This is a genomic window from Phenylobacterium sp., assembly GCF_025934275.1.
In the GTDB taxonomy this organism is placed as follows: domain Bacteria; phylum Pseudomonadota; class Alphaproteobacteria; order Caulobacterales; family Caulobacteraceae; genus Phenylobacterium.
Window position 1 is genome coordinate 1 of the sequence record NZ_JAICYI010000012.1, and the last position, 54,120, is coordinate 54,120.

Sequence of the window (54,120 nt, forward strand, 5' to 3'; positions counted from 1 at the left end):
GGCCGAGGGGCAGATGGCGGCTTTGGAATTGGATGAGGTGGAGGCGCAAGCGATCGCGCTGCGCATCACCGGGCGTGTTAAGTGGTTCGACGCGGGCAAGGGCTACGGCTTCGTCATCCCGGACGATCCGAACCAGACGGACCTGAAGGATGTCCTCCTGCACGTCACCTCGCTGCGCAACAGCGGGCGTGAAAGCGCGCTCGAGGGCTCGATCATCACCTGCGACGTGGTCCGCCGGCCCAAAGGCTGGCAGGTCAGCGAGATCGTCGCCATCGACGAGAGCGTCGCCGCGCCGAGCGAGCGTCGGCCGCGGGAGATGCGCGACGGGGCGGGCCCGCGCCCGCAGCGCCGAGCGCTGCTGCCGGCGGGGCCGCGCGAACGGGCCAAGGTGAAGTGGTTCAACCGCACCAAGGGCTACGGTTTCGTGGTCCGCGACAGCGAGCCGGGCGACATCTTCGTCCACATCGAGACTCTCCGCCGCTCCGGCATGGAGGACCTGCAGCCGGGGGAGGACGTGGTGGTGCGGTTCGCCGAGGGGCCCAAGGGTCTTGTGGTCGCCGAGATCGAGGCGTCTGATCTCGGCTAGATTCGCCCTGGCCGGAGCTTCCCGTGGCCCTGCAGCTTCCTGAGCGGCGCAGCCGGATTGCGCTGGCCCTGGCGTTCGGCCTGGCCGCGGTCGCGGCGGTTCCAGCGGCGTGCGCGCAGGTCGACATTCCGCGCATGGATCCCCGCCAATGCCATGGCCAGGCGGTGATCACGCCCTTGCAGCCGCTCGCCATCCTGACCGCGCGCGGCGCCGCCCGCTTCCAGGTCGAGGTCGCCGAGACCGACCAGCAGCACGCCTACGGTCTGATGTGCCGCCGCCGCCTGGCGCCCGATCGTGGCATGCTGTTCGACTTCCACACGCCCACCGACGGCGTGAACTTCTGGATGCGTAACACGCTGATCGGGCTCGACATCGTCTACATCGCGCCGAACGGCACGGTGGTGTCGGTGGCGCGCAACGCCACGCCGATGGACGAGACGCCGATCCCCGCCGGAGGCACGATCCGCGCGGTGCTCGAGATCGCGGCCGGCCGCGCCGCCCAGCTCGGGGTCAGGCCCGGCGACAAGGTGGTCAACCGGATCTTCGGGCGGTGACGAACGCGCCGGAGGAGCCGATCCCGCCGCCGCCGGAGGGCTTCGTCGCCGCCGAAGGGCGCGGGCTCTTCTCGACCCGCAACGGCCCCTATTTCCACCGGCCGTCCTCGGGCGAGATGGTGGAGCAGGCCTTCTACGCCCTGCCGCGGCACTGCAACGGGGTCGGCATCGTCCACGGCGGCATGCTCTCGGCGTTCATGGACGGGGTGCTGGCCGGCGCGGTCTGGCGCGGCGCGCAGAAGCGCGCGGTCACCATCCACCTGTCGATCGACTTCCTGCACATGGCGCGGGCCGGCGAGTGGGTGCGCGGGGAGGCCCGGCTCACGCGGGCCACGCGCGAGGTCGCCTTCGCCGAGGGCCGCGCCTACGTGGGCGGCCACGACGTGGTCCGCTGCTCCGGCGTCTTCAAGCTGATGTCCCGGTGACCGGGGCCGCGCCCGAGGTTTGCGACGGCCCGAAAACGCCTATATCGCAAGGCTTCCGGCCAGTCGGGGCGTAGCGCAGCCTGGTAGCGCATCTGCTTTGGGAGCAGAGGGTCGCAGGTTCAAATCCTGCCGCCCCGACCATCTGCCGGCCAGGTTTCGCATTCGTCAGGGCGAAGCCGCCGCCGCGCCGGACGCTGGCGTCGCCGGCGGAGGCAGGATGGCCGGGTCTTCGCCCGGCGGGTGCAGCGCCAGATCGAGCGCGGCGGCGGCCTGGGCGGTCTGGAACAGCCAGCGGCTGTCGCCGCTGAAGCCGGCGATCGGCTTGTAGTCGGTGACCTCGTCGGCGGTGCGCATGCGCTCGGCTTCGCTGTCCAGCACCAGGAGCGTCCCGCCGTCGCGGACCAGCAGCACGGCGTGGTCGAGGCTCCGGCGCAGGTCGCGCACCAGCACCAGGTAGAGCAGCCGATCGGGCACGCCGGCCATTTTCAGCAGCTGCATCTTGGCGATCGCGAAGTCCTCGCAGTCGCCGCGGCCCGCGGCGATGGTCTCGGCGAGGCTCGCCCAGTGGTCGGCGACCCCATAGACTTCCTGGTCGGTGGCCACGGCCACGTGCCGGTTGACGAAGCCCTCGACGGCCTCGGCCTTGCTCCGCAACGGCAGGTCCCTGATGCGCGCCACCAGCGCCGCCCATTCGGCCGGCAACGGCGAGGCGGCGGGCGCCTGCGCGTCGCGCCAGGCCTGATCGAGCGCGGTCGGTCCGATGACGATCGCCTGGTAGCCGAACACGTCCGGATCGAGCGGCGGCCCGGGATCGGCCAGCAATCGGCCAAGCTGCTGATCGACGTCATCGGGCGGCGGCTGGGCCGGCGCCGCAGCGGGCGCAGGCCGGGGCGCGGGGGCCTGGGCGAGGGACGGACCCGAGGCCGAGCCGGCGAGGACGAGGCCCGCGATCGCGCTCCAGACGAGTCCCCTCAGCGCGCCGTCTCCCTGTCTCGCGCCGACTCCATGGCTCGGCGTGACCGAATCGGCGCCTCATCCTAACGCTCCGCAATCGTCCAGCGGCGCGGCGCGTCGCCACAAGGCGCAGCTCCGGCGTCGCCGCAAGGCTTTATGTTTTGCGATCGTCTGCTAAGGGGACGGCGCGGCGCGCGGACTCGAGGCGCCGGCGTTCCCGCAGCGGGAGAGGCCCCAGGTTCCGTCATGCTCGCGCGCATTTTCCGTCCTGCCAAGACCGCCATGCAGTCCGGCAAGGCCAACACCACGGATTGGGTGCTTGAGTTCGAGCCGAGAGACGCGCGCCGGCCCGATCCGCTGATGGGCTGGACCCAGACGGGCGACACCGCCTCCAGCCAGGTGCGCCTGTCGTTCGAGACCAAGGAGGAGGCCGTCCGCTACGCCGACCATCACGGCATCGCCTTCCAGCTGATCGATTCCAAACCCGCAAAACGAGTCATCAAGGCCTACGCCGACAACTTCGCGTTCAGCCGAAGAATTCCCTGGACTCACTGAAGGTTAGCGCCCGTAGCTCAACTGGATAGAGCACCTGCCTTCTAAGCTGGTGGTTGCAGGTTCGAGTCCTGCCGGGCGCGCCAGCAAGCCCTAGAGCGGCGTCCGGTCGCTCGCCAGGGGTACGACCCAGTCCGCGCGGCGCGGCATTTCCTCGGCCACCCAGCGGGTCAGGCGCTCGTAGTGGGCGACGAAGCGGGCGATTTCGCCCGGCGCCATGCCGCGCCCGGTCCGCTCGCGAAGCTTCGCCTCCTGCTCGGCCCGCCAGCCGGCCACCACCTCGAACCCGGGCGCCTGCAGCAGGATGAGCCGGTCGATCCGCGCGAACAGCGGCTGGTAGGCGCCGTCCAGCGCCACGTTGACGAACGTGCGCCAGCGGCCGTCGGGGTCCTCGTCGCGTTCCAGGGCGTTGACCGGCTCGATCAGGGCCTCCGGCGGCTGCGGCCGCGCCCCGACGCACCACCCTTCGAAAAGCACCACGTCCACGGGCGCCTGGACGAGCGGCCACTCCGCGCGGTCGCGCAACGTATCGGCGGCCTTGTCGAAGCGGGGCAAGGCGACCTCGCCCGGCTCGCCGAGCCTCGCCAGCACCTCGATGCCGAGCGCCGGGTGGTGCGTGCCTGGCGGCCCGCGCGTCGCGAGCAGCGGATGGACGGCGCGCGCCAGCCGCAGCCGCGCCGCATGCGACAGGTAGAGGTCGTCCAGCGACAGCACGACGCATCGCAACCCGCGCTCAGCAAGCATCCGGACGGCAGCCGCCGCGATGGTCGTCTTGCCCGAGCCCTGCGCGCCGCAGATCCCGAGGACGACCGTGCGGCCGGCCGTGCGCCGAGCCTCGGCGGCCATCTCGGCCAGCGGCGCGCAGACCATGGCGGCGGCGCGCCGGAAGCTCTCCGGGAGCCGTTCGGCGACGATGAAGGCCTCCAGCCAGTCCGCCGCCACTGACCCCGCCCGCCGGTTATTCCCCGCCGGTGATCGGCAGGATCAGGCCCGTGATGTAGCTGCCGGTCTGGGGCGAGGCCAGGAACACGTAGGCCGGCGCGATCTCCTCGGGCTGGGCCGGCCGCTTCATCGGCGTCCGGGCGCCGAACTCGGCGACCTGCTCTGCCTGCCGATCGGCTGGATTGAGCGGCGTCCATACCGGCCCAGGCGCCACGGCGTTCACCCGCACCCCTTTGTTGATCAGGTTCGAGGCGAGCGACATGGTGAAGGCATGGATGCCGCCCTTGGTCATCGAGTAGTCCAGCAGCGCCTTCGACCCCTGCAGCCCCGTGACCGAGCCGGTGTTGATGATCGCCGAGCCGGGCTTCAGGTGCGGGATCGCCGCCTTGGCCATGTGGAAATAGCCGTAGAGGTTGGTCTTCAGCGTGCGGTCGAAGTGCTCCTCCGAGATCTCCTCGATATCCTCGGCGTGCTCCTGGAAGGCGGCGTTGTTGACGAGGACGTCGAGCCTGCCGAGCTCCCTCACCGTCCGCTCCACCGCCTGCTTCGCGAACGTCGGGTCGGCGACGTCGCCGGAGAGGAGGATGGCGCGGCGGCCCTCCCTCTCGACCGCCGCCTGGGTCACCTTGGCGTCCTCCTCGCTGTCGAGGTAGGCGATCGCCACGTCGGCGCCTTCGCGTGCGAACAGCGCCGCCACCGCCCGGCCGATGCCGGAGTCCGCGCCGGTGATCAGGGCCACCTTGTCCTTCAGCTTGCCCGAGCCCTGGTAGTAGGGCGCGTCCCACATCGGCTGGAGCTGCATCTCGGCTTCCACGCCGGGCTTTTGCAGATGCTGCTTGGGAAGCGGCGGGACGGGGTATTCGCGCGCGCCGGTCTGCGGCGGCGCCTCGTCCTCTTGCTCGCCGCCGCCAGGCGCAAAGGACCGCTGCTCCTTCCGATCGATCTCGCGCTGGACGTCGCGCTCTTCGCGCGCGGCCTGTTCCGCGCCGGGGCTCACGCCGCCACGGGGTTCGCTCATGCTTGGGCCTCCGTCTCGTTTCGCCGGCGCAATCGCCGCGACCGGCGGAAGGTTCCGGCGCTCAGCGCGTGCGGCCCGCATAGACGGAAAGCGCGTTGGCGAGGTCGGCGATCAGGTCCTTCGGGTCCTCCAGGCCGATGTGCAGCCGGATCAGCGGCCCGCCGTAATCGCGCCTGAACTTGCGGCTCCTGAGTTGGTGATCGCAGGAGATGGCGAGGCTCTCGAAGCCGCCCCAGGAGAAGCCGAGGCCGAACAGGGTGAGCTCGTCCAGGAAGGCGTTGACGGCGGCCGTCGGACCGGGCTTGAGGGCGAAGGCGAAGAGTCCGCACGCGCCGGTGAAGTCGCGCGCCCAGAGTTCGTGGTCCGAGGCTCCCGGCAAGGCTGGATGGATGACGGCCGCCACCTCCGGCCGCTCGGCCAGCCAGCGGGCCACCGCCAGCCCGCTTTCGCCGTGCTTCGCAAGCCGTGTGGGCAGCGTCCGCAGGCCCCGCAGCATCTGGTAGGCGTCCTCGGGCGAGACACTCCATCCCGTCTGCACCACGCCGTCGTCCAGGGCCCGGACGAGCCCAGGGTCGCGCGCCGCGGCCGAGCCCATGAAGATGTCGGAATGCCCGCCGACGTACTTGGTCAGCGCCTGGATCGAGAGGTCGACGCCGTGCTCCAGGGGTTTGTAGAGGTAGCCCGCCCCCCAGGTGTTGTCGGCGGCGGTCAGGATGTTCCGCGCCCGGGCGAGCTCGGCCGTGCGGGTCATGTCCTGCATCTCGAAGGAGAGCGAGCCGGGACTCTCCATCATGATCAGCCTCGTCGCCTCCGGCGCGCGGGCGACCAGCTCCTCCGGCGCTTGGCGAGGATCGAAGTAGGCGGTGCTGACCCCGAACCGCTTCAGCACCGTGTCGCAGAACCGGCGCGTGGGCCGGTAGACGGTGTCCGCCACCAGGATCTGGTCGCCCGCCTTCAGCACCGCCAGCAGGGCGCCGGTGACGGCGGCGAGCCCGGACGGGTAGAGCGCGACGCCCACCGCGCCTTCCATCTCCGCCAGCGCATCCGCCAGCGCCGCCTGCGCCGCCAGGCCCTGGCGGCCGTAGGTCACCTGGCTGTGGTCGTCGTAGAGCGCCTCGGCGTCGGGCAGCAGGACGGTCGAGCCCTTCTGGATCGGCGGGCCCACGGTCTTCGCCAGCTTGTCTGGGAGCGAGCCGGCGCGGATCAGGCGGGTTTCGTCGTCCATCCCGGCACTTAGAGCCGCAGGCGCAAGGCTTTCAAGGCGCGGCGGCGAGGTCGAGCCGCATGGCGCAGCGGGCGGAAACCTCCAGCCCCGCCTTCACCTCCCGCGTCCGGATCCAGGCCAGCCTGCCATTGAACGCCCACTCGGGAACTTCGACGAAGCCGCGGCGCGCATAGAACGGCGCATTCCAGGGAATCTCGCGGAAGGTGGTGAGGGTGACCGCGCGCGCGCCGCGCCGCCTGGCGTCTTCGATCGCCGCCATCACGAGCGCGCCGCCGGCGCCGAGCCCTTGCGCCTCTCGCCGCACCGCCAGCTCCCAGATGTGCAGGGCGTCCACGAACAGCTCGCAGGACGCGAAGCCGATCGCCTGCGGCCCCTCCTCAGCCAGCCAGACGAGCCCCTGCGCGGCGAGCGGCCGGTGGAACTCGGCCGGCGAGACGCCGCCGTCGGCCACCGCCGCCTGCGAAGAGCCGCGGAACAGCGCGGCCGCCGAACGCTCGATCGCCGGCAGCCGCCAGACCTCGTCGACGCGGGCGGGGCGGATCAGCACCGTCGGGATCAGGGACCGGTCACGACGGGCGTGTCGCCGCGCGCCCCCCATTCCGCCCAGGAGCCATCGTAGACCGCCACGTCCTCGCGGCCGAGCCGGGCGAGCGCCAGAGCCAGCACCGCAGCGCTCACGCCAGAGCCGCAGCTCGTCACGATCGGGCGTGCGAGATCGACGCCGGCGGCTGCGAACGCCGCGCGGAGCTGGTCGGCGCTCTTGAGCGTCCCGTCCGGGTTCGCCACTTCCGACCAGGGCAGGCTGCGCGCGCCCGGCATGTGGCCGGCTCTCAGACCCGGCCGGGGCTCCGGCGCCTCGCCGCGGAAGCGTGCGGCGGGGCGCGCATCGACGATCTGCGCCTCGCCGGTCTCGATCGTGCGGCGCAATGCGGGCATGTCGCGCACCAATTTCGCGTCGAACGCCGGCGTGAGCTCGGTGGGCGCGGGCGCGGCGGGCGCGACCTCCAGCGGCCGGCCCTCCGCCCGCCACTTGGGAAGCCCGCCGTCCAGCACCTTCGCGCGCGGAAACCCCATGACCCGCAGCGTCCACCAGACCCGCGGCGCGGAGAAGATCCCCTGGCCGTCGTAGACCACGATCTCGCCGTCGCGCCGGAGGCCGAGCTCGCCCGCCGCCCGGGCGAAGGCCTTCCCTGTGAGCAGCATGTGCGGCAGGTCGGTCGCGCGGTCCGCCACCGCGTCGATGTCGAAGAAGATCGCGCCCGGGACGTGGCCCTTGGCGTATTCCCCGATCCCCGTGCGCCCATCGGTCGGCAGGTACCAGGTGGCGTCCACGACCTGCAGGCCCGGGTCGCCCAGCCGCTTGGCCAACCATTCGGTGGAGACGAGGGGATCGCTCATGCGTCCATCCAGGCGGGGAAGGGGAGGCCCTTCTCCTTGAGGAATGCGGGATTGTAGATCTTCGACTGGTAACGCTGGCCGTGGTCGGCGAGCACGGTGACGATGGTGTGGCCGGGCCCGAGGTCGCGCGCCATGTGGATCGCCCCGGCGACGTTGATCCCGGTCGAGCCGCCCATCACCAGCCCCTCGTGCTCCACGAGGTCGAACAGAGCCAGCAACATCTCCTCGTCGGAGATCCGGTAGGCGCGGTCGATGGTGAGATCCGCGATGTTGGCGGTGACCCGCCCCTGGCCGATGCCCTCGCTGATCGAGGTCCCCTCCGCCTTCAGCTCGCCATCGGTGTAGTAGGAATAAAGCGCCGAGCCGTGCGGGTCGGCGAGCCCGATGGCCACGTTCGAATTTCTGGCCTGCAGCGCTTCGGCGACGCCCGCCAGCGTGCCGCCCGACCCGATCGCGCAGATGAAGCCGTCCACCTTTCCGTCCGTCTGCGCCCAGATCTCGGGGCCCGTCGTGCGCACGTGGGCCTCGCGGTTGGCGACATTGTCGAACTGGTTGGCCCAGACCGCACCGTTCGCTTCTTTTTCGTTAAGTTCCTGCGCCAGACGTCCGGAATATTTCACGTAATTCATCTCGTTGGCGTAGGGGACGGCGTCCACCTCAACGAGCTCGGCGCCGTAGAGCCGGATGGCGTCCTTCTTCTCCTGGCTCTGGGTGCGCGGGATCACGATCGTGCAGGCGTAGCCCAGCGCCTTGCCGACCATGGCCAGGCCGATGCCGGTGTTGCCGGCGGTGCCCTCGACGATCCGGCCGCCCGGCTTGAGGAGGCCTTTGCGCTCGGCGTCCTGGATGATGAACAGCGCCGCGCGGTCCTTCACCGACTGGCCCGGATTGCAGAACTCCGCCTTGCCGAGGATCTCGCAGCCGGTGATCTCGCTGGCGCGGCGCAGGCGGATGAGGGGGGTGTTTCCGATGGCGCCCAGGAGGCTCGCGGCGACTTGCATGGCCGCTACTTAAGGCGCGGCGCGGCTTCGGAACAGAGGCGGCGTTCGGGCAGGGAATCGGGACCGCCCGCGTGGCGTGAGCCTCTCCAAGCGCTGGGGGGCCCATGTCACGACCCTGGTCGCCTCGCCGCGCCTGCCTGCTTGTCTCCCCGGCGCGAGCCGCTGCGTCGGCCGGAAGCGTGGCGATCTGCTTCGACGCGCCCGCGCCTCCCGCGCGCCAAGCCGCTGGAAGCGCGCGGCGTCCGCCTCGTGGGGCCGCCTGAGGCCCTCCAGCGTCTCGCCGAGACCGACGTCCAGCTCCTGGAATTCACCGATCCGAACGGCAATGCGCCGGCCCTCGCTGGGCGCGCGCGACCCAGGAGGCCCGGGCGCAGGACGGCGGGTCGCACGATCGGCGCTTGTGAAGCGGCGCGGCTCGCGCCACTTAGCCCATGAGAGCCGTCGGAGCCGCCGTGACCGAGCCCAACGCCGTCGTCGAGATCACCGCCGCCAACGGCCCCGCCGTGCGGATCGGCAACCGTGAGCGGCTGTCGCTGATCGCCGGCCCCTGCCAGATGGAAAGCCGCCAGCACGCGCTCGAGACGGCGCACGCGCTGCGCGAGGCCGCCGAGCGGCTCGGGGTCGGGCTGATCTACAAGACGTCCTTCGACAAGGCGAACCGCACATCGGTCAACACGGCCCGCGGCGTCGGGCTGAAGGAGGCGCTGCCGATCTTCGCCGAGATCCGCGAGGCCACCGGCCTGCCGACGCTCACCGACGTGCACGAGCCGGAGCAGTGCGCGCGGGCCGCCGAGGCGGTCGACGTCCTGCAGATCCCCGCCTTCCTCTGCCGCCAGACGGACCTGCTGCTGGCCGCCGGGCGGACCGGCAAGGTGGTCAACGTCAAGAAGGGCCAGTTCCTCGCGCCCTGGGACATGAAGAACGTGGTCGAGAAGGTGCTCTCGGTCGGCAATCCGAACGTCATGGCCTGCGAGCGGGGCGTCTCGTTCGGCTACAACACCCTCGTCTCAGACATGCGGGCGCTGCCGATCATGCGCGAGATCGGCTGTCCGGTGGTGTTCGACGCCACCCACTCCGTGCAGCAGCCGGGCGGCCAGGGGGCGACCTCCGGCGGGCAGCGGGAGTTCGTGCCCGTGCTGGCCCGCGCCGCCGTCGCGATCGGCGTGGCGGCGGTGTTCATGGAGACCCATCCCGATCCGGATCATGCCCCGTCGGACGGGCCCAACATGGTGCCGCTGAAGGAATTCGAGCCGCTGGTGGCCGAGCTCCTGGAGTACGACGGTCTCGCCAAGCGGCGGGCGAACGCGCTCTGAGCCGCCGCGGCTTGACCGCGCCCGCCAGCCGCCGCACACCCTCTGGCCCTATGGACCTCTCCGAGCTCCAGCACCTGCTCAGCCAGTCCGCCGGCCGCCGGGTGGTCTGCGTCGGCGACCTGATGGTCGACCGCTTCGTTTATGGCGAGGTCAGCCGCGTCTCGCCCGAGGCGCCGATCCCGGTGCTGGCGCGCTCGCGCGAGCTGGTCATGCTGGGCGCCGCCGGCAATGTCGCCCGCAACGTCGCAGCCCTCGGCGGGGCTGTGGCGCTCATCGGCGTGATCGGCGACGACGCCGAGGGCCGGGAGGCGTTGCGCCTGGCCGGCGAGGAGGCGGGCGTCGAGGGCGACCTCATCGTCGATCCGGATCGTCCTTCAACGCTGAAGACCCGCTTCATCTCCGGCGGCCAGCAGCTGCTGCGCGTCGATCTGGAGGCGAGCCGGGCGGTCGCGGCCGAGGTCGAGCAGCGCCTGGTCCGCACCATCCGCGACGCCGCCGACGGCGCGGGTGTGATCCTGATCTCGGATTACGGCAAGGGCGCGGTGACCGACGCGGTGATCGCCGCCTGCCGGGGGGCCGCCGACTCCGCGGGCGGCCTGGTGGTGGTCGATTCCAAGGCGCGCTCCTTCGCCCGCTACGGCGCCGTCGACCTGATCAAGCCCAACGATCTCGAGCTGTCGCACGCCACCGGCCTGCCGGCCGAAACGGATGAGGAGGTGGAAGCCGCTCTCGGTCATGCGCTCCGGCTGTGGAACGCCAAGGCGATCCTGGTGACGCGGGCTTCGAAGGGCATGTCGCTGGCCGTGCGCGGCGCGCCGGTGCGCCACTTTCGCACGACGCCGCGCGAGGTGTTCGACGCATCGGGCGCCGGAGACACGACCCTGGCGGCGCTTGGCCTGGCGCTGGCGGCCGGCGCGGATTTGGCGACCGCGGTCGGCTTCGCCCAGTTGGCCGGCGGCGTCGCGGTGGGCAAGGCCGGCACCTCGACCGTCTCGCCGGAGGAGCTGATCGAGGCGGCGCTGGCCGCTCACATGGCGCCGGCGGAGGCCAAGGTCGCGACGCCGCAGCGGATGGCCGACGAGGTGGCCCGCTGGCGCGCGCGCGGCCTTCGGATCGGCTTCACCAACGGCTGCTTCGACATCCTGCACAAGGGCCACATCGCCTACCTCGCCCAGGCGAAGGGCTGGTGCGACCGACTGATCGTGGGCCTGAATGACGACGAATCCGTGCGCCGCCTGAAGGGCAAGGGCCGACCGGTCAACGACCTGGAGTCCCGCGCCATCGTCCTGGCCGGGCTGGGCTCGGTCGACCTGGTCGTCCCCTTCGAGGAGGACACGCCCGTGCGCCTGATCGAGGCGGCGCGTCCGGACGTGCTGGTCAAGGGCGCGGACTACACCGAGGACGAGGTGGTCGGCGGCGACCTGGTCAAGGGCTGGGGTGGGGAGGTGCGCCTGGCCGAGATCGTCGAAGGCTACTCCACGACCGCGGCGATCGCGCGGATGAGCCGGAAGGCCGGCCGATGACCCGGCGCATCGTGTTCGTGACCGGCGGGGCGGGATTCATCGGCTCCAACATCGCCGCCAGGCTCGCCGAGGACCGCTCGCTCGACATCGTCATCTGTGACCGGCTGCGCGAGGCGGAGCTCGGCAAGTGGCGCAACATCGCCAAGCACCCGATCGGCGACTTCGTGGCGCCGGAGGGCATGTTCGAATGGCTCGAGAAGCGCTGGCGCGACGTGGAGGTCGTCATCCACATGGCGGCGGTCTCCTCGACCACGGAGCCCGACGCCGACAAGATCGTCCACTCGAACTTCACCTTGAGCCGCGACCTGTTCCGCTGGTGCGCCGATCGCCAGCGGCGGCTGATCTACGCCTCCTCGGCCGCCACCTACGGCGCGGGAGCTCAAGGCTTCGTCGACGACAACGACTACGAGGCGCTCGTCGCGCTTCGGCCGCTGAACACCTACGGCTGGTCGAAGGCCCTCTTCGACGTCTTCGCCGTGCGCCAGGCGAGCCGCGATTACGCGCCGCCGCAGTGGGTCGGACTGAAGTTCTTCAACGTTTATGGGCCGAACGAGGAGCACAAGGGCGCGATGAAGTCGGTGGCGGCGCAGATCTGGCCCCACGTGCGCGACGGTCACTCGGTGCAGCTCTTCAAGAGCTATCGCAAGGACGTGCCGGACGGCGGCCAGAAGCGCGACTTCGTCTACGTCCGCGATGCGGCCGACGTGGTCGAGTGGCTGATGCTCAATCCCGGGCTCAACGGCATCTTCAACCTCGGCTCCGGCCAGGCGCGCAGCTTCGAAGACATGGCCAAGGCGGTCTTCAAGGCGGCGGGCCGGGAGCCCGCGATCGACTACACACCGATGCCGCCGGCGATCCGCGACAAGTACCAGTATTTCACGGAAGCCAAGATGGAGCGGCTGTTCCAGGCCGGCTACCCGAAGCCCATGACGCCGCTGGAGGAAGGGATCGGCGACTATGTCACGCATTACCTCTCGCAGCCGGACCCCTACCGCTAGGCCATGCCGGATCGGGTGAAGCGCCCGCCGCTCTGGCTGACCCTGGCGATCCTGGGGCTGATCCTGGTCCTCGGCCTGGCCACCGGGGTGTTCTGGGACGATCTGCAGCGCACCGCGCTCGATCCCAAGATCCCCTTCCAGACCTATCACCCCCCGAAGGCGCCCGACTACGCCTCGGAATCCGCCTGGTATCTGCTGCCCACCGATCCGGTCCATGCGCCGGCCGGCGCAGTCGACGTGTTCTTCCTCTCGCCTACGACCTATGACGGGGGCGAGCAGTGGAACGCCCCGATCGACGACCGCCGCGGCGACAAGCTGTTCCGCCGGGTCATGGCGCCCAACTATGCGGGGCCCTTCGTCCGTGTCGGTCGGCTCTACGCCCCGCGATACCGGCAGGCCAGCCTCTACAGCGAGCTCACCCTGCGCGAGGACGCCCAGGAAGCCCGGCGCTTCGCCTACGGCGATGTCGCCGAAGCCTTCCGGTTCTACCTGCAGCGCCAGAACCAGGGCCGGCCGTTCATCCTGGTCGGCGTGGAGCAGGGGGGTCTGCTGGCCGACCGGCTGCTCGCCGAGCAGGTGGCTCCCGATCCGGCGGTGCGCGCCCGGCTGGTCGCGGCCTATCTGATCCGCACCATCATCCCGGCCGACAACCCGCCGATCCCGCCGTGTGCGATGCGGGCCGAAGCCCATTGTCTGGCGGCGTGGATGACGCTGAGGGCCGATGAGTTCCCCCGCGCCCAGACCCTCCTCGACCGCGCGCTGGTCTGGGGCCCGCATGGCGAGCTCGTGGGACTCAATGGGCGCAAGACCCTCTGCTTCAACCCGCTGCTCGGCGCGACGACCGATGCGCCGGCATCGGCCCGGCTCAACCTGGGCTCCGCCAACGCCACCGGGCTGGAGTGGGACGCCCGGCCGGCCTTCCTGCCGCGCCAGGTCTCCGCCCAGTGCGTCGACGGCGTGCTCCGCATCTCGGCGCCGAAGTCGGGGGCCTTCAGCCGACAAGGCTCCTGGGCCGATCGCAAGAAAGTCCCCGGCTACAACCTGTTCTACGCCGACGTCGAGGCCGACGCGCTCGCCCGGGTCGCAGCCTTGACCGGCCGCGCGGCGGGTGCGCAACCCTGACGCTCCCCGAGCCGCCGGAGCGCGCCATGCCCGAGACCAACCGCCAGATCGTCCTGGACCAGATTCCGCAGGGCAGGCTCGGGCCGGAGCACTTCAGGCTGATCGAGACGGCCCCGCCGACGCCTGCCGACGGAGAAGCCCTGGTCCGAACGCGCTACATCTCGCTCGACGCCGCCAACCGCGCCTGGATGCAGGGCGCGACCTATCGCTCGGCGCTGTCCTCCGGGCAGGTCATGGCCGGCGGGGCGATCGGCGAGGTGGTGGAGAGCCGCGATCCATCCCTGGCGCCCGGCGACCTGGTGAGCGGCGACATCGGCTGGCAGGACTACGCCGCGGTTCCCGCAAGGCGCCTGCAGAAGCTGCCCCGGATGGAGCCCGTCACCCATCTGATGAGCGTCTTCGGCGTCGCCGGGCTCACCGCCTATTTCGGCCTCCTGGAGTGCGGCCAGCCGAAGCCCGGGGAGAGCGTCGTGGTCTCGGCTGCGGCCGGCTCGGTGGGCTCGCTCGTCGGCCAGATCGCGAAGATCAAGGGCTGTCGCGTCGTCGGGATCGCCGGCGGCAGGGCCAAGTGCGATTGGCTGAAGGCCGAGCTCGGCTTCGACGAGGCGCTGGACTACAAGTCCGGCGAGCTGAAGCGACTGATGCGCGAGGCGCTTCCAGGCGGGATCGACGTCTATTTCGACAACGTCGGCGGCGACATCTTCGAGGCCTGCCTGTTCGCGATGAACGTGCATGGCCGGATCGCCTGCTGCGGGGCGGTCTCGCAGTACGACGGCCCGGCGCCGGCGCACGGACCGCGCGGCATCCCCGGCCTGATCGTCACCAAGCGCCTGACGCTCAGAGGCTTCATCGTCTCCGATTTCAACGCGCAGCGGGACGCGGCGCTGAAGGACCTCGAGGGCTGGGTCGCCGAGGGCAGGCTCAAGGTCCAGGAGGACATCCTGGAGGGGCTGGAGAACACGCCCGCCGCGCTCATCGGCCTGCTCGCCGGCGAAAACCGCGGCAAGCGGATGGTGAAGGTCTGACCTTCAGACTCATCCGTCGTGGACCGCTTGATGCGGGCCATTCTCCGGCGCCGCGAACGGTCGCAGGCGGATTGTCCGGGGTGCGAAGACCAGGGGTCCCAGCGCTCACTTGGCGGCGTTCAAAGCGCCCGCAACCCTGCTGTTCGAGGAGTTGATCGCGGCCTGAAGGTTCCGCGGCCCCGAGAGCACCCCCGATGACCCGTTTGTGCTGGCCGAGGCCGGCGCTCGGTGGGCGAAAGTGGCGAGGTGCGGCAGGGGAAACGGCTGCGAGCCGGTCGCCCGCCACAGGAAGACGGCCGCGACAATGCACAATGCAGCGAGCCCGAGCGAAAGGAGTGAGTGACTGGTCATATTCCCACCTCCGGCCCGGCCATATGCCGACGAATGCTCCGCTGGGGCAACCCCAAGACCCCCCTTGGTCATCCGGCGTCCTTCAGCGCCATCCCGGCTTTCCAGTCGAACAGCTCCGAGAGCACCTGCAGGGCCTGACCACGGGGGCTCTTCAGCTCGGGATCGCGCGCCATGATCAGCCGCGCGTCGTCGCCGGCGGCGGCGATCAGGTCGCGGTGCGCGAAGGGGTCGGCGAAGACGTAGGCCGGGAAGCCCGATTGCCTAAGGCCGAGCGCGTCGCCGCCGCCGCGCAGCTCCAGGTCCTTCTCGGCGATCAGGAAGCCGTCGTCGGTGCGCCGCAGGATGTCCAGCCGCTGCTGGGCCGTCTCGCCGAGCGGCGGGTCGTAGAGCAGCACGCAGGCGCTCTCCTGCCGGCCGCGTCCCACCCGGCCGCGCAGCTGGTGCAGCTGCGCCAGGCCGAAGCGCTCCGCCTGCTCGATCACCATGATCGTCGCATTCGGCACGTTGACGCCGACCTCGACCACGGTCGTGGCGACCAGCACCGACAGCTTGCCGTCGGCGAAATCCGCCATCACCGCGTCCTTGGCGGCGGGCGGCAGCTTGCCGTGCACCAGCCCGACCGAGGGGCCGATGCGCCGGGTGAGATCGGCGGCGCGGCGTTCGGCGGCGGCGAGGTCGGAGGTCTCGGTCTCGCTGACCAGGGGGCAGATCCAGAAGGCCTGGGCGCCGTCCGCCACCGCCTGGCGAAGCCTCGCCTCCACCTCCGCGATGCGGATGATCGGGACCGCGCGGGTCGCCACCGGAGTGCGGCCGGGCGGCTTCTCGTCGATGCGCGAGACGTCGAGGTCGCCATAGACGGTGAGCTCGAGCGTGCGTGGGATCGGCGTCGCCGACATGGCCAGCAGATGCACCGCCTGGCCCTTCGCCTGCAGCCGCTGGCGCTCGGCCACCCCGAACCGATGCTGCTCGTCGACCACGGCCAGCTGCAGGCGGTCGAACAGCACCTCGTCCTGGAACAGGGCGTGCGTGCCCACCGCCACCTTGGCCGCGCCGGAGCGCAAGGCGGCGAGTTTTTCGGCGCGCGGCCTGCCCTTGTCGCGCCCGGTGAGCAGCACGACCGCGACCCCATGCTCGGCCAGCGGGGCCTCGATGGTCTCGTAGTGCTGGCGCGCCAGGATCTCCGTGGGCGCCATCAGCGCGCTCTGGCCGCCGCCGGCCGCCACGTCGGCCATGGCGCACATCGCGACCACGGTCTTCCCGGACCCGACGTCGCCTTGGATCAGCCGGCTCATCCGTTCGCCGGAGGCCAGGTCGGCGCGGATTTCGCCCAGCGCCCGGTCCTGCGCCCCGGTGAAGGCGAAGGGCAGGTCCGTCCGGATCCGTTCGGCGACCACGCTGGCCTCGATGCACGCGGCCGGCTCGCGCCGTCGCTCGGCCTTGCGCTGGGCCATCGCGAGCTGGTGCGCCAAGAGCTCGTCGTAAGCCAATCGGCGCAGGTGGTTCGCGCTGGGCTCGAGGTCGGACTCGCTCTCGGGTGTGTGCAGGCGCTCGAGCGCCGCGCGCCAGCCGGGAAACCGCTGCCGTGCGCGCCAGGCGGCGTCCTGCCACTCGGGCAGCTCGGGCGCCCTCTCCAGCGCCTCCAGCACGAAGGCGCGCACCCGGCGAGCCGGCAGCCCCTCGGTCGCGGGATAGATCGGCTCCAGCTCGGGAATCTCCTCGGCCTTGCCGGGGTCGGCCATATAGTCGGGATGGACCATCTGCCGGCCGAACTTGTCGTCGCCGACCCGCCCGGAGATGATCCGTTTCGCGCCGACCGGATGGCGCTTCTCCAGCTGGTCGGCGAAGCGGCCGAAGAAGACCAGCGCCATCCAGCCGGTCGGGTCCGACACGCGCATGCGCCAGGGCTGCTGATGGGTCCGCGGCCGCTGGTGCTCCTCGACCGTCACCTCGAAGGTCATCACCTCGCCATCCCTGGCTTCGGAGAGGCTGGCGGGCGTCCGCCGCACGATCGAGTGCGGCTTCAGGAACGCCACGTCGCGCACGATCGGCCCCGCCACCCGGGCGAGCAGCGGCGCCACGCGCGGGCCCACGCCCTTCAGCGTGGTCACGGGCGCGAAAAGCGGAAACAGAATCTCCGGCCGCATCACGTGAGGATAGCAGGCCTCGAGGCGGCTTGTGGCGAAGCCGTCGACGCGCTCTACTGGTGCGGCGAAGCCCGGAGATCGAGCATGTTCCTCGCGTTCATCGCCGCAGCGACCATCGCCGCCGGCGGATCGGTGACGCCCGCGTCGGGGGCGCAGACGGCGCCTGCGGCTCCGGCGCCCAAGGCGAAAGACGCTTCAACCGAGACCGTATGCTGGATGGAGGCCCCGGTCGGGAGCCACCTGCCGAAGCGCTATTGCGCGCCGCGCAGCTATCTGGAGGGGCGGACGGAACGCGACCAGGAGGCCCTGTCGCCCTTCTATCACGGCGGCCCGACCGGAGGCGGCGGGGCCGCCCTGGGCGCTAGCCCGGCGAGCGCCAGCTCACACTAAAGCGGCGCGCCGCTTCGCGCGGCTGGCGCTCGGGCTCCGGGCGCTCTATATCCGCCGCTCCTTCCGATGACTTCCGACAAGGACGCCCGGCTCAAGAAGCTGAGGTTCCGCGCGTGGCGGCGGGGCTTCAGGGAAGCGGACCTCATTCTGGGGCCGTTCGCGGACCGGCACGTCCCGGATTTCAGCGAAGCCGAGCTCGACTGGTTCGAGCGCCTGCTCGAGGTCCCCGACCAGGACCTCTATGCCTGGATCGTCGGCCGCGCCGAGCCGCCCGCTGAATTCTCTGGGCCGATAATGGATCGCATCAAGGCTTTCCGCCTTGAGGCTCACGCCTCGCGGGGAGACGACCATGGCGGATGACAGCTCCCGGCCGATCACGGCGGCCGGCCTGCGACGCGTGGCGGAGGATCCCGGCCGGCTGGAGCTGGTAGGCGCGCCGGAGGGCTTCGACGCCCTGGCCATGGTCGACATCGTCAAGGCCCGCAAGGGGCTCTCGATGTTCGTCGCCCGCGACGGCTCACGGCTCTCGGCCTTCGCCGACGCCTTCGCCTTCTTCGCGCCGCGCACGGAGGTGCTGCGGCTGCCCTCGTGGGACTGCCTGCCTTACGACCGGATCGGACCCTCTCTGGGGGTCGCCGCCCAGCGCATGGCGACGCTCTCCAGGCTCGCTGACGGCCTCGACGCCAGGCCGCGGCTGCTGCTGACCGCCGTGCCCGCGCTCCTGCAGCGGGTCCCGCCGCGCTCGGCGGTGACGCGGGCCGCCTATTCCGCCCATGTCGGCGACGCCGTCGAGATCGCCGATCTCGAGCACTATTTCGCGGTCAACGGCTACGCGCGCGCCTCGACCGTCTCGGAACACGGCGAATTCGCGATCCGCGGCGGCGTGATCGACGTCTTTCCGCCCTCCGCCGAGGAGCCGGTGCGGCTCGACCTGTTCGGCGACACCCTGGAATCCATCCGCGCCTTCGATCCCGAGACCCAACGTTCGACCCGGCAGCTGAAGGAGGTGTCGCTGCGGCCGGTCAGCGAGGCGCTCCTCGACAAGGAGGCGGTCGCGCGGTTCCGCAGCGGCTATCGGGAAGCCTTCGGATCGGCCGGGGACGATCCGCTCTACGCCACCGTCTCCGAGGGCGGCCGGCGCGCCGGGATGGAGCACTGGCTGCCGCTGTTCTATCCGCGGATGGAGAGCCTGTTCGACGACCTGCCGGACGGAAGCCTCGTGGCGCTCGATCACCTGGCCGGCGACGCACGGGACGAGCGCCTCGCGATGATCCGCGACGCCTACGAGGCCCGCAGCCAGACCGACCGGCGCACGCACTACCATCCGCTCGAGCCGGAGCGGCTGTATCTCGACGAGGACGAGTGGCGCGCGGCGCTGAACGTGCGGCCCACGCGCCGCTTCACGCCGTTCCTGGAAGCCGAGGGGGAGGCGGTCGTCGACATGGGGGCGAGGGCAGGGCGCAACTTCGCCCCCGAGCGCCAGCGCGACAGCGTCAACCTGTTCGAAGCCACCGCCGAGCACGCCCGCCGGCTGGCCGCCGGCGGCAAGCGCGTGCTGTTCGCCTCCTGGTCGGAGGGCTCGTCCGAGCGGCTGGGCTCGATGCTGGCCGACCATGGGCTGAAGAACATCCCCTTCGCGCCCTACTGGGACGCGGCCAAGGCGGCCGATCCGAAGACCCCGCAGCGGGTGGTACTGCCGCTCGACGCCGGCTTCGAGACCGAGAGCCTGGCGGTCATCTCCGAGACCGACATCCTGGGCGACCGGCTCGCCCGGCCGCGGCGGCGGCGGCGCGCCACCAACTTCCTGGCCGAGGCCTCGGCGCTGACGCCCGGCGACCTGGTGGTCCACATCGAGCACGGGATCGGCCGCTACGAGGGCCTGAAGACCCTCGACGTGCAGGGCGCGCCGCACGACTGCCTGGAGCTGCAGTACGGCGGCGAGGCCAAGCTCTACCTGCCGGTCGAGAACATCGACCTGCTCACCCGCTACGGCGCCGATTCCGAGGGCGTGCAGCTCGACCGGCTGGGCGGGGCGGCCTGGCAGGCGCGCAAGGCGCGGGCGAAGGAGCGGCTACGCGAAATGGCCGAGGGCCTGATCCGCATCGCCGCCGAGCGCGCCACCAAACACACCGAGGAGATGCTGCCGCCGCACGGCGTCTTCGAGGAGTTCTGCGCCCGCTTCTCCTATGAGGAGACCGAGGACCAGCTCACCGCGATCGGCGACGTGCTCGAGGACCTCTCGGCCGGCAAGCCCATGGACCGGCTGATCTGCGGCGACGTCGGCTTCGGCAAGACCGAGGTGGCGCTCCGCGCCGCCTTCGTGGTGGCGATGAGCGGCAAACAGGTGGCGGTCGTGGCTCCGACCACCCTGTTGGCGCGGCAGCACTACAAGACCTTCACCGAACGGTTCGAGGGCTGGCCGGTGCGCGTGCGCCGCCTGTCACGCCTGGTGCCCGCCAAGGAGGCCGCCGAAACGCGTGAGGCGCTGAAGGCCGGCGAGGTGGAGATCGTCATCGGCACCCACGCCATCCTCGGCAAGCAGGTCGCCTTCAAGGACCTCGGCCTGGTGATCGTCGACGAGGAGCAGCACTTCGGCGTCAAGCACAAGGAGAAGCTCAAGGAGCTGCGCGCCGACGTCCACGTGCTCACGCTCACCGCCACGCCCATCCCCAGGACCCTGCAGATGTCGCTCTCCGGCATCCGCGAGATGTCGATCATCGCCACCCCGCCGGTCGACCGGCTGACGGTCAGGACCTACATCACGCCCTGGGACCCGGTCGTGATCCGCGAGGCCCTGCTGCGCGAGAAGTACCGCGGCGGCCAGGCCTACTACGTCGCCCCGCGGATCGCCGACCTGCCGGCGCTGGAGCGGTTCCTGCGCGAGCAGGTCCCCGAGATCCGCTTCGTCGTCGGCCACGGCCAGATGGCCGCCACCCAGCTGGAAGACGTGATGAGCGCCTTCTACGACGGCAGGTACGACGTACTTCTGTCGACCAGCATCGTCGAGAGCGGGCTCGACATCCCGACGTCCAACACGCTCATCATCCACCGCGCGGACATGTTCGGCCTGGCTCAGCTCTACCAGCTGAGGGGGCGCGTGGGCCGCGCCAAGGCGCGCGCCTACGCCTATCTGACGACGCCGTCCGAGAAGCCGATCACGCTGTCGGCCGAGAAGCGGCTGAAGGTGCTGCAGTCGCTGGACAGCCTCGGCGCCGGCTTCCAGCTCGCCAGCCACGACCTCGACATCCGCGGCGGCGGCAACCTCCTGGGCGAGGAGCAATCCGGCCACATCCGCGAGATTGGCGTCGAGCTCTACCAGCAGATGCTGGAGGACGCGGTCAACGAGCTGAAGGCGCGCGCCGGAACGGAGGGACTCGTGGCGGACCGCGGCTGGTCGCCGCAGATCAACACCGGCGCGGCGGTGCTCATCCCCGAGGACTACGTTCCCGACCTCAACGTGCGGCTGTCGCTTTACCGGCGCCTGTCGGATGCGGAGATGGCCGCCGACCGCGAAGCGCTCGCCGCCGAGCTGATCGACCGCTTCGGCCCCTTGCCGCCCGAAGCCGGCCAGCTCCTCAAGGTCGTGGCGATCAAGGGGCTGTGCCGCGAGGCCAATGTCGCCAAGATCGACGTCGGACCCAAGGGCGCGGTCGTCAGCTTCCGCGACGATCAGTTCAAAAACCCGGCCGGCCTCATTCAATTCATTCAGAAAAACCAGATATCCTGGCGGATCCGGCCGGATCACAAGGTGGTTGTGAAGGGAGAGTGGGAGACACCGGAGCAGCGGCTGAACGCGGCCGAGAAGGTGCTGGCGGAAATGGCCAGGCTGGCCGCGTGAGGCCGGTTACGCGCCGCCGCCCCTGGCTTCCCTCACGAGGCGACTGGCGCGGAGCGCCATTTCCAGCCGCGTGGCGCAGACCAGCCCGACCGCCAGCAGCATGAAGGCGTCGGTGAGGTCGTTGAGCGACATGTGCAGGGCGCTTGCGTTCTGCATGGCGTAGGCGCGAACGCCGCTGCGAAGCGCGAAGATCGCCAGGATCAGCAGCATGCCGATCGGCGAGCTCTGGCTGGTCACCGCGTGCGTCGCGGGATCCACGGTGATCCGCGTGAAGCGGCCGCGGTGCCAGCCGAGGAAGCCGCCAAGCAACAGGGCTGCGAGGTCCAGGGCCACCCCGAGGCCCGCGGACGGCGGCTGCTGGACGAGCAGCATCCCGGTGAGCCCCAGGATCACAGCCGGTCCGATCCACATGCGCTCGACCTTGAGCTGCCGGGCGCGGGCGTTCCTCAGGATCACCAGCCCGATCACCACGAGCGGGATGAGGTAAGCCCAGGTCGGCAGGTTGGGCGGCGAGTTCGGGTTCATCAGCTGGCCTTCCGTCCAAATGCTTCCGCCGCCGCCGCTTCCAGGGCCCGCACGGCGCTCTCCTCGCCGGCGACTTCGGCGACCCCGAGGTCGAACTCGATGACGAACGGCGGCTTGCCGTCGCCCGCTTCGAAGGCGGTGCAGCCGATCACCGCGGCGATGCGCTCGCCGGCCGCGCGGGCCGCGCCCAGCGTCGTGGCCGGAAGCGCCAGCGCGAAGACCTCCGGCGCGAGCCTGGCGGCGGTGTCCTCCACGCGCACCAGCCGACCGATCATCGAGCCGATCTGCGGGATCGCGCGGGCGATCCAGCCCCCGGCCCGCGCCGCCACCGTCTCGGGCTTGTCGGCCACGCGCAGCACGCAGACCGACAGCGGGCGGTTGCGCTCCCTGGCGGCGCGGGCCAAGCGCGCCAGGTGGGCGGCGAACAGGTCGCGGGTGAACAGGCCGCTGGCGGCGTCCATCAGGCCGGAGGTGCGGGCCGCCTCCAGGGCCTGGCGCACGGCGGCCTGGCGGCGATAGCTGCGGGCGAGCTCGACGACGCGGCGGGCGGTTTCGGACTCGGGCGTGTCCGGCGTCGCCACGTCGCTGACCCCGCGGTGATAGGCCTCGGCCGCGGTGACATAGGATTGCGGCCGCATGTAGAGCAGCGCCGGGGTGTGGAACAGGCGGGTGTTGCGCCGCAGGCCCGCGGCGATCGAGAGCGCTTCCTGCGGGTTCTCTCCCGCCCACAGCACCACCGCGTCGAAGCGGCGTTCGTGCAGGTAGTCGAAGGCCGTGTAGGCGGTGAACGAGCCGACCACCTCGGCCCCATGCTCGGCGAGCGCGTTGGAAAGCGCCAGGAACTGCGGCGCGGGTTCGCCGATCGCCAGCACCTGGTGCGGCGTCGTCGGCGGCTCGATGACCTCCAGGCCGCGGCCCCGCTCGGCGAAGGTCTCCAGGCGCAGCTCGAATTCCTCTTCCGCCACCGCCGTGCGCACCAGGGTCTCCAGCCGCATGGCGACCTGCGCCGGATGCAGCGGCGGGGTGAGGGTGAGATCGAAGCCGCGGCGCTCGAGGGACGCATCCGGCTGGCCCACCGCCACAACCGGCAAGCGGCGCGGCGCGCAGGCTTCCTTCATCCGTTCGGCGAGGTCGAGCGCCTCAGGGCCGCCCGCCAGGTCGATCAGCGCCGCTTCGATCTGCAGATCGGCGAGCGCCGCCAGCGCCGCATAGCCGCCGCGAGCGGTCACGGTCCGCCAGCCCAGCCGGTCGAGGCCGTGGGACAACGGCCCCGCCAGGGCGTCGTCGCGCGCAACGATCACTACTCGCGCCTGGACGCCTGACGTCATGTCCCCCATCCCGAACGCCAACTTGCGCCCATGCGTCCTGACGAGAGATGAATCGCAGGGGCCGCGGCCAGCATAGACGGCGCGTTCCGGTTGTGACAGGCGCGGGCGTCGGGCGGCCCACAGGCCTTGGCTGACGAAGCGGCAGGGGCTCTAGTGAAGGACGCCACGGAGGAACACATGCGCCAGGGACCGCTCACCAGCCTCAAGATCATCGAATTCGCAGGCATCGGGCCGGGCCCGTTCTGCGGCATGCTGCTGTCGGATCTGGGCGCCGATGTGGTGCGCATCGATCGCAAGGGCGGCGGGCGGGGGGGCGCGCCGACCGACGTCACCTCGCGCGGGCGCCGCTCGGTGGCGCTCGATCTCAAGAGCCCGGCTGCGGTCGAGGCCTGCCTGAAGCTGATGGAACAGGCCGATGTCGTCTTCGAGGGCTTTCGCCCGGGGGTCATGGAGCGGCTGGGCCTGGGCCCGGAGGTGGCCCTGAAGCGCAATCCGAAGCTCGTCTACGGCCGGATGACCGGATGGGGCCAGACCGGCCCCTACGCCCAGGCCGCCGGCCACGACATGAACTACATCGCCATCACCGGCGCGCTGCACGCGATCGGCACGAAGGAGAAGCCCACGCCGCCCTTGAACCTGGTCGGCGACTTCGGCGGCGGCGCGCTCTACCTGGCGTTCGGCCTGCTCGCCGCGGTGACGCATGCCCGCCACACCGGCCAGGGGCAGGTGGTGGACTGCGCGATGAGCGACGGCGCAGCCTCGCTGATGGCCATGTTCTACGGCTTCAAGGCCTCCGGCATGTGGAAGGACGAGCGGCGCGCCAACATGCTCGACGGCGGGGCGCACTTCTACGACTCCTACCAATGCGCCGACGGTCGCTGGATCTCGATCGGCTCGATCGAGCCGCAGTTCTACGCCCTGCTGCTGGAGAAGACCGGGATCACGGATCCGGAGTTCGCCAAGCAGCACGACCGGGCGGCCTGGCCCGAGCTGCGCGAAAAGCTCGCCAAGGTGATCGCCGCCAAGACCCGCGACGAGTGGACCGAGATCATGGGCGGCAGCGACGTCTGTTTCGCCCCGGTGCTGACCCTGGAGGAGGCGCCGAAGCATCCGCACAACGCCGCGCGCCAGACCTTCGTCGAGGTGGCGGGCGTCACCCAGCCGGCGCCGGCGCCGCGTTTCTCCGCCACCCCAGGCGCGATCCAGGGGCCGCCGCCGCGCATCGGGGCGCATGACGAGGCGGCTCTGGCCGACTGGGGATTCTCCAGAAGCGAGATCGACAACCTCGCCAAGACGGGGGCGATCGACCTCGAGACCGTTTCCTGAAGGTCGCGTTCAGCCTGGGTTCAGCCGCGCGACCGCACTGTCGCCGTCGGTTGTTCGTCGCGCTCTCCCGTCCCTCGAAGCGGCGGATGACCTGGATGGCAAAGACACGCCCATCGGCGGCGCGTCACCCCTCAACCAGGTGGCGCGCCGTTCTGGCGTCGGGCGCACTCCGCATTGAGCTTGCACGCCGCGCCGTTCCTCCCCAGGCTCCGCGCCGATGACCCGCCGGCTGATGGCCCGACTGCGCCGCATGGATTGGGACCCCGCCCACTGGCTGCGCATGGGCCTGATCGTCACCGGCAAGGCGCTCGCCCGCATCTGGGGGCGCGATGTCATGCTCTACACCGGCGGGGTCTCGTTCTTCGCGCTCTTGGCCATTTTCCCGGCGCTGGCCATCATGGTCGGCCTCTACGGCCTCCTGGCCGATCCGGAGCAGGCGGCCCGGCTCGGACAGGCCCTCTCGGCGCTGGCTCCGCCCGGTGCGCGCACCCTGTTGCAAGGGGAGTTGGTGCGGCTGGTGGAAGCCTCGCACGTCGCGGTCTCCACCCAGAGCCTGCTCGCCCTCGTGGTCGGCGCCTACGCGGCCCACCGCGGCTTCAAGGCGCTGCTGGCCGGACTTTCCTTCGTGCATGACGAGGATGAGCCGCATGGCTTCGTGAGCTTCAACCTCCTGGCGCTGGCGGTGCTGGTGGCGAGCTTCGCGGCGATGGCGATCGTCTCATCGGTGTTCTTCGGCCTGCGGATCCTGGGCTCGGCCTTCGATCTGCGGCCGCTCCGCGGCGTCTCCTGGCTGTTCAGCGAGTGGACCTGGGCCAGCGCCAGCCTGAGCATCGGGCTCTCCTTCGTCTACCGTTTCGCCATGTCCCGGCGGCCGGTCGTCTGGCGCGCCTCGGTGCTCGGCGGCGTGGTGGCGGCGGGCCTGTGCCTCTTCATGTCCTGGGCGATCGCCTTCTACGTCGAGAACATCGCGCCCTTGGGAGCCACCTACGGCTCCATCGCGACGGTCGTGGCGTTTCTCATCTGGCTGTCGTGGAACGTGAACGCGATTTTCTTCGGCGGCGCGCTGGCGACCGAGGTGGAGCTCGCCATCGCCGCCAGCGCCCCCAGGCCGGCGCTCAAGGACCTCAGGGGCGCAAGGCCTATGGTTTCGCGACCAGGAAGCTGAACGCGCCGCCGCGCTCGTCGCGCGCGACGATCTCGGCCCCGATCTCGGCCGCGAAGTGGGGCACGTCGATACGCGCCATCGGATCGTCGGCCAGAAGGCGCACCCGCGCGCCGGGGCCGGCCGCCTCCAGGGCGCGGCGCAGGCGCAGCGTCGGCACCGGGCAGCGGTGGCCGCGGGCGTCCACCAGGATCTCGTCGTCCGCCATCGCGCACGCCATAGGGCGCCGCGACCTTGAACCCAAGCTCTGCCTTTGCGCGTTGAGGCGAGGCGTGAGGGGCTGAGGGGAGCGGCATGGCGTCCGAGGGGGAGGTCTTCGTCACCGACGTTCCGGCGCGGCTCGACCGGCTGCCGTGGAGTCACTTCCATTGGCTCGTGGTGGCGGCGCTCGGGATCACCTGGATCCTCGACGGACTGGAGGTGACGCTCGTCGGCTCGCTGTCCTCCGCGATCGCCAGTCCGCTGGCGCTCAATTTGACCGCCGCCCAGGTGGGCATGACCGGCAGCGCCTACATCCTGGGCGCGGTGATCGGGGCGGTGGTGTTCGGCCGCCTCACCGACCGGCTGGGGCGGCGGCGGCTCTTCACGGTGACGGTCGGCATCTACCTCCTGGCGACGATCGCGACGGGCCTGTCCTGGGGCTTCTGGTCGTTCGTGCTGTTCCGCTTCATCACCGGAGCGGGGATCGGCGGCGAGTACGGGGCGGTCAATTCGGCGATCCAGGAGCTGATTCCCGCACGCCGGCGCGGCTACACGGACCTGGCCGTCAACGGCACCTTCTGGGTCGGGGCCGCGATGGGCGCGCTGGGCTCGCTGGTGGTGCTCAATCCCGACCTGGTCCCCCAGGCCTGGGGCTGGCGGCTCGCCTTCCTGACCGGCGGCGTGCTGGCGGTGATCATCATCTTCGTGCGACGCTTCATCCCGGAGAGCCCCCGCTGGCTGATGACCCATGGGCGGCCGGAGGAAGCGGCCGCCGTGGTCAGCGACATCGAACGCCGGGTGGAGCGACGCACCGCCCTGCCGCCGCTCGTCGAGCCGATTCCGACGCTGCGCTTCACGCGCCGGGGCGAAACCAACTGGCTGGAGATCGCCGCGACCCTGTTCCGCACGCATCCGAGGCGGACCGTGCTGGGCGTGGTGCTGATGGCCACGCAGGCCTTTTGCTACAATGCGATCTTCTTCACCTATGCGCTGATCCTGACCAGGTTCTACGGGGTCCCCGACAAGAACATCGGCTACTTCATGCTGCCGTTTGCGCTCGGCAATGTGCTGGGGCCGCTGCTGCTCGGCCGGCTTTTCGACAGCCTCGGCCGCAAGCCGATGATCGCAGCGACCTACGGCGTCGCCGGAGCCCTCCTTTGCATCACGGGCTGGTTGTTCGCCCGCGGCGCGCTCACCGCCGAGAGCCAGACCATCGCCTGGAGCGTGATCTTCTTCTTCGCCTCGGCGGCGGCGAGCGCGGCCTATCTCACCGTCGGCGAGCTGTTCCCGCTGGAGACCCGGGCGATCACCATTTCCCTGTTCTACGCCTTTGGAACGCTGCTGGGCGGGGTGGGGGGCCCGGCGCTGTTCGGCGCGCTCATCGACACCGGCGAGCGCGGCCAGATCTTCAAGGGTTATCTGCTGGGCGGCGGGCTCATGCTGCTGGCCGCGGTCGTGCAGCTGTGGCTGGGGGTCTCGGCCGAGCGGCGATCGCTGGAGAGCGTGACGCCGCCGTTGTCGATGCTGCCCCGCGAGCGGTGAGGCTCAGCCTACCTGTCGCAGCGGACTGCGCCGCCGCTCCGCCTTCACCAGCCGCCACCCGTCGCGGGTGAGCACGAAGGCGTGCGGCGAGCCGTGCCAGCCGTTCGCCGCGGCGGCGCTGCCGGCCCGCTGCAGGAGCCTGCGCCCGCAGAGCCTGAGGCACAGGCCCAGTGAACCCGCGTCGCGGTCCACCAGCGGGCCGTCGAGGGCCGCCAGGAGCAGGGTGCGTTCGTCGGCTGACAGATCGTGGTCGCTCATGGCGGTCTAACGCCGCCGACCGAATCCCGTTTCCCCGGCGGAGCTTGTCAGGCGCAGGAACGCCGGCGGATCGTCATGAGGAGAGGCTGTCGGCGAAGCGGATCGCATAGGTGGACGCAAAGCCGCTTCACAACGGCCTGGGCTTACGAAAAGCTCGCGCGCCGCTGAGAGGGGGAGCCCATGAAGACCCGCGCCGCCGTCGCCTTCGCCGCCAAGCAGCCGCTGGAGATCGTGGAGGTCGAGCTGGAGGAGCCGCGGGCCGGCGAGGTGCTGGTCGAGATCAAGGCCACGGGGGTCTGCCACACCGACGCCTACACGCTCGACGGCTTCGATTCCGAGGGGATCTTCCCCTCCATCCTCGGCCACGAGGGCGCAGGCGTGGTGCTCGAGGTGGGGCCGGGGGTCGCCAGCGTCGCGCCGGGCGACCACGTGATACCGCTCTACACGCCCGAATGCCGCCAGTGCAAAAGCTGCCTGTCGCGCAGGACCAACCTCTGCACCGCCATCCGCGCCACGCAGGGCAGGGGCCTGATGCCCGACGGCACCAGCCGCTTCTCCTACAAGGGGGAGACGATCTTCCACTACATGGGCTGCTCGACCTTCGCGAACCACACGGTGCTGCCGGAGATCGCGGTCGCCAAGATCCGCACCGACGCGCCGTTCGACAAGGCCTGCTACATCGGCTGCGGCGTGACCACGGGCGTCGGCGCGGTGGTCAACACGGCGAAGGTCGAGCCGGGGTCGAACTGCGTGGTCTTCGGCTTGGGCGGCATCGGGCTGAACGTCGTGCAGGGCCTGAAGCTGGTCGGCGCCGCGATGATCGTCGGAGTCGACATCAACCCGGCGCGCGAGGCGTGGGGCCGTCGGTTCGGCATGACCCACTTCGTCAATCCGAAAGCTCTCGACGGGGACCTCGTGGCCCACCTGGTCCAGCTGACCGGCGGCGGGGCCGACTACACCTTCGACTGCACCGGCAATGTCGAGGTGATGCGCCAGGCGCTCGAGGCCTGCCACCGCGGCTGGGGCGAGAGCGTGATCATCGGCGTGGCGGAGGCCGGCAAGGAGATCGCCACGCGGCCGTTCCAGCTGGTCACCGGACGGGTTTGGCGCGGCACGGCTTTCGGCGGGGCGCGCGGCCGCACAGACGTGCCGAAGATCGTCGACTGGTACATGGACGGGAAGATCCAGATCGACCCGATGATCACCCACACCCTGCCGCTGGAGCGGATCAACGAGACCTTCGACCTCATGCGCCGCGGCGAGAGCATCCGCTCTGTGGTGCTCTACTAGAGCGTCAGCATCCCGCCTTCCGGGGCCGGGCGGGCGCGCTGGTTGTAGAGCAGCTTGCGGCGGCGATCCTGCTCCTCGGGCGGCAGCTTGGTCGGATCCTCCGGCGTCACGCCGGCGGTCACCGCCATGCCCTTCTGCACCGCCGGCCGGGCGGACAGCTCCTCGTACCAGCGCTTGAAGTACTTGAACTCCTCGAGGTCGACGCCGCGCATCTGGAAGTTCACGCTCCAGGGATAGCAGATCATGTCGGCGATCGTGTAGTCGTCGCCCGCCAGGTAGCGGCGATCATAGAGGCGGATGTTCATCACCCCGTAGAGCCGGTGCACCTCGTCGGCGAAGCGCTTCCTGGCGTACGACTGGTCGCCGGCGCTTTCCGGCGTGCGGCCGAAGTGGCCCTGCTCGCCGAACTTCGGACCCTGGTTGGCCATCTGCCACATGACCCACTGGGCGACCTCGTACTTGCCGCGAACATCCTGCGGCCAGAAGCGGCCCTCCTTCTCGGCGAGGTACATCATGATCGCGCCGCTCTCGAAGATGCTGATCGGGGCGCCGCCGCCCTTGGGCTCGGTGTCGACCATCGCCGGCATGCGGTTGTTCGGGCTGATCTTCAGGAACTCCGCCTCGAACTGATCGCCGCGGCCGATCTGCACCGGGACGATCCGGTAAGGGACGCCCAGTTCCTCCAGCAGGATCGTCACCTTCTTGCCGTTTGGCGTGGGCCAGTAGTGCAGCTCGATCATCGCAGGCGTCTCCGAACGACCAGGGAAAATGCGGCGCAACCCTAGGCCGCGGAGGGGGGCTCGCAAGCGGACAAAAGCTGATGCCCCCTTGAGCCTCGGCTGAAACGGCGTGGTCAACAGAAAATACACCAAGGAATTCAGCGCAATATTAAACGCGACCTAAGAGCCTGCCCGTCTCACGCGAAATTGGGCGCTCGACAGATGTTCAGCCTTCGCCATGCTTTTCAGATCCCTGCCGCGGTTGCGGCGCGCTTGCGGCGCGACCGGCGCGGCAACGTCGCGATCGTCTTCGCGCTCGGCATGCCGATGGTGGCGGCCGGCGCCGCGTTCAGCGTCGAGACCAGCTACGACTACTACCAGCACCAGCGCCTGCAGGCCGCCGCCGACGCCGCGGCGTTCTCGGGCGCGCTCGAGGTGGTCAACGGCTCGGACTCCACCACCGTCACGGCTGCGGCCAACAAGGCGGCGACCGACAACGGCTGGGACAGCTCCGCAGGCACGATCACCGTCAACACCCCGCCGCTCAGCGGCCCCAACCAGGTCCCGCAGGCCGTCGAGGTGATCCTCACCCGCAACCAGCCTCGCTACTTCACGGCCTTGTTCGTGGGCCAGCCGATCGCCCTGAAGCGGCGCGCGGTCGCCAAGTACCAGACCGCCGCCAACGCCTGCGTCGTGGCGCTCAGCCGCTCCGCCAGCCGCGCCATCGACGTGACCGGCAACGCGACCATGACGCTCGCCGGCTGCGACGTGGCCTCCGACTCCACCGCCAGTGATGCGATCCACACCTGGGGCTCCGCCACGGCGGTCGCCGATTGCGCGTTCTCGGTCGGCGGCATCGCCAACAACGGCGCCTTGACGCTCGCGGAATGCCCCGGCGGCATTAGCGGCGCCCAGAATGTCCCCGATCCGTTCAGCGCCTTGCCCACCCCCGCCGTCCCCGGAAGCTGCATCGCCACCTCCAGCTACAACGGCGCGTCGCTCAGCCCGGGCTACTATTGCAATGGGCTGACTCTCAAGGGGACGGACACGCTCGCGCCGGGCGTCTACTACATCTCCGGCGGTGGCTTCTCGGTCAACGCCAACGCCAACGTCAGCGGCTCCGGCGTGACCATCTACCTGAGCGGGACCGCCCGGGTGAGCATGCAGGGCACCGCCGACGTCCAGCTGCGCGCGCCGACCACCGGAACCTACTCGGGGATCCTGTTCTTCGGCGATCGCGCCAACTCGGCGACGACCTCCAACATCTTCAACGGCGACTCCGCCTCGCGGCTGACCGGCGACCTCTATTTCCCGACCCAGGCGGTCAGCTACAACGGCAACTTCTCCGGCATCAACGGCTGCACCTACGTGGTCGCCAACACGATCAGCTGGTCCGGCAGCAGCACGTTCAGCGTCGATTGCACGACGCAGGGCATGCAGAAGATCCCGGCCCGCGACCTCGTCAAGCTGGTGGAATGACCATGCGGCGCTTCCTGTCCTTCTTCACCGACCGGCGCGGTGTCTCGGCCCTCGAGTTCGCGCTGATCGCGCCCATCCTGTCGAGCGTGCTGATCCTCGGCTGGGATGGCTGGATGATGATCAACCAGACGACCGACATGCGCACGGCCGTGCAGACCGGCGCGCGCTACTACCAGATCGGCGGCAGCGACGACGCCGCCGCCAAGACCGCCGCGCTCGCCGCCTGGGTCCACAAGCCGGCCGACGGCGCGCTCACCGTGGCCCGCGTCTGCTACTGCGGGACCGCGGCCAACGACTGCAGTTCAACGTGCGCGAGCGGCACGCCCAGCACCTATCTCACGCTGACCGCCACCAGCACCTTCTCGGGGGCCATCGAACACAAGGCGCTCACCCAGTCGGAGGTGATCCGTGTCCGCTGAGCGGAACCGCCTGGCCGACGACCGAGGCGCCTCGGCGGTGGAGTTCGCGCTCCTCGCGCCCATGCTGCTGATCTTCCTGTTCGGCATCTTTCAGCTGGGCCTGGCGCTGCACTACGGCGCGAATGTGCGCTGGGCGCTGGAAAACAACGCCCGCACCCTGCTGCTGACGCCGGACACCACGCAGACCCAGCTCAAGACCGCGATGCTGGCCAATCTTTCGGACGTGCCCAACACCGGCTCGCTGGCCGTGACCCTGACGACCGATAACACCGACCCGAGCGCCAAGATGCTGAAGGCGACCTCGGCCTACACCTATCCGCTGTCGATCCCCATGCTGCCGAGCGTCGATCTGACGTTCAACGCCAACGTGACGGTGCCCGCGCCCTAGCGGACGGCGCCCACCAGCATCAGCAGGACCACCAGCCCCAGGCCCAGGCCCGCCGCGCCGGCCTTCAGCGCGAACATCTCCTCGGGGTTGTAGTCGGCCCACAGCTTCGCCTGGCGGCGCCACTCGCGCGCGATGGAGCCGGCGTCGGTGTCGTCGACCTCCGTGTCGCGGCCGAACTCCGTCGGGACCAGGTCGAAGCGGTCGGCTAGCCGGTGCAGCCAGAGCACCGTCGCGTCGCCGGCCCGCCGGAGCCGCGAACGGGCGCCTCGCGGCGCCGGCGGCGTGTCCGCGATGTCCTGCGAGGGGGCTTCGAGCTCGGGTCGCGGCGGCGGATTCATGGTCGGCGCTCCCACCTGCGGTGATCAACTGCGCAGCTTCGCCATGGTTCCGCGGCGGCGCCGCCGGCTCCGCGCAGCGCGTTCGCGGGAACCTACGAACGGCGGAGCTTCTTTCATCCCACCGGAGATGGACATGCCGCTGGTTCCCACCTGGCCGGATATCCTGCTGCGCCTGGGCCTGGCCGTCGCCGCCGGCGCGGCGGTCGGCTTCAATCGCGAGGAGCGGAGCCAAGCCGCGGGGCTGCGCACGACGATGCTCGTCTGCCTCGCCGCCGCCCTGATGATGGTGCTGGCGAACGAGCTCCTCGACACCACGGGCAAGGATGCGTCCAAGTTCGCGCAGATCGACGTGCTGCGCCTGCCGCTGGGCGTGCTGTCCGGCATTGGGTTCATCGGCGGCGGCGCCATCGTCAGGCGCGGCGACATCGTCACCGGCGTCACGACCGCGGCCACCATCTGGTTCATGACCTGCGTCGGGTTGTGCTTCGGAGCCGGCCGGCTGGGCCTCGGCGTCGGCGCGACCGTGACGGCGCTCTTCGTGCTGTGGGTGCTGAAGTGGGCCGACCTGAGGATCCCGCGAAAATTCCACGCCACGTTCAGCGTGCGCGCCCAGCGAAGCGGGCTCGCCGAGGGCGATCTGCGCCGGGAGCTGGCCGAGGCCGGCAACCGCATCATCGCCTGGGGCGTCACCTACGAGGACGGAGGCCGCAGCTACGAGGCCCGCGCCGAGGTGGAATGGCGGGGCCGCCAGGAGGAGCGCGGCCGCGAGCCCGCATTCGTCAAGGCGATCGCCGAGCGCCCCGCCGTGCTCCGCGCCGAGTGGGCCCCGAAGCCGACGGACGGGTGAACCGCCCGCCCATCCCGCTCGGGCGCCGCCCCGAGACATCCCGCATCGGACCTCGTCAATGCGCAATGGGGATGGCGGACGGGGTGGGATTCGAACCCACGGTGGACTTTCACCCACGGCGGTTTTCAAGACCGCTGCCTTAAACCACTCGGCCACCCGTCCGGCGAGCGCCTATAGCAGCGTGCGGGGCGGCGGCGCATCCGCAACGGACGGTTAACCGCGCCGCAAGCTTCGCCGGTCAAGCTCGGGCCATGCAAAGCTTTCCCCAAGGTCCGCAACCCGCCGCGCGGCGGGCCTGGCGCATGGGCGCCGTGCTCCTGGCGGGCGCCTCGCTGGCCGCCTGCGCCAGCGTGACGCCAAGGTACGCGGTCCGCGAACCTGCGGCCGGGCCGCCGGTCGGCGGCGGGCAGGGGTACAAGACCGGCGCGCCCTATCAGGTGGGCGGCATCTGGTACTTCCCGCACGAACAGCCGGATTACGACCAGACCGGGGTCGCTTCCTGGTACGGCGACGCCTTCAACCTGAGGCCCACGGCGGACGGCGAGATCTTCGACAAGGACCTGCCGAGCGCCGCCCACACGACCCTGCCGCTGCCCTCGCTGGTGGAAGTGACCAACCTCGACAACGGCCGCAAGCTGGTGGTGCGGGTGAACGACCGCGGCCCGTTCGTCGGCGGCCGGATCATCGACCTCTCCCACGAGGCGGCCCGGCAGCTGGGCTACGATCGCGCGGGGCTGGCGCGCGTGCGCGTCCGCTATGTGGGGCCTGCGCCGCTGAGGGGCGAGGAGACGCTGCGCTACGCCCGCGCCCGGATCCCGGCCAGGGCCGCGCCCGCGCAGGAGCCGCAGGCCGCCCCCGCCTCGACGCCGCTCGTCAAGCCGCCGGCGCCGGTGATGGTGGCCGAGCTGAAGCCGCTGCCGGCGCCGATCCCCGCTCCGCCTCCCGCCGACGCTCCGCCGGCGGCCGCCCCGGGCGGGTTCAAGGTGCAGGCCGGCGCCTTTGCGAGCGCCGAGAACGCTCAGCGCGCCGCCGACCGGCTGGCCGTCGCCGGCCACGCCGCGGTCGAGCCGATCTCGCGCGGCGGGGTCACGTTGTGGCGGGTGGTGCTGGACGGCGCCGCCGACGAGGATGCGGCCGAGGTCCTGCGCGAGAAGGCGGCCGGAATCGGCTTCGCCGACGCCCGGGTGATCGGTCCCTGAGCGTCCTGAGCCGGCTGGACTTCCGCTGCGAAGCGGCCATCTTGGACTCGTGGCGCGCGGGCGGTTCATCACATTCGAAGGCGGCGAGGGGGCGGGCAAGTCGACCCAGCTCAAGCGGCTCGCAGCGCGGCTGGAGGCGCAGGGCCTGAGCGTCGTCGCCACCCGCGAGCCGGGCGGCTCGCCGGGCGCGGAGGCGATCCGCGACCTCGTCCTGAACGGCGCCGCCGACCGCTGGTCGCCGGTCACCGAGACGCTGCTGATGTACGCCGCCCGCCGCGACCATGTGGAGCGGGTGATCCGCCCGGCGCTGGAGCGCGGCGCCTGGGTGGTCTGCGACCGTTTCGCCGATTCCACCCGCGCCTACCAGGGGGCCGGCGGCGGCGTCGATCCCGGCCTGATCGCGGCGCTGGAGCAGTTCATCCTGCCCGACGTCCGGCCGGACCTGACGCTGATCTTCGACCTGCCGCCGGACGTGGGGCTGCAGCGCGCCGCCGGGCGGGGCGGCGAGATGCGCTTCGAATCCAAGGGCATGGACTTCCACCGCCGGCTGCGCGCCGGGTTCCTGGCGATCGCCAAGGCCGAGCCCGGCCGCTGCGCAGTCATCGACGCCGCCGGCGGCATGGAGGCGGTGGAGGCGGCGGTCTGGGCCGCCGTCCAGGCGCGGCTGGCGGTTCATGGCTGAGGCGGCGATCGCCCATCCGCGCGAGGTGTTCGAGCTCGTCGGCCACGAGCCGGCCGAGGCCGCTTTCGACGCCAGCCGCAGCCGCGGACGGCTGCATCACGCGTGGTTGCTGACCGGGCCGGAAGGGGTGGGCAAGGCGACCTTCGCCTACCGCGCCGCCCGCCGGCTGCTCGGCGTGCCCGCGGAGCCGTCCCTGGGCCTGCTGGGCGCGCGCCCGGAGCATCCGGTGAGCCGCCAGGTGGCGGCGCGGGCGCATCCGGACCTGCTGGTGGTCGAACGCCTCGGCGACGACGGCAAGCCGCGCAGGGTGATCCCCGTCGACGAGGTGCGCCGGCTGTCGGAATTCTTCTCCAAGTCGCCGGCCAGCGCTCCGCACCGGGTGGCGATCGTCGACGCCGCCGACGACCTCAACCTGAACGCCGCGAACGCGCTGCTCAAGACGCTGGAGGAGCCGCCCACCCGGGGCGTCCTGCTGGTGGTGAGCCATGCGCCCGGCCGCCTCCTGGCCACCATCCGCTCGCGCTGCCGGCGGCTGGCGTTCGCGCCGCTGCCGATCGAGGCGGCCGCCGCCTTCGTGCGCGCCCGCAGCGAGGTCAACGCCGAGGAGGCGCTGCGGCTGGCGGCGATGGCGGGCGGCGCGCCGGGCCGGGCGCTGGCGCTCGCGGCGGGCCACGCCCTGGCGCTCGACGATGCGGCGCGGGCGATCGTCGCCGAGCTGCCGCGGCTGGACGAGGGGCTGGCGCTGTCGCTCGCCGACAGGTTCCGCGGCGGGGAGGGGATGGTCCAGTTCACCCTGCTGTTCGAGCGCCTCGCCGAGCGGGTGCATGCGCTGGCGGCCGCGCGGGCCGCCGAGGGCCAGGCGGCGCTTGATCGCTGGGCCGCGGCGTGGGAGACGCTCTCGCGCCTGCCGCGCGAGGTCGAGACCCTCAACCTCGACCGGACCGACGCCCTGTTCGCGGCCTTGACCGAACTGCGCCAGGCCGCCCAGGCCTGAGCCCGCCCAGAGCCGATGCTGATCGACAGCCACGTCAACCTGCACGCGCCGCAATTCGACGAAGACCGCGAGGCCGTCATCGCCCGCGCGCTCGCCTCCGGCGTGCGGCTGATGGTGGAGATCAGCGATCGGGTCGCCAGCTTCAAGAAGACCCGGCTGGTGGCGCAACATCCGGACATCTGGTGCACCGCCGGGACCCATCCGCACGAGGCCAAGGAGGACCCTGAACTGTCGCCGCAGACGCTGATCGACCTCGCCGCCGATCCGCGCGTGGTCGGCATCGGCGAGTGCGGCCTCGACTTCCACTACGACCTCAGCCCCCGCGACATCCAGGCCAAGGTGTTCCGCGCCCACATCGCCGCCGCGCGGCAGACCGGCCTGCCGCTGGTGGTGCACGCCCGCGAGGCCGACCAGGCTATGGGCGACATCCTGGAGGAAGAGCACGCCAGGGGCGCCTTCCGCATCCTGATGCACTGCTACACCTCGGGCGCCGAGCTGGCGGCCCGCGCGGCGGCGCTGGGGGCCTGGTTCTCGGTCTCCGGGATCGCGACCTTCCGGGCGGCTGAAGAGGTGCGCGCCGTGATCCGCGATATGCCGCAGGCGCGCATCATGGTGGAGACGGACTGTCCCTACCTGGCGCCCGTCCCGTACCGCGGCCGCCGCAATGAGCCGGCCTTCCTGCCGCACGTGCTGGCGAAGCTCGCCGAGATCCGCGGCTGGTCGCTGCGAGAGGCGGAGGCTCGCACCGAGGACGCCTTCTTCGCCCTGTTCGACCGGATTCCGCGCCCGTGAGCGCCGCCCTCGAGGTCACCATCCTGGGCTGCGGCTCCTCCGGCGGCGTGCCGCGGGCGGATGGCGAATGGGGCGCCTGCGATCCGGCCGATCCGAGGAACCTGCGCACCCGCTGCTCGCTGCTGGTCCGGCGCAGGGGGACGGGCCCCGAGGCGGAGACCACGGTGCTCGTGGACGCCGCGCCGGACCTCCGGCTGCAGACCGCCCAGGCCGGCGCCAAGCGGCTCGATGCGGTCCTGCTCACCCACGACCACGCCGACCAGGTGCACGGCATAGATGACGTCCGCGCCTTCTTCCTGCGCCAGCGGACGCGCATCCCGTGCTTCATGGATGCGGCCACCGAGCGCTCCATGATCCGGCGGTTCGACTACATCTTCCAGGGCGAGGCGGGCTATCCGGCGATCTGCGACGTCCGGCCGCTGCCGGCCCATGGCGTGCGCTGGACGGTGGAGGGACCATCCGGGGCCATTCCGGTGGTCAGCTTCGACCAGGATCATGGCGGCATACGCTCGGTGGGCTACCGGTTCGGCGGGGTGGCCTATTCCAGCGATGTGGTGAACCTCGATGCGGCGGCCTTCGAGGCGCTGGCCGACCTGGACGTCTGGATCGTCGACGCGCTGCGCTGGCGACCGCACCCGACGCACGCCCATGTGGAGCGCACCCTGGAGTGGATCGCGCAGGTCAGGCCACGGCGGGCCATCCTGACCAATCTGCACATCGACCTCGATTACGAGGACCTCGCACGCCAGCTCCCGGAGGGCGTCGAGCCGGCCTTCGACGGACTTCGCGTGTCACATGAACTCGCGTCGGAATTCGTCCAATGAACCCGCCGCTTAAGCTGGGCTTCCTGGCGTCAGGAACAGGCTCGAGCGCCCAGGCGATTGTGCGCGCGATCCGCAGGCGCGAGCTTGCCGCCGAGGCGCGGCTGCTGGTCAGCAATAACCGCGGCGCCGCGGCGCTGGATTTCGCACGCGCCGAGGGCGTGCCGAGCCTCTGCATTCCGACCCAGGCCGAGCCGGAGGCCGCCGACGTGCGGCTGGCCGAGGCGATGGCGGCCCACCGCGTCGAACTGATTGTTCTTTCTGGCTATCTTCGCCGGCTGGGGGCGCAGACGCTGGCGCTCTACGCGGGCCGGGTGCTGAACATCCATCCGGGGCCGCTGCCGGAGTTCGGCGGCCACGGGATGTACGGCCGGCGCGTGCACGAGGCCGTGCTGGCGGCCAGGTCGCCGGCCAGCGCCGTCGTGATCCATCTGGTCGACGAGGAGTATGACCATGGGCCCGAGGTGGCGCGGCGAGCGGTCGAGGTGCGTCCCGACGACACGCCGGAGACGCTGGAAGCCCGTGTACGGGAGCTGGAGCCGGCGTTCTTCGTCGAGACGCTGGAGCGGATCGCGCGAGGGGATCTGGCGCTGCCTCGAGAAGCCCATCGATAATTTCCGATAATCTACCTTAGGCGCAATTCGGACCGATGCTCCGGCGTGGCGATCCGTCTCCCCTCGTGCTCATCCACAACCGAATTCCGGGCCCTCTTGCGCCGCGGATGCGGTGCAGCGCTAGGATGGCGCCATGACCCGACCCGCGCCGCCGGCCGAGCTCCGGCCGATCGACCGGCTCCTCGCCATCATGGCGCGCCTGCGCGACCCCAAGGACGGCTGTCCGTGGGATATCGAGCAGACCTTCGCGACCATCGCGCTCTACACCGTCGAAGAGGCCTATGAGGTCGCCGACGCGATCGAACGCGGCGATCTCAAGGACCTCAGGGACGAGCTCGGCGACCTTTTGCTGCAGGTCGTCTTCCACGCCCGCATGGCTGAAGAGGACGGGGCTTTCGACTTCGACGACGTCGCGCGCGCCATCAACGACAAGATGGTCCGCCGCCACCCGCATGTGTTCGCCGATGAATCCTACGGCTCGCTCGCCGAGCAGAAGCAAGGCTGGGAGCAGCTGAAGGCCGCCGAGCGTCAGGAAAAGGGCCGCACGGGGAGCCTGCTGGACGACGTGCCCGTGGGCCTGCCCGCGCTCACCCGCGCGGTGAAGCTGTCCCGGCGCGCAGCCGGCGTCGGCTTCGTCTGGCCTTCGGCCAAGGAGGTGCTGGAAAAGCTCGACGAGGAAGTCGCCGAGCTGAAGGTGGAGGTCGCCGCCGGCGATATCGAGAAGGCCCGCCAGGAAATGGGCGACGTGCTGTTCGTGGTCGCCAACCTCGCCCGCGCCCTGGATGTCGACCCGGAGGATGCGCTGCGCGCCACGAACGCCAAGTTCGTCCGCCGTTTCCGCTACATCGAGCAGAAACTTGCGGAAGATGGCAAGTCGCCCGAAAGCTCCGACCTGCCGGAGATGGACGCGCTGTGGAACGAGGCCAAGGCTGCGGAGGCGGGTCGGGTCGAAGGGGACCGTGCCGCCTCAGCGCGCCCTCACCTGCGTCGCGGGGAATAGCTGCTCGAACTGGCCGAGCGCCTGGGCGGTCAGGCTGACCTGCAGGCGCACCGCCCCGTCGTCGGCGGTGTCGCGCTCGATCACCCGGCCGTTGCGGTAGAGCCAGGCGATCGCCGCGCCCTCGCCCGCCGGCGCGACGACCTCGACCGGCGGCGCCTCGTCGACCAGCCCCGAGACGGCGCGCAACAGGGCCTCGCACCCCTCCCCGGTCACGGCTGAGACCAGGATCGCCGGCGGGTGCGCCCGGCGGGCGTCGCCTCCCGCGGTTCGCCGCGCCTCCTCGTCCAGCAGGTCGAGCTTGTTCCATACCTCCAGGATCCGGCGCTCGTCGGTGTCGATCTCGAGCCGCGCCAGCACCTCGCGCACGTCCTGCGCCTGGGCCGCGCTCTCCTCGCTTGCGATATCGCGCACGTGAAGGATGACGTCGGCCTCCCGCACCTCCTCAAGCGTCGCGCGGAACGCCTCCACCAGTTCGTGCGGCAGGTCGGAGATGAAGCCCACGGTGTCCGAGAGGATGGCCGGGCGGCCGTCCGGCAGCTTCAGTGTCCGCAGCGTCGGATCGAGGGTGGCGAACAGCATGTCCTCGGCCACGACCTCGGCTTCCGTCAGGCGGTTGAACAGCGTCGACTTGCCGGCGTTGGTGTAGCCGACCAGCGCCACCGACGGGAACGGCACGCGCCGGCGCGCCGAGCGCTGCAGGGTGCGCGTGCGGCGCACTTCGACCAGCTCCCGCTTCAGCTTGGCGATCCGCTCGGCGATCAGCCGCCGGTCGGTCTCGATCTGGGTCTCGCCGGGACCGCCCATCACCCCGAAGCCGCCGCGCTGCCGCTCCAGGTGGGTCCAGGTCCTGACCAGGCGCGAGCGCTCGTAGCTGAGCCGGGCGAGCTCGACCTGCAGGCGCCCCTCCCGCGTGCGGGCCCGACGCGCGAAGATCTCCAGGATCAGCCCGGTGCGATCGATCACCTTGCAGTCCCAGGCCCGCTCCAGGTTGCGCTGCTGCACCGGGGTGAGCGCGTCATCGACCACGGCCACGTCGGCCGAGACGGCCACGACCAGCCGGCCGATCTCCTCAACCTTGCCCTTGCCGAACAGGGTGGCGGGCGTCAGCCGGCGGAGCGGCGCGATGATCCCGTCGCGCACCTCCAGGTCGAGCGCCTCCGAGAGCCCGACCGCCTCCTCCAGGCGCGCCTCGGGATCGCGGGAGCGGCTGCGGCCCTCCCGATCGGGGTGGATGACGACGGCGCCTTGGATCGGCGCCCGTCGATCGATGGATTTCGAACTCAATCGGTCTCGTCTTCGGCCGGCTCATAGAGCTGCACGGGCTGCGCCGGCATGATGGTGGAGATCGCGTGCTTGTAGACGAGCTGGGACTGCCCGTCTCTGCGCAGCAGAACGCAGAAGTTGTCGAACCAGCTCACCACGCCCTGAAGCTTGACGCCGTTCACCAGGAAGATGGTGAGCGGCGTCTTGGACTTGCGCACGCTGTTCAGGAAGGTGTCCTGGAGGTTCTGTTTTTTGTCGCTCACGGCTTGACCGCCTCTTTTCGTTGTCACGGGCGGCCAGCCGCCGCCCACACACGCGACGGCCACGCTAGACCGGGATTTGCGATGGGCGCAATTGCGCACGCCCCCCGACTCGGGCCGGAGGCTCGGCGTGTGCGGGCTCGGCCCCGGCGGCGGGTCAGAGCGTCTTCAGGTACTCGACGAGATCGTGCTTGTCCCTGGCGCTCAGCTGCAGGTGGCGGACCCGGTCGTAGTGGTCGACCACGTTGCTCAGGGTGGCCGCGCTCCCGTCATGGAAATAGGGCGCGTGGAAGCGCAGGCCGCGCAGCGGCGTGGTGCGATAGGCCTTCACGGCGGTCCGCGCCGCATAGGCGCCATCCATCCCGGTCTCCGAAGGCTGGTGCAGGATTCCGGCGTTGTTGTCGGTGCCGTTTCCGCCCACGTGACAGCTCTGGCAGTCGGTGGCGAACACCGCCTGCCCGTGGGCGGCGGCTGCGCTGGCGGACGCACGTCCGGCGACGGGCGCGGGGATGCCATGCTGGTAGGCCCTCAGCGGCGCCAGCTTGGCGGTGACGAGGTCCGGCGTCTGGTGGATGTCGATGCCGAGCCTCGGGTCGGAGAAGTCGCCGTGACCGCCCATCTGGGTCACCGCCACATAGGCGTTCCAATAGGAGATCGGGCCTTCCGCCGTGTAGGTCTCATTCTTGACGTCGGCCAGGCCATAGGCCGGCGGGATCTCGAGGGGCGTGTTCTTGCCGTCGAAGTTGTAGCGCGGGTCGTAGCGGCCCTTGCCCCACGAATTGTAGACCGCCCGCTGCTGGGGCGTGAGGACCGGCGACAGCGCGATGACCGCGCCGACATTCAGGGTGTGGTTGGGCCAGCCATCCAGCCGATGCCCGATTCCTGGGAGCATCGCGTCGTCGACGGTGGAATGACAGAGCGCGCAGGTGACCCCGATGCGCTGGACGCGACCTTCGTTGTCGAATGTCGCCTTGAGGCCCACCACCGCGTCCTCGCGCAACAGCTCCCGGGTGCCGCTCGCGCCCAGGGGGTTGTGCAGGATGAAGCTGCCGAAGTTGAGCTTGTCCATGTCGACCTTGAGGCCGAGCCCCAGGGCCTGCAGCGGCGTCACCTTGCGGTCCACGATCTCGGCCATGCGCAGCTTGTCGGTCCACAGCTGCTCGTCGCCGAACGTGTCGTAGCGGAAGATCTGCCGGCCCTCCGCCTCGGCCGCAGTCTGCGGCGCCGGGGGACGGTTGGCTGACATCAGCGTGCTGCAGCCGACCAGGGTGAGCACAGCGCCCGCCGCCAGCGACGCCAATAGGACAGGGCTCTGGATGATTTTGCTGGCCATCTGCGTCTCGCCCATCGCGGCTTGCGATAACGACGTTAGATAGGCCGGTCCGGCAAAGGTTCCCTCCGGCGCGGCGAGCCCTTTGCGAGAGCGGTATGGGCCGACCGACGGAGGCGCTCGAGCGCCGCCCTGGTCAGACCGACGTCGCCTGGGCGCGCTCGATGTAGAGGCGCCGAAGCTTCAGGGCGAGCGGACCGGGCCGTCCCTCGCCCACCGGGGTTCCGTCGACCGAGATCACCGGCAGCACCAGCGCGCCCGCACCGGTGACGAAGGCCTCCTGCGCATGCTTGGCCTCGTCCGGCGTGAACGGCCGTTCGTCGAGCGCGAGCCCCTCCTCGGCGATCACGTCCATCAGCGTGCGCCGGGTGATGCCGCGCAGGATGTTGGCGTTGGTGTCGCGGGTGCGCAGCCGCCCGTCGCGGTCGACGATCCAGGCGTTGGACGATGCGCCCTCGGTGACAAACCCCAGCTCGTCGACGAACCAGGCCTCGTAGGCGCCGGCCGCCCTCGCCTTCTGCTTGGCGAGCACGTTCGGCAGCAGCCCCACGGTCTTGATGTCGCAACGCCCCCAGCGGCTCTCCGGCGTGGTGACGACGCCGATCCCCTTGGCGGCCTTGGCCTCGGTTGCGGCCCGGTCGACGGCGTTCACAGTGATCACCATCGAGGGCGGGACGTGCCTTGCGGGGAAGGCGTGCTCGCGCGGGGCGACGCCGCGGCTGACCTGCAGATAGGCCAGCCCCTCGCGCACGCGGTTGCGCCTGACCGCCTCCTTCAGCACCAGCGTCAGCGCCTTGCGGCTCATCGGCATGGCGATCGAGAGCTCCGAAAGGCTGCGCTCCAGGCGGGCGAAGTGTCCCTCGGCGTCCGAAAGCTTGCCGTCGAACAGCGCCCAGACCTCATAGACCGCGTCAGCCAGCTGGTAGCCGCGATCCTCGATGTGGACCATGGCTTCGCCGTGCGGCACGAAGCGGCCGTTCACATAGGCGACCCGCCCCATCACTCCCCCCGCCTTCGCCGGGATGCCCGGTAGGGGCCCATCAGCCGACTTCCTCCTCGAGCTGGCGCGCGCCGGAGAGGCCCAGCGACTTCAGCTTCCGGTGCAGCGCCGAGCGCTCCATGCCGATGAAGGCCGCTGTGCGCGAGATGTTGCCGGAGAAGCGCAGCATCTGGGCGTTCAGGTACTCCCGCTCGAAGACCTCGCGCGCCTCGCGAAGCGGCAGCGAGATGATCCGCTCGGCGCCCAGGCTGGTCGCCTGGTCGCTGACCGTCGCCTCGGCCGGCAGCATGTCGGCGGTGATCGGATCGCCGGCGAGGCCCGGCGCGAGGATCAGGATGCGTTCCACATTGTTGCGCAGCTGGCGCAGGTTGCCCGGCCAGGCGCGCACCTGCAGGGCGGCGACCGCATCGTCGGCCAGCCGCCGCCGGGCCAGCCCCGAGGCCTCGCAGATCCGGCCGATGAAATAGTCCACCAGCTCGGGGATGTCCTCGCGCCGCTCGGCGAGGCCCGGCACGTTCACCGGCACCACGTTCAGCCGGTGGAACAGGTCCTCGCGGAACCGACCGGCGGCGATCTCCTCGCGCAGGTCGCGCGAGGTCGAGGAGATGACGCGGACATCGACCTGGACGTCCGAGGCGCCTCCCACCCGCCGGAACCGCTGCTCGACCAGCACGCGCAGGATCCGGCTCTGCGTCTCGCGCGGCATGTCGGCCACCTTGTCGAGGTAGAGCGTGCCGCCGTGGGCCTGCTCGAAGACCCCGATCTTGGCCGGCCGGCCGCCCTCTCCTTCCTCGCCGAACAGCTCGATGTCGATCCGCTCCGGCGTCATGCCGGCGGCCGAGAGCACCACGAACTCGCTGCGGGCGCGGGGCCCCGCCGCGTGGATCATCCGCGCCACCGTCTCCTTGCCGGCCCCGGCCGGCCCGGAGATCAGCACGCGGCTGTTCGCCGAGGCGAGCTTGGCCACGATGTTGCGCAGGTGCTGGGCCGCCATCGAGCGGCCGATCAGCCCCTCCGGCGTCAGCGCCTGGGCGCGCAGCCGGCGGTTCTCGCGGCGCAGGCTGGTGGCCTCCAGCGCGCGCTCCACCACCAGCAGCAGGCGGTCCGACTTGAACGGCTTCTCCAGGAAGTCGTAGGCGCCGCGCTTGATGGCGCTCACGGCGGTCTCGATGTTGCCGTGGCCGGAGATCATGATCACCGGCAGGTCCGGATCCAGCGCCTTCACGAGGTCCAGCAGCTCGAGCCCGTCCATGCCGCCGCCGGCCATCCAGATGTCGAGCACCAGCAGCGCCGGCTTGCGGGCCCTGACGGCGGCGAGCGCCGATTCCGAATCCGTCGCGGTGCGCACGGCGTAACCCTCGTCGGAGAGGATGCCGGCCACGAGGTCGCGGATATCGGCCTCGTCATCGACCACCAGAACGTCAGACGCCATCACCCACCCTCACGCCGTGGCCTTTGCCGAGACGGTCTGCGGACGAACCCGCGCCGCCGGAGGAAGTCTCAGGATCGCCAGGGCGCCGCGCTCCTCGCGCGCGTCGGCGAGCTCCAGCTCGCCCCCGTGGTCTTCCAGGATTCGCTTGACGATGGCGAGCCCGAGGCCGGTGCCCTTCTCGCGCGTCGTCACATAGGGCTCGGTCAGCCGGTCGCGATCCTTCGACGGCAGGCCCACGCCGTTGTCCTCGACCTCGAACACCACGCCGCTGTCGTCGGCGTTGAGTCGTGCGCGAATGCGGCCCTCGAGCCGCGGCTCGGCGGCCTGCCGCGCGCCCACCGCCTCGGCGGCGTTCTTCAGCACGTTGCCCAGCGCCTGGGCGAGCATCCGCTCGTCGGCCAGCACCGGCACGCGCGGCGGCGGCTCCTCCAGCTCGACGTCGATGTCGGGGCTCGCCACCCGCTGCGCGAACACCGCCTGGCGGAGCAGCTCGGCCGCGTCGTGCTCGGCGAACTTCGGAGCGGGCATGCGCGCGAAGGCGGAGAACTCGTCGACCATCCGGCCTATGTCGCCCACCTGGCGCACGATCGTGTCGGTGCAGCGGTCGAAGGTCTCCACCTCGCCCTGCGGCACGTTGCGGCGGAACTTCTTGCGCAGCCGCTCGGCGGAGAGCTGGATCGGGGTGAGCGGGTTCTTGATCTCGTGGGCGATGCGGCGGGCGACATCGCGCCAGGCGGCGTTGCGCTGCGCGGCGACCAGCCGGGTGATGTCGTCGAAGGTCAGCACCAGGCCCCCTTCGATGCGGCTCGCCCGCAGCCGCAGCCGGCGCGTCTCGCGGCCGCGCACGACGTCGACCTCCGCCTCGCCCGCGCCCGCCCTGCCGGCGGTCTCCAGCACCTCGGCGAATTCCGGCGCCACCTCGGAGAGCCTGCGGCCGCGGCCGTGATCGCCCGGCAGCGCCAGCAGGTTCACGGCCTGGCGGTTGGCCGCCGAGATGCGGCCGCGGGCGTCGAGGCCGATCACCCCGGCGCTGACGCCGGCGAGGACGGTCTCGATGAACTGGCGACGCTCCTCGGCCTCCAGGCTGGCCCGCCGAAGCGCCTCCTGCTGCACCTGAAGATCATTCGTCATACTGTTGAATGCACGCGATAATACCGCAATCTCTTCTGGATCGTTGTCGGCGTCGACGCGGGCGCTGAGGTCGCCGCCCGCGATCCGCCCCGCCGCCTGCACCAGCCTGGCCACCGGCCCGGAGATGGCGTTGGCGGACCACAGGCCGAGCCACACGGCCGCCACCAGCACCAGGAGCGCGGTCTCGGCATAGGACAGCGCGAAGATCGTCTGGATGCGTTCGCGGTTCTGCGCCGCCTCGCGGTAGGAGACCAGCGCGCCCTCGGCGTCGCGCAGGTGGTTCAGGATGCCCTTCTCCAGCGGCCGGACCACGTAGAGGTAGGCGTCGGGAAAACCGCGCAGTCGATAGACGGCCCGCATCAGGTCGGTGGAATCGAAGGCGGGAACGGAGATGTCGCCCTCGTCGGCGGCCTTGAAGCTGGACTCCGGCGGCATCACGAAGGGCGGCGCATCGGCCGTCTCGGCGCGGGCTAGCACGCGCCCCTGGCGGTCGATCAGGTAGGCGGCCGGGAAGGCGTGGTAGGAGGCCAGCACCGCGAGGTAGTGGCTGAACGCGATCGGGCTGGTCTGCAGGCTCGAAGCCTCGCGGTTCAGGTCCGCGGACATCAGCGTGACGTGGTCGCCGATGTAGCGCTTCTGGTCCCCCACGTAGGACCGGGCCACGGTCGCCGAGTTCTCCACCACCGTCTGAACGCGCTGGCTGAACCAGTTCTCGACCCCGCGGCTGACCAGCACGCCGTAGAACAGCGCCACCACGATCGCCGGCGCGAGCGCCGCAAACGCGAACAAGGTGACGAATCGCAGGTGCAGCCGCGCGCCCGGATCGCGGTCGCGGGCGCGAAGCAGGGCGGCGAACCTCAGCGTCACAACCGTGGTCAGCCCGAGGATCAGGACGAGGTTGACGCTCAACACCGTCAGGATCGGCTGGCTGGCCGGCCCCAGCGGCCCCGTCTCGGGCGGCGAGGCGGCGAGCAGGATGGCGAGCCCCGTCAGCCCGGCCGCCAGCCCGTAGCTGCAGGCCAGCAGGAGGCGCGATTGGATCAGGCGCTGCAGGCGCTCCACGACGGACGCGCCGCCGGGAATGGGCTGGGTGAGCAGGGCCATGAGGGCCGGAGCCTAAGCAACTGTGCTCCAAACTCAACAGCGATGTTGCACTATGGTGTCAGCGACGCCCGCGACTGATTTCCACGCCCAGGTCCTGGATCTTCTTGCGAAGCGTGTTGCGGTTGAGGCCCAGGATCTCGGCCGCGCGCACCTGGTTGCCGCGGGTGGCCGACAGCGTGAGCTGGATCAGCGGCCGCTCCACCTCCTCCAGCACCCGGTCGTAGAGTCCCGGCGGCGGCACGCCCTCGGGCTGGTCGGCAAAGTAGCTGGAGAGCTTGCGCTCCACGAGTTCCGAGAGCGTCGCCGGCCGATCCTCGCCGTGGTTCGCCGGCTGCAGGTCCTCCAGCTCGCGCTCGACGATGCGCGCGCTTATCAGGTCCTCGGCATAGAGGGCGCAGATCCGGCGGACCAGGTTCTCGAGCTCGCGCACGTTGCCGGGCCAGGGATGCAGCTTGAGCCGCTCCAGGGCGCCGCCGTCGATGGTCTTCGCGGGAAGCCCCTCGCGGTTGGCCCGCAGCAGGAAGGCGCGGGCGAGGTCCGGGATGTCCTCCACCCGGTCGCGCAGCGGCGGCAGCCGCAGCGGCGCGACGTTCAGGCGGAAGAACAGGTCCTCGCGGAACAGCCCCTGCCGGATCAGGCCCCGGAGGTCGCGGTTGGTGGCCGCGATGATGCGCACGTTCGGCCGGCGGCCGGTCTTGGGATTGATCGCCGGCTCGGAGCCGTCGATGACCCGGAGCAGCCGCGTCTGGGCGTCGAGCGGCATGTCGCCGATCTCGTCCAGGAACAGGGTCCCGCCGTCGGCCTCCACCAGCTTGCCGGCCGCCCCGTCCTCCTTGCCGAACAGCTCCGCCTCCACCCGCTCGCGCGGCACGGCGGCCAGGTTGATCACCACGAAGCGGCCGTCGCGGCGGCGGCCCATGTCATGCAACGCGCGGGCGACCAGCTCCTTGCCGGTCCCGGACTCGCCGGTGATCAGCACGGTCAGGTCGGCGCCGACCAGGCGGGCGACGGTGCGATAGACCTCCTGCATGGGCGCCGAGCGGCCGATCAGCGGCAGGCGATCGTCGCGGATGGCGCGGGCCTGCGCCTTGGCGGCCTCCGCATCGGCCGGCTTCGAGAGCGCGCGTCTCGCCGCCGAGGTCATGTCGTCGAGGTCGAACGGCTTGGGCACGTACTCGAAGGCGCCCACCTCCGCGGCGTTCACCGCCGTGACCAGGTTGTTCTGGGCGCTCATCACGATCACCGGCAGCTTCGGCCGCTGCTTGCGGATGCGCGGCAGGACGTTGAACACGTTCTCGTCGGGCATCACCACGTCGGTGACCACGAGGTCCCCCTCCCCGTCCGAGACCCACTTCAGCAGGGTCGCGGCGTTGCCGGTGGCCCGCACCTGGTAGCCGAGCCGGGTGAACGCCTGCGAGAGCACGAGCCGGATCGAGGCGTCGTCGTCGGCGATCAGGATCTTCTTGGCGGCGGCGTTCATGGGCTCAGGCGTCCTCTTCGGCGGCGATCGGCAGGAGCACCCGGAAGACTGTCCGTCCGGCTTCGGATTCGAAATCGATCAGCCCGCCGTGCGCCGCGGCGAGCTTGGCGACCAGCGCCAGGCCGAGGCCTGCGCCGTTCGGCTTGGAGGTGACGAACGGCTGGAACAGGTGCTCGCGCAGGTGCGCCGGCACGCCGGGCCCATTGTCCTGGATGCGGACCTCGAGCGGGGCGCCGCGCAGCGACTGCCCGCGCGTGGAGCGCACGCGCACGCCATGCCGGTAGGCGGTGTGGATGGTGATCTCGCCACGCCCGTCGCCGCGGGCATGGGCGGCCTCGGCGGCGTTCTTCACCAGGTTGAGGAAGATCTGGATCAGCTGGTCCTCGTCGCCCAGCACCGGCGGCAGCGACGGGTCGTACTGCTCGCGAAGCGCCAGTCCGTCGGCTACGCCGTTGGCGGCCAGCGCCCGCACGCGGTCCAGCACCTGGTGGATGTTGATCGGCGCCAGCGCCGGCAGCACGTCCTCGGAGAAAGCCTCCATCCGGTCGACCAGGCGGGCGACGCGGTCGGTCTCGTCGACGATCAGCTGGGCGAGCGGGGCGTCCTCGGCCTTCGCGCCCGACTTGAGGAGCTGCGCCGCGCCGCGGATGCCGGCCAGCGGGTTCTTGATCTCGTGCGCCAGCATGCGCCCGAGCCCCGAGATCGCCGGCAGGCCCGCGGCCTCCGCCCCGCCCCGCTCGACCCCCAGGCCGGTGCGCACCGTCAGCGTCAGCAGCAGCGAGCCGTCGCCCAGCGGGGCGGCCGCCCCGTCCGCCTCGAACGGCGGCAGGCCGAAGAGGTTGATCTCCAGGCCGCGCTCGCGCACCCGCACGCCCTCCGCGCGGGCCCGCTCCAGCAGCGCCGCCAGCGCCGAGCCGGGCGGCAGGGCCGAGAGGAAGCGCCCGCGCGCCAGCAGGCTCAGGCCATGGCCGAACAGCGCCTCGGCCGCCTCGTTCACCGCGGCCAGCGCGCCGGCGGCGTCGACCACCATCGAGGGATCGGGGCTGAGGTCGAAGGCCGCCGCCTTCAGCGCCTCCGCGTCGGGCGCGCGGGCCGGATTCAGGGTCTGGGGGCTCATGCGGCGAGCCGCCGTTCCGGACCGGTCCACAAAGCGCTCAGCGCGCGCACTACGGCGCGCGGCTCCTCCAACCGGCAAAGCTCGGCGCGGGCCGCGCGGCGGGCCTGCGGATCGGCCGGCCACGGCGCCTGGTCCACATAGGAGGCCAGGTGCTTGCGGAAGATGCGCAGCCCGAGCCGGTCGCCATAGAAGCGCAGGCTGTCCTCGAAGTGATCCAGCGCGATGGCGAGCCGCGCCTCCGCGCCGGGCGCGGCGAACCCGCCCCCCGCGAGCTCCGCCTCCAGCTGGGCGGCGATCCACGGCCGCCCATAGACGCCGCGGCCGACCATCACCGCATTGGCGCCCGAGGCCCGCAGGGCCGCCCGGGCGCTCTCGCCATCTGCGATGTCGCCGTTGACGATCACCGGGATCGCGACGGCGGCCTTCACGTCGCGCACCGCCCCCCAGTCCGCCGAGCCCTTGTAGAACTGGCGCCGCGTCCGGCCGTGGACCGTGACCGCCTGCGCGCCCAGCGCCTCCGCCCGGGCCGCGAGCTCCGGCGCCGTCTTCGAGAGCTCGTCCCAGCCGAGCCGCATCTTCACCGTCACGGGCACGTCCACGGCGTCCACGGCCGCGGCGATCAGCCGCTCGGCGAGCGCCGGCTCCCGCATCAGCGCCGAACCGCAGAGCGCCCCCGTCACCTCCTTGGCCGGGCAGCCGAAATTCAGGTCGATCACCTGGGCGCCCGCAGCGGCGGCGAGCTTCGCGCCTTCGGCGATATGCGTCGGATCGCGTCCGACCAGCTGCACCACCATCAGCGGCAGGCCCTCGCCCACCGCCGCCCGGCGGACCACGTCGGGGCGGCCCTTGGCGAACTCGGCGCAGGCCACCATCTCGGTCGCCACATAGGCCGCACCCAGCCGGCTGGCGGCCCGGCGGAACGGCAGGTCGGACACGCCGGTCATCGGCGCGATCCAGCATCGCCCGCCGATCGCCACCGCCCCGATCTTGACCGTGCTGCTCATTTTCTAGTCATCCGCGCCGCCGGCTTTTTAGGCAAGCTGCACGACGCCGTAAAGCTGGAACAGGCGTCGCAGGAGCCCTAAGAACGTCGCCATGAGCTTCGCGGCGGTGGTGGTCGCAGCGGGCGCGGGCCTGCGGGCCGGCCCGGGCGAGCCGAAGGTCTGGCGCACCCTCGGGGAACGGCCGATCATCCGGTGGTCGGTCGAGGGCCTGTTGTCGGCTGGCGCGGCGGAGGTCGTCGTCGTGGTCGCGCGCGAGCGGCTTGGCCAGGTGGACGAGGCGCTGGCGGGGCTCGAAGGTTGGCGCGCCGTCACCGGCGGCCGCACCCGCGCGGACTCGGTGCAGGCGGGTCTCGCGGCCATCACCGCTGCGCGCACCCAGCCGGTGCTGGTGCACGACGCGGCCCGCCCGTTCGTCGCCCGGGCGCACGTGGACCGGCTCCTGGCGGCCCTCGACGTCGCCGACGGCGCCGTGCCCGCCCTGCCCGTCCCCGACACCCTGAAGCGCGGCGAAGGCCTGGTGGACGAGACCGTCCCGCGCGAGGGCCTCTACCGGGCGCAGACGCCGCAGGCGTTCCGATTCGGGCGCCTGAAGGCCGCCTATCGTCGCTGGCCGACCGGCGAGGAACCCACCGACGATTCGTCGGTCATGGAGCGCGCCGGCGGGCGCGTCGCCATGGTCCCGGGCGATCCGATGCTGATGAAGCTCACCTATCCGGAGGACTTCCTGCTGGCCGAGCAGCTCGCGGCCTCGCGACGCATCGTGCGCACCGGCCTCGGCGTCGATGCGCACCGGTTCGGGCCGGGCAACGTGGTCTGGCTCTGCGGCATCCGCATCGAGCACGAGCTGGGGCTGGTCGGCCATTCCGACGCCGACGTCGGCCTGCACGCCCTGACCGACGCGGTTCTTGGGGCGATCGGCGAGGGCGACATCGGCGAGCATTTCCCGCCCAGCGACCCGCGCTGGAAGGGCGCCTCCTCGGACCAGTTCCTGCGCCACGCGGTCTCGCTGCTGGCGCGGCAGGGCGGCCGCATCCTCAACGCCGACCTGACGCTGGTCTGCGAACGACCCAAGGTCCGGCCGCATCGGCAGGCCATGCGCCAGCGGATCGCCGATCTGCTGGGCGTCGGGGTCGAGCGGGTGAGCGTCAAGGCCACCACGACCGAAGGCATGGGCTTCACCGGCCGCGAGGAGGGCCTGATGGCGCAGGCGGTGGTCTCGGTGGAGACGCCGCCCTGAGCCGGCCCGAGAGCCTGACCCTCTTCTATGCGCCGGGCGCGAGCTCCATGGCGCCGCACATCGCGCTGCACGAGATCGGCGTCCCGTTCGAGGCTCGGCCCGTCTCGTTCCGCAGGGACGAGAACCACACCGCCGAGTTCCTGGCGCTCAACCCGGAAGGCAAGGTGCCGCTGCTGCTGATCGACGGGAGCCCGCTCACCGAGGTCGCGGCGATCCTGTTCTACCTGGGCGGCCGCTTTCCCGAGGCCGGGCTCTGGCCGCAGGATCTGGAGGCGCAGGCCCGGGCGGTCTCCTGGATGTCGTTCATCGCTTCGGCCGTGCATCCGGCGCGGCGCCAGGGCCTGGAGCACGCCCGCAAGATCTACGCGATCGCCGACGCGAAGCTCGGCGCCGGCTGGGCGGTTGACGCGTACGGCATGGCCGACATCCACCTGTTCCGGCTGTTCTGGCGGTTCCGCAACTCGCTGCGCCCCCCGCCCGGCGAGTTCCCGAACCTCGAGGCGCACTACCACCGGATGATGGCCCGCCCGGCCGTTCAGAAGACCATCGAGGTCGAGACCGCTGCGGGCTACGAGCTGCCGGCCTAGCTAGGGCAGCCAGGTGATCCGCTCCTTCAGTCGGCGGTAAAGCGCGCCCGGCACGTTGGTGTAGTCGTCGGTCCACGCGCGGGCCAGCAGGGGATCGATCGGCTTCCAGCGCTTGTCGGCGCGGAATCCGGCCAGCGCCTCGCGCGACTTGGCGAGCACCAGGGCGTCCTCGCTGGACTCCCAGGCCGCCCGATCTCGCGGCGCCGCGACGTGCTCCTGCAGCAGGGCCGCGGCGCCCGCCATCCTGGCCACCGCCATGGCCGGCGCCTTCAGGTCGAGGTTGCGGTTCGAGAGATGCAGGATGACGACGCCGTCCGGCTTCAGGTGCGACAGGTAGCCCCGTACGGCCTCGACCGTGAGCAGGTGGGCGGGCACCGCGTCGGAGGAGAAGGCGTCGATCAGCAGGATGTCGAAGACGCCGGGCGGCTGTTTGGCGAGCGTCAGGCGCGCATCGCCCACGACGTAGTCGATCGGCCCCTTGGCGCACTCGGTGGTGTAGCTGAAGTACCTCGGGTCGCTGGAGATGCGGATCACCAGCGGATCGATCTCGAAGAACGTCAGGTGGTCGCGCGGCCGGACGTAGGCCGCGACCGAGCCGGTCCCCAGGCCAACCGCGCCGATCCGCAGGTTCGGCTTGGCCGCCGCCTTGGCCAGGAACACCTGCCCGATCGGCGTGCCGGGCGCGTAGTAGACCAGCGGCCGGCAGCGGTACCTCGGATCCACGGCCTGCGCACCGTGCAGGGTGCTGCCGTGCGTCAGCATCCTCACCCGACCGCCGAGCGCCGCCACCTGGAAATCCGACTCGCGGACCACGCCGAAGAAGCTGCGCCAGGTGTGCTCGGTGTCGACCCGGTCGGCGGCGGCCTGCGCCCCTAGCGAGAGCACCGCGATCGCCGCGCAGAACAGCAGCACCCGGTCGCGGATCAGGAACGCCGAGATCGCCGCCGCGCCCAGCGCCACGCGCGCGGCCACGACCACGAGGTCGAAGCTGCTCAGCTGGCCGATCGCCAGGCGGGCCGAGGGGTGGGCGCTCGCCAGGGTCACCAGCACCGGGGCGGCGACGCCCGAGACGGCGCTCAGCACCAGCAGCGCCCAGTGACCGAGCCGGACCTCGCCTTCGCCCGGCCGCGCCAGGCAGGAGAGCGTCAGCACCAGCGGGTATTCCCAGACGTTGTCGAAGATCGCCGGCGCGACGAACGCGTTGAAGGCGCCGCCCACCACGCCGCCGATCGAGAGCCACAGGTAGAACTCGGTCAGTCGCGCCGGCGGCGGCCGGCGGGCGACCAGCCCCTGGTGGCAGACGAGCGCGGTGAAGAAGAAGGCGGACAGGTGCACGCCGAGCTGCAGCAGGAAACCGTTCGCCTTGAACGGCAACAGGGCCGCGCAGCCCGCCACCGCCGCCGCCTGGACCACCAGCGCGATGTGCTGCGGGATCGCGGGCTTCGCCTGGAAGGCGATGATGAAGGTGAGCAGGTAGAGCGCGAGCGGCCCCACCCACAGGAACGGCGCGGAGGCGACGTCGGTCGTCAGATGCGTCGTCACCCCCAGCATCAGGCTGGACGGGATGGCGGCGAGCGCGAGCCAGATCAGCCGCTCGCGCCAGGTGATGGCGGGCGTCTGGGCCGCCGCGCCGACGCTCGGCTCGGGCCCGTCAACGGCCGGGGCGCGGGCGCAGACCACGGCGAGCGCCGCAAGCAGCAGGGCGAAGGCCACGTAGCCCGTGCTCCAGCCGAGCGTCTGCCCGCGCACCGTGAACACCGGCTCGACGACGATCGGGTAGGCCAGGAGCGCGATCAGGCTGCCCAGGTTGCTGGCGGCATAGAGCACGTAGGGCTCCTTGCCCGGCTCTTCCGCGCCCACGGTCTGGGCGTACCACGCCTGGGTCAGCGGGG

General features: G+C 71.1%; 53 protein-coding genes and 3 tRNA genes (1 of these 56 only partly in view). 31 read left to right on the plus strand and 25 right to left on the minus strand.

Going from position 1 to position 54,120, the window contains the following annotated elements:
• The first annotated feature begins 13 nt into the window (after positions 1-13).
• The 4 genes from Q0W60_RS04710 to Q0W60_RS04725 all read left to right on the plus strand — a co-directional run bounded on the left by Q0W60_RS04710 (position 14) and on the right by Q0W60_RS04725 (position 1,706).
• A complete protein-coding gene (locus tag Q0W60_RS04710; protein WP_297693176.1) occupies positions 14-586 on the plus strand; it encodes a cold-shock protein in 573 nt (190 codons plus the stop codon).
• A 23-nt stretch (positions 587-609) separates the two neighbouring features.
• Positions 610-1,140 carry a DUF192 domain-containing protein gene (locus tag Q0W60_RS04715; protein WP_297693064.1) on the plus strand — a complete coding sequence of 177 codons (531 nt, stop codon included), beginning with the start codon at positions 610-612 and terminating at the stop codon, positions 1,138-1,140.
• Entirely contained in the window at positions 1,137-1,565 is a 429-nt protein-coding gene (locus Q0W60_RS04720; protein ID WP_297693066.1) for a PaaI family thioesterase, read from the plus strand. The genes Q0W60_RS04715 and Q0W60_RS04720 overlap by 4 nt, the downstream gene beginning before the upstream one ends.
• 64 nt (positions 1,566-1,629) lie before the next feature.
• Positions 1,630-1,706, plus strand: a tRNA-Pro gene (locus Q0W60_RS04725).
• 24 nt (positions 1,707-1,730) lie between these two features.
• Here the strand turns inward: Q0W60_RS04725 and Q0W60_RS04730 are convergent.
• Positions 1,731-2,387 carry a transglutaminase-like cysteine peptidase gene (locus Q0W60_RS04730; RefSeq protein ID WP_297693068.1) on the minus strand — a complete coding sequence of 219 codons (657 nt, stop codon included), beginning with the start codon at positions 2,385-2,387 and terminating at the stop codon, positions 1,731-1,733.
• A gap of 378 nt (positions 2,388-2,765) precedes the next feature.
• Here Q0W60_RS04730 and Q0W60_RS04735 point away from each other — a divergent pair, with 378 nt between their 5' ends.
• Both Q0W60_RS04735 and Q0W60_RS04740 read left to right on the plus strand, forming a co-directional pair.
• Positions 2,766-3,074 carry an ETC complex I subunit gene (locus tag Q0W60_RS04735; protein WP_297693070.1) on the plus strand — a complete coding sequence of 103 codons (309 nt, stop codon included), beginning with the start codon at positions 2,766-2,768 and terminating at the stop codon, positions 3,072-3,074.
• A gap of 6 nt (positions 3,075-3,080) precedes the next feature.
• Positions 3,081-3,157 (plus strand) — tRNA-Arg (locus Q0W60_RS04740).
• Positions 3,158-3,164: 7 nt separating this feature from the next.
• Here the strand turns inward: Q0W60_RS04740 and Q0W60_RS04745 are convergent.
• From Q0W60_RS04745 to Q0W60_RS04770, 6 genes are all read right to left on the minus strand, one after another.
• Positions 3,165-3,917, minus strand: a complete 753-nt coding sequence (locus tag Q0W60_RS04745) for a kinase (protein WP_297693178.1) — start codon at positions 3,915-3,917, stop codon at positions 3,165-3,167.
• Between the two features lie 112 nt (positions 3,918-4,029).
• Positions 4,030-5,031, minus strand: coding sequence for an SDR family oxidoreductase (locus tag Q0W60_RS04750; protein WP_297693073.1), 1,002 nt, complete (start codon positions 5,029-5,031; stop codon positions 4,030-4,032).
• A gap of 61 nt (positions 5,032-5,092) precedes the next feature.
• Positions 5,093-6,256 (minus strand): cystathionine beta-lyase, encoded by a 1,164-nt coding sequence (metC, locus tag Q0W60_RS04755; protein WP_297693075.1) that lies wholly within the window; start codon positions 6,254-6,256, stop codon positions 5,093-5,095.
• 31 nt (positions 6,257-6,287) lie between these two features.
• A complete protein-coding gene (locus Q0W60_RS04760) occupies positions 6,288-6,803 on the minus strand; it encodes a GNAT family N-acetyltransferase (protein ID WP_297693077.1) in 516 nt (171 codons plus the stop codon).
• 8 nt (positions 6,804-6,811) lie between these two features.
• Positions 6,812-7,654: a 3-mercaptopyruvate sulfurtransferase gene (gene sseA, locus Q0W60_RS04765; protein WP_297693079.1), complete on the minus strand. Its 843-nt coding sequence runs from the start codon at positions 7,652-7,654 to the stop codon at positions 6,812-6,814.
• Positions 7,651-8,655, minus strand: a complete 1,005-nt coding sequence (locus tag Q0W60_RS04770) for a cysteine synthase A (protein ID WP_297693081.1) — start codon at positions 8,653-8,655, stop codon at positions 7,651-7,653. The genes sseA and Q0W60_RS04770 overlap by 4 nt, the downstream gene beginning before the upstream one ends.
• 431 nt (positions 8,656-9,086) lie before the next feature.
• Between Q0W60_RS04770 and kdsA the strand changes: the two genes are divergently transcribed.
• Genes kdsA through Q0W60_RS04795 form a run of 5 tightly spaced genes read left to right on the plus strand, consistent with a single transcriptional unit; the run spans position 9,087 to position 14,636 of the window.
• A complete protein-coding gene (gene kdsA / locus Q0W60_RS04775; protein WP_297693083.1) occupies positions 9,087-9,968 on the plus strand; it encodes a 3-deoxy-8-phosphooctulonate synthase in 882 nt (293 codons plus the stop codon).
• A 50-nt stretch (positions 9,969-10,018) separates the two neighbouring features.
• Positions 10,019-11,491: a D-glycero-beta-D-manno-heptose 1-phosphate adenylyltransferase gene (gene rfaE2, locus Q0W60_RS04780; protein ID WP_297693180.1), complete on the plus strand. Its 1,473-nt coding sequence runs from the start codon at positions 10,019-10,021 to the stop codon at positions 11,489-11,491.
• Entirely contained in the window at positions 11,488-12,489 is a 1,002-nt protein-coding gene (gene rfaD / locus Q0W60_RS04785) for an ADP-glyceromanno-heptose 6-epimerase (RefSeq protein WP_297693085.1), read from the plus strand. The genes rfaE2 and rfaD overlap by 4 nt, the downstream gene beginning before the upstream one ends.
• 3 nt (positions 12,490-12,492) lie before the next feature.
• Positions 12,493-13,611, plus strand: a complete 1,119-nt coding sequence (locus Q0W60_RS04790; RefSeq protein ID WP_297693087.1) for a DUF3089 domain-containing protein — start codon at positions 12,493-12,495, stop codon at positions 13,609-13,611.
• Positions 13,612-13,637: 26 nt separating this feature from the next.
• Positions 13,638-14,636, plus strand: coding sequence for an NADP-dependent oxidoreductase (locus Q0W60_RS04795; RefSeq protein WP_297693090.1), 999 nt, complete (start codon positions 13,638-13,640; stop codon positions 14,634-14,636).
• Positions 14,637-15,055: 419 nt separating this feature from the next.
• On the opposite strand, the gene recG is transcribed toward Q0W60_RS04795, so the two are convergent.
• Entirely contained in the window at positions 15,056-17,131 is a 2,076-nt protein-coding gene (gene recG, locus Q0W60_RS04800; RefSeq protein WP_297693092.1) for an ATP-dependent DNA helicase RecG, read from the minus strand.
• 84 nt (positions 17,132-17,215) lie between these two features.
• Between recG and Q0W60_RS04805 the strand changes: the two genes are divergently transcribed.
• The 3 genes from Q0W60_RS04805 to mfd all read left to right on the plus strand — a co-directional run bounded on the left by Q0W60_RS04805 (position 17,216) and on the right by mfd (position 21,359).
• Positions 17,216-17,521, plus strand: a complete 306-nt coding sequence (locus tag Q0W60_RS04805) for a hypothetical protein (RefSeq protein WP_297693094.1) — start codon at positions 17,216-17,218, stop codon at positions 17,519-17,521.
• 66 nt (positions 17,522-17,587) lie between these two features.
• Entirely contained in the window at positions 17,588-17,881 is a 294-nt protein-coding gene (locus Q0W60_RS04810; RefSeq protein ID WP_297693096.1) for a succinate dehydrogenase assembly factor 2, read from the plus strand.
• Positions 17,871-21,359, plus strand: a complete 3,489-nt coding sequence (gene mfd, locus Q0W60_RS04815) for a transcription-repair coupling factor (protein WP_297693098.1) — start codon at positions 17,871-17,873, stop codon at positions 21,357-21,359. The genes Q0W60_RS04810 and mfd overlap by 11 nt, the downstream gene beginning before the upstream one ends.
• Positions 21,360-21,365: 6 nt before the next feature.
• Here the strand turns inward: mfd and Q0W60_RS04820 are convergent, their stop codons facing one another.
• The gene (locus tag Q0W60_RS04820) at positions 21,366-21,884 is read right to left on the minus strand and encodes a CcdC protein domain-containing protein (RefSeq protein WP_297693100.1); all 519 of its coding nucleotides are present in this window, start codon (positions 21,882-21,884) and stop codon (positions 21,366-21,368) included.
• Positions 21,884-23,212 carry a diguanylate cyclase gene (locus tag Q0W60_RS04825; protein WP_297693102.1) on the minus strand — a complete coding sequence of 443 codons (1,329 nt, stop codon included), beginning with the start codon at positions 23,210-23,212 and terminating at the stop codon, positions 21,884-21,886. The genes Q0W60_RS04820 and Q0W60_RS04825 overlap by 1 nt, the downstream gene beginning before the upstream one ends.
• A gap of 177 nt (positions 23,213-23,389) precedes the next feature.
• Between Q0W60_RS04825 and Q0W60_RS04830 the strand changes: the two genes are divergently transcribed.
• Both Q0W60_RS04830 and Q0W60_RS04835 read left to right on the plus strand, forming a co-directional pair.
• Positions 23,390-24,538: a CaiB/BaiF CoA-transferase family protein gene (locus tag Q0W60_RS04830; protein ID WP_297693104.1), complete on the plus strand. Its 1,149-nt coding sequence runs from the start codon at positions 23,390-23,392 to the stop codon at positions 24,536-24,538.
• A 217-nt stretch (positions 24,539-24,755) separates the two neighbouring features.
• The gene (locus Q0W60_RS04835; protein WP_297693106.1) at positions 24,756-25,703 is read left to right on the plus strand and encodes a YihY/virulence factor BrkB family protein; all 948 of its coding nucleotides are present in this window, start codon (positions 24,756-24,758) and stop codon (positions 25,701-25,703) included.
• On the opposite strand, the gene Q0W60_RS04840 is transcribed toward Q0W60_RS04835, so the two are convergent.
• Positions 25,678-25,908, minus strand: a complete 231-nt coding sequence (locus tag Q0W60_RS04840) for a sulfurtransferase TusA family protein (RefSeq protein ID WP_297693108.1) — start codon at positions 25,906-25,908, stop codon at positions 25,678-25,680. The two genes, Q0W60_RS04835 and Q0W60_RS04840, sit on opposite strands and share 26 nt — an antisense overlap.
• An 86-nt stretch (positions 25,909-25,994) precedes the next feature.
• On the opposite strand from Q0W60_RS04840, the gene Q0W60_RS04845 reads away from it, so the two are divergent.
• The gene (locus Q0W60_RS04845) at positions 25,995-27,443 is read left to right on the plus strand and encodes an MFS transporter (RefSeq protein WP_297693110.1); all 1,449 of its coding nucleotides are present in this window, start codon (positions 25,995-25,997) and stop codon (positions 27,441-27,443) included.
• A 3-nt stretch (positions 27,444-27,446) separates the two neighbouring features.
• Here the strand turns inward: Q0W60_RS04845 and Q0W60_RS04850 are convergent, their stop codons facing one another.
• A complete protein-coding gene (locus tag Q0W60_RS04850) occupies positions 27,447-27,701 on the minus strand; it encodes a hypothetical protein (protein ID WP_297693112.1) in 255 nt (84 codons plus the stop codon).
• Between the two features lie 180 nt (positions 27,702-27,881).
• Between Q0W60_RS04850 and Q0W60_RS04855 the strand changes: the two genes are divergently transcribed.
• The gene (locus tag Q0W60_RS04855) at positions 27,882-28,991 is read left to right on the plus strand and encodes an S-(hydroxymethyl)glutathione dehydrogenase/class III alcohol dehydrogenase (protein WP_297693114.1); all 1,110 of its coding nucleotides are present in this window, start codon (positions 27,882-27,884) and stop codon (positions 28,989-28,991) included.
• Here the strand turns inward: Q0W60_RS04855 and Q0W60_RS04860 are convergent.
• Complete coding sequence (locus Q0W60_RS04860; RefSeq protein WP_297693116.1) at positions 28,988-29,731, minus strand: glutathione S-transferase N-terminal domain-containing protein; 744 nt, start codon at positions 29,729-29,731, stop codon at positions 28,988-28,990. The two genes, Q0W60_RS04855 and Q0W60_RS04860, sit on opposite strands and share 4 nt — an antisense overlap.
• 252 nt (positions 29,732-29,983) lie before the next feature.
• Here Q0W60_RS04860 and Q0W60_RS04865 point away from each other — a divergent pair, with 252 nt between their 5' ends.
• The 3 genes from Q0W60_RS04865 to Q0W60_RS04875 are packed head-to-tail and all read left to right on the plus strand — an operon-like array spanning position 29,984 to position 31,996.
• A complete protein-coding gene (locus Q0W60_RS04865; RefSeq protein ID WP_297693118.1) occupies positions 29,984-31,189 on the plus strand; it encodes a pilus assembly protein TadG-related protein in 1,206 nt (401 codons plus the stop codon).
• A 2-nt stretch (positions 31,190-31,191) separates the two neighbouring features.
• Positions 31,192-31,608, plus strand: coding sequence for a TadE/TadG family type IV pilus assembly protein (locus Q0W60_RS04870; RefSeq protein WP_297693120.1), 417 nt, complete (start codon positions 31,192-31,194; stop codon positions 31,606-31,608).
• Positions 31,598-31,996: a TadE family protein gene (locus Q0W60_RS04875; RefSeq protein ID WP_297693122.1), complete on the plus strand. Its 399-nt coding sequence runs from the start codon at positions 31,598-31,600 to the stop codon at positions 31,994-31,996. The genes Q0W60_RS04870 and Q0W60_RS04875 overlap by 11 nt, the downstream gene beginning before the upstream one ends.
• Here Q0W60_RS04875 and Q0W60_RS04880 read toward each other — a convergent pair.
• Entirely contained in the window at positions 31,993-32,334 is a 342-nt protein-coding gene (locus Q0W60_RS04880; RefSeq protein ID WP_297693124.1) for a hypothetical protein, read from the minus strand. The genes Q0W60_RS04875 and Q0W60_RS04880 overlap by 4 nt on opposite strands.
• Positions 32,335-32,467: 133 nt before the next feature.
• Between Q0W60_RS04880 and Q0W60_RS04885 the strand changes: the two genes are divergently transcribed.
• A complete protein-coding gene (locus Q0W60_RS04885; RefSeq protein WP_297693126.1) occupies positions 32,468-33,181 on the plus strand; it encodes an MgtC/SapB family protein in 714 nt (237 codons plus the stop codon).
• 72 nt (positions 33,182-33,253) lie between these two features.
• Here Q0W60_RS04885 and Q0W60_RS04890 read toward each other — a convergent pair.
• A tRNA-Ser gene (locus Q0W60_RS04890) sits at positions 33,254-33,343 on the minus strand.
• An 89-nt stretch (positions 33,344-33,432) separates the two neighbouring features.
• Here Q0W60_RS04890 and Q0W60_RS04895 point away from each other — a divergent pair.
• The 7 genes from Q0W60_RS04895 (at position 33,433) to mazG (ending at position 39,283) form a co-directional block, all read left to right on the plus strand.
• Positions 33,433-34,380, plus strand: a complete 948-nt coding sequence (locus Q0W60_RS04895; RefSeq protein WP_297693128.1) for a septal ring lytic transglycosylase RlpA family protein — start codon at positions 33,433-33,435, stop codon at positions 34,378-34,380.
• Positions 34,381-34,429: 49 nt separating this feature from the next.
• Entirely contained in the window at positions 34,430-35,062 is a 633-nt protein-coding gene (tmk, locus tag Q0W60_RS04900; protein WP_297693130.1) for a dTMP kinase, read from the plus strand.
• A complete protein-coding gene (locus tag Q0W60_RS04905; protein WP_297693131.1) occupies positions 35,055-36,056 on the plus strand; it encodes a DNA polymerase III subunit delta' in 1,002 nt (333 codons plus the stop codon). The genes tmk and Q0W60_RS04905 overlap by 8 nt, the downstream gene beginning before the upstream one ends.
• A 15-nt stretch (positions 36,057-36,071) precedes the next feature.
• A complete protein-coding gene (locus Q0W60_RS04910) occupies positions 36,072-36,848 on the plus strand; it encodes a TatD family hydrolase (protein WP_297693133.1) in 777 nt (258 codons plus the stop codon).
• The gene (locus Q0W60_RS04915) at positions 36,845-37,672 is read left to right on the plus strand and encodes an MBL fold metallo-hydrolase (protein WP_297693135.1); all 828 of its coding nucleotides are present in this window, start codon (positions 36,845-36,847) and stop codon (positions 37,670-37,672) included. The genes Q0W60_RS04910 and Q0W60_RS04915 overlap by 4 nt, the downstream gene beginning before the upstream one ends.
• Positions 37,669-38,283 (plus strand): phosphoribosylglycinamide formyltransferase, encoded by a 615-nt coding sequence (locus Q0W60_RS04920; protein ID WP_297693137.1) that lies wholly within the window; start codon positions 37,669-37,671, stop codon positions 38,281-38,283. Before Q0W60_RS04915 ends, Q0W60_RS04920 begins: the two co-directional genes overlap by 4 nt.
• 133 nt (positions 38,284-38,416) lie before the next feature.
• Positions 38,417-39,283, plus strand: a complete 867-nt coding sequence (gene mazG, locus Q0W60_RS04925) for a nucleoside triphosphate pyrophosphohydrolase (RefSeq protein ID WP_297693139.1) — start codon at positions 38,417-38,419, stop codon at positions 39,281-39,283.
• Here mazG and hflX read toward each other — a convergent pair.
• The 9 genes from hflX to dusB form a co-directional block, all read right to left on the minus strand.
• The gene (gene hflX, locus Q0W60_RS04930) at positions 39,251-40,567 is read right to left on the minus strand and encodes a GTPase HflX (protein ID WP_297693141.1); all 1,317 of its coding nucleotides are present in this window, start codon (positions 40,565-40,567) and stop codon (positions 39,251-39,253) included. The genes mazG and hflX overlap by 33 nt on opposite strands.
• On the minus strand, positions 40,564-40,809 hold the full coding sequence (gene hfq / locus Q0W60_RS04935) for an RNA chaperone Hfq (RefSeq protein ID WP_257818028.1): 246 nt from the start codon (positions 40,807-40,809) through the stop codon (positions 40,564-40,566). Before hfq ends, hflX begins: the two co-directional genes overlap by 4 nt.
• Before the next feature lie 154 nt (positions 40,810-40,963).
• Positions 40,964-42,139, minus strand: coding sequence for a c-type cytochrome (locus Q0W60_RS04940; RefSeq protein WP_297693145.1), 1,176 nt, complete (start codon positions 42,137-42,139; stop codon positions 40,964-40,966).
• Positions 42,140-42,272: 133 nt separating this feature from the next.
• Positions 42,273-43,136: a D-amino-acid transaminase gene (locus tag Q0W60_RS04945; protein ID WP_297693147.1), complete on the minus strand. Its 864-nt coding sequence runs from the start codon at positions 43,134-43,136 to the stop codon at positions 42,273-42,275.
• A gap of 40 nt (positions 43,137-43,176) precedes the next feature.
• A complete protein-coding gene (locus Q0W60_RS04950) occupies positions 43,177-44,568 on the minus strand; it encodes a sigma-54 dependent transcriptional regulator (protein WP_297693149.1) in 1,392 nt (463 codons plus the stop codon).
• Between the two features lie 9 nt (positions 44,569-44,577).
• Positions 44,578-46,803, minus strand: a complete 2,226-nt coding sequence (locus tag Q0W60_RS04955) for a PAS domain-containing sensor histidine kinase (RefSeq protein WP_297693151.1) — start codon at positions 46,801-46,803, stop codon at positions 44,578-44,580.
• A 58-nt stretch (positions 46,804-46,861) separates the two neighbouring features.
• On the minus strand, positions 46,862-48,283 hold the full coding sequence (ntrC, locus tag Q0W60_RS04960; protein ID WP_297693153.1) for a nitrogen regulation protein NR(I): 1,422 nt from the start codon (positions 48,281-48,283) through the stop codon (positions 46,862-46,864).
• Between the two features lie 4 nt (positions 48,284-48,287).
• A complete protein-coding gene (locus tag Q0W60_RS04965; RefSeq protein ID WP_297693155.1) occupies positions 48,288-49,400 on the minus strand; it encodes an ATP-binding protein in 1,113 nt (370 codons plus the stop codon).
• Positions 49,397-50,404 (minus strand): tRNA dihydrouridine synthase DusB, encoded by a 1,008-nt coding sequence (gene dusB / locus Q0W60_RS04970; RefSeq protein ID WP_297693157.1) that lies wholly within the window; start codon positions 50,402-50,404, stop codon positions 49,397-49,399. The genes Q0W60_RS04965 and dusB overlap by 4 nt, the downstream gene beginning before the upstream one ends.
• Before the next feature lie 91 nt (positions 50,405-50,495).
• Between dusB and Q0W60_RS04975 the strand changes: the two genes are divergently transcribed.
• Both Q0W60_RS04975 and Q0W60_RS04980 read left to right on the plus strand, forming a co-directional pair.
• Complete coding sequence (locus Q0W60_RS04975) at positions 50,496-51,641, plus strand: bifunctional 2-C-methyl-D-erythritol 4-phosphate cytidylyltransferase/2-C-methyl-D-erythritol 2,4-cyclodiphosphate synthase (protein WP_297693159.1); 1,146 nt, start codon at positions 50,496-50,498, stop codon at positions 51,639-51,641.
• 14 nt (positions 51,642-51,655) lie between these two features.
• Positions 51,656-52,228, plus strand: coding sequence for a glutathione S-transferase family protein (locus Q0W60_RS04980; protein WP_297693182.1), 573 nt, complete (start codon positions 51,656-51,658; stop codon positions 52,226-52,228).
• On the opposite strand, the gene Q0W60_RS04985 is transcribed toward Q0W60_RS04980, so the two are convergent.
• Positions 52,229-54,120 carry the 3' portion of a fused MFS/spermidine synthase gene (locus tag Q0W60_RS04985; RefSeq protein ID WP_297693161.1) on the minus strand. It continues 403 nt past the right edge of the window, so only the last 1,892 of its 2,295 coding nucleotides appear in the window; its start codon lies off the right edge, out of view; it ends in the stop codon at positions 52,229-52,231. It lies immediately after the preceding gene.

What these genes read in the sequence shown, in the direction of transcription:
- metC (WP_297693075.1), bottom strand. Translation starts at nt 6,256, where the DNA reads ATGGACGACGAAACCCGCCTGATCCGCGCCGGCTCGCTCCCAGACAAG.
- Q0W60_RS04945 (WP_297693147.1), bottom strand. Translation starts at nt 43,136, where the DNA reads ATGGGGCGGGTCGCCTATGTGAACGGCCGCTTCGTGCCGCACGGCGAA.
- Q0W60_RS04975 (WP_297693159.1), top strand. Translation starts at nt 50,496, where the DNA reads ATGAGCTTCGCGGCGGTGGTGGTCGCAGCGGGCGCGGGCCTGCGGGCC.
- Q0W60_RS04895 (WP_297693128.1), top strand. Translation starts at nt 33,433, where the DNA reads ATGCAAAGCTTTCCCCAAGGTCCGCAACCCGCCGCGCGGCGGGCCTGG.
- rfaD (WP_297693085.1), top strand. Translation starts at nt 11,488, where the DNA reads ATGACCCGGCGCATCGTGTTCGTGACCGGCGGGGCGGGATTCATCGGC.
- Q0W60_RS04955 (WP_297693151.1), bottom strand. Translation starts at nt 46,803, where the DNA reads ATGGCCCTGCTCACCCAGCCCATTCCCGGCGGCGCGTCCGTCGTGGAG.
- Q0W60_RS04940 (WP_297693145.1), bottom strand. Translation starts at nt 42,139, where the DNA reads ATGGCCAGCAAAATCATCCAGAGCCCTGTCCTATTGGCGTCGCTGGCG.
- rfaE2 (WP_297693180.1), top strand. Translation starts at nt 10,019, where the DNA reads ATGGACCTCTCCGAGCTCCAGCACCTGCTCAGCCAGTCCGCCGGCCGC.
- Q0W60_RS04950 (WP_297693149.1), bottom strand. Translation starts at nt 44,568, where the DNA reads ATGGCGTCTGACGTTCTGGTGGTCGATGACGAGGCCGATATCCGCGAC.
- Q0W60_RS04710 (WP_297693176.1), top strand. Translation starts at nt 14, where the DNA reads ATGGCGGCTTTGGAATTGGATGAGGTGGAGGCGCAAGCGATCGCGCTG.
- Q0W60_RS04810 (WP_297693096.1), top strand. Translation starts at nt 17,588, where the DNA reads ATGACTTCCGACAAGGACGCCCGGCTCAAGAAGCTGAGGTTCCGCGCG.
- Q0W60_RS04860 (WP_297693116.1), bottom strand. Translation starts at nt 29,731, where the DNA reads ATGATCGAGCTGCACTACTGGCCCACGCCAAACGGCAAGAAGGTGACG.
- mfd (WP_297693098.1), top strand. Translation starts at nt 17,871, where the DNA reads ATGGCGGATGACAGCTCCCGGCCGATCACGGCGGCCGGCCTGCGACGC.
- Q0W60_RS04835 (WP_297693106.1), top strand. Translation starts at nt 24,756, where the DNA reads ATGACCCGCCGGCTGATGGCCCGACTGCGCCGCATGGATTGGGACCCC.
- Q0W60_RS04840 (WP_297693108.1), bottom strand. Translation starts at nt 25,908, where the DNA reads ATGGCGGACGACGAGATCCTGGTGGACGCCCGCGGCCACCGCTGCCCG.
- Q0W60_RS04885 (WP_297693126.1), top strand. Translation starts at nt 32,468, where the DNA reads ATGCCGCTGGTTCCCACCTGGCCGGATATCCTGCTGCGCCTGGGCCTG.
- Q0W60_RS04870 (WP_297693120.1), top strand. Translation starts at nt 31,192, where the DNA reads ATGCGGCGCTTCCTGTCCTTCTTCACCGACCGGCGCGGTGTCTCGGCC.
- Q0W60_RS04920 (WP_297693137.1), top strand. Translation starts at nt 37,669, where the DNA reads ATGAACCCGCCGCTTAAGCTGGGCTTCCTGGCGTCAGGAACAGGCTCG.
- Q0W60_RS04745 (WP_297693178.1), bottom strand. Translation starts at nt 3,917, where the DNA reads ATGGCCGCCGAGGCTCGGCGCACGGCCGGCCGCACGGTCGTCCTCGGG.
- kdsA (WP_297693083.1), top strand. Translation starts at nt 9,087, where the DNA reads ATGAGAGCCGTCGGAGCCGCCGTGACCGAGCCCAACGCCGTCGTCGAG.
- Q0W60_RS04805 (WP_297693094.1), top strand. Translation starts at nt 17,216, where the DNA reads ATGTTCCTCGCGTTCATCGCCGCAGCGACCATCGCCGCCGGCGGATCG.
- Q0W60_RS04910 (WP_297693133.1), top strand. Translation starts at nt 36,072, where the DNA reads ATGCTGATCGACAGCCACGTCAACCTGCACGCGCCGCAATTCGACGAA.
- Q0W60_RS04965 (WP_297693155.1), bottom strand. Translation starts at nt 49,400, where the DNA reads ATGAGCCCCCAGACCCTGAATCCGGCCCGCGCGCCCGACGCGGAGGCG.
- Q0W60_RS04830 (WP_297693104.1), top strand. Translation starts at nt 23,390, where the DNA reads ATGCGCCAGGGACCGCTCACCAGCCTCAAGATCATCGAATTCGCAGGC.
- Q0W60_RS04750 (WP_297693073.1), bottom strand. Translation starts at nt 5,031, where the DNA reads ATGAGCGAACCCCGTGGCGGCGTGAGCCCCGGCGCGGAACAGGCCGCG.
- Q0W60_RS04735 (WP_297693070.1), top strand. Translation starts at nt 2,766, where the DNA reads ATGCTCGCGCGCATTTTCCGTCCTGCCAAGACCGCCATGCAGTCCGGC.
- Q0W60_RS04845 (WP_297693110.1), top strand. Translation starts at nt 25,995, where the DNA reads ATGGCGTCCGAGGGGGAGGTCTTCGTCACCGACGTTCCGGCGCGGCTC.
- Q0W60_RS04825 (WP_297693102.1), bottom strand. Translation starts at nt 23,212, where the DNA reads ATGACGTCAGGCGTCCAGGCGCGAGTAGTGATCGTTGCGCGCGACGAC.
- Q0W60_RS04855 (WP_297693114.1), top strand. Translation starts at nt 27,882, where the DNA reads ATGAAGACCCGCGCCGCCGTCGCCTTCGCCGCCAAGCAGCCGCTGGAG.
- Q0W60_RS04795 (WP_297693090.1), top strand. Translation starts at nt 13,638, where the DNA reads ATGCCCGAGACCAACCGCCAGATCGTCCTGGACCAGATTCCGCAGGGC.
- recG (WP_297693092.1), bottom strand. Translation starts at nt 17,131, where the DNA reads ATGCGGCCGGAGATTCTGTTTCCGCTTTTCGCGCCCGTGACCACGCTG.
- dusB (WP_297693157.1), bottom strand. Translation starts at nt 50,404, where the DNA reads ATGAGCAGCACGGTCAAGATCGGGGCGGTGGCGATCGGCGGGCGATGC.
- Q0W60_RS04905 (WP_297693131.1), top strand. Translation starts at nt 35,055, where the DNA reads ATGGCTGAGGCGGCGATCGCCCATCCGCGCGAGGTGTTCGAGCTCGTC.
- Q0W60_RS04770 (WP_297693081.1), bottom strand. Translation starts at nt 8,655, where the DNA reads ATGCAAGTCGCCGCGAGCCTCCTGGGCGCCATCGGAAACACCCCCCTC.
- mazG (WP_297693139.1), top strand. Translation starts at nt 38,417, where the DNA reads ATGACCCGACCCGCGCCGCCGGCCGAGCTCCGGCCGATCGACCGGCTC.
- sseA (WP_297693079.1), bottom strand. Translation starts at nt 7,654, where the DNA reads ATGAGCGATCCCCTCGTCTCCACCGAATGGTTGGCCAAGCGGCTGGGC.
- Q0W60_RS04850 (WP_297693112.1), bottom strand. Translation starts at nt 27,701, where the DNA reads ATGAGCGACCACGATCTGTCAGCCGACGAACGCACCCTGCTCCTGGCG.
- Q0W60_RS04880 (WP_297693124.1), bottom strand. Translation starts at nt 32,334, where the DNA reads ATGAATCCGCCGCCGCGACCCGAGCTCGAAGCCCCCTCGCAGGACATC.
- Q0W60_RS04820 (WP_297693100.1), bottom strand. Translation starts at nt 21,884, where the DNA reads ATGAACCCGAACTCGCCGCCCAACCTGCCGACCTGGGCTTACCTCATC.
- Q0W60_RS04790 (WP_297693087.1), top strand. Translation starts at nt 12,493, where the DNA reads ATGCCGGATCGGGTGAAGCGCCCGCCGCTCTGGCTGACCCTGGCGATC.
- ntrC (WP_297693153.1), bottom strand. Translation starts at nt 48,283, where the DNA reads ATGAACGCCGCCGCCAAGAAGATCCTGATCGCCGACGACGACGCCTCG.